Origin of the sequence: Chryseobacterium paridis (assembly GCF_016595215.1) — a bacterium.
Lineage (GTDB): Bacteria > Bacteroidota > Bacteroidia > Flavobacteriales > Weeksellaceae > Chryseobacterium > Chryseobacterium paridis.
In genome coordinates this window covers 920587-978257 of sequence record NZ_JAENHK010000001.1, presented here as the reverse complement: position 1 = coordinate 978257, position 57671 = coordinate 920587, and the positions used below count along the sequence as shown (strand labels likewise).

Annotated in this window: 55 protein-coding genes and 1 riboswitch (1 of these 56 running past the window's edge); of the genes, 23 read left to right on the top strand and 32 right to left on the bottom strand. The window is 35.1% G+C overall.

Annotation, left to right across the window (positions count from 1 at the left end):
* The 9 genes from JHL15_RS04540 to JHL15_RS04500 form a co-directional block, all read right to left on the bottom strand.
* Window positions 1-400, bottom strand: the 5' portion of a protein-coding gene (locus tag JHL15_RS04540) for a thiazole synthase (RefSeq protein ID WP_200243429.1). The gene continues 374 nt to the left of window position 1, outside the view; the window shows 400 of its 774 coding nt (coding positions 1-400); its start codon is at window positions 398-400; its stop codon lies beyond the left edge, outside the window.
* Window positions 397-1017 (bottom strand): thiamine phosphate synthase, encoded by a 621-nt coding sequence (gene thiE, locus JHL15_RS04535; protein ID WP_234047678.1) that lies wholly within the window; start codon window positions 1015-1017, stop codon window positions 397-399. Before thiE ends, JHL15_RS04540 begins: the two co-directional genes overlap by 4 nt.
* A 3-nt stretch (window positions 1018-1020) precedes the next feature.
* On the bottom strand, window positions 1021-1626 hold the full coding sequence (locus JHL15_RS04530; protein ID WP_200243428.1) for a thiamine phosphate synthase: 606 nt from the start codon (window positions 1624-1626) through the stop codon (window positions 1021-1023).
* Window positions 1623-3434, bottom strand: coding sequence for a phosphomethylpyrimidine synthase ThiC (gene thiC / locus JHL15_RS04525; RefSeq protein ID WP_200243426.1), 1812 nt, complete (start codon window positions 3432-3434; stop codon window positions 1623-1625). The genes JHL15_RS04530 and thiC overlap by 4 nt, the downstream gene beginning before the upstream one ends.
* 25 nt (window positions 3435-3459) lie before the next feature.
* The gene (gene thiS / locus JHL15_RS04520) at window positions 3460-3666 is read right to left on the bottom strand and encodes a sulfur carrier protein ThiS (RefSeq protein ID WP_200243420.1); all 207 of its coding nucleotides are present in this window, start codon (window positions 3664-3666) and stop codon (window positions 3460-3462) included.
* 65 nt (window positions 3667-3731) lie between these two features.
* Window positions 3732-3829, bottom strand: a riboswitch (TPP riboswitch).
* Between the two features lie 114 nt (window positions 3830-3943).
* Entirely contained in the window at window positions 3944-4624 is a 681-nt protein-coding gene (locus JHL15_RS04515) for an RluA family pseudouridine synthase (RefSeq protein ID WP_200243417.1), read from the bottom strand.
* A 5-nt stretch (window positions 4625-4629) separates the two neighbouring features.
* Entirely contained in the window at window positions 4630-4953 is a 324-nt protein-coding gene (locus JHL15_RS04510) for a hypothetical protein (RefSeq protein ID WP_200243416.1), read from the bottom strand.
* A 3-nt stretch (window positions 4954-4956) separates the two neighbouring features.
* Complete coding sequence (panB, locus tag JHL15_RS04505; RefSeq protein WP_200243415.1) at window positions 4957-5772, bottom strand: 3-methyl-2-oxobutanoate hydroxymethyltransferase; 816 nt, start codon at window positions 5770-5772, stop codon at window positions 4957-4959.
* A 60-nt stretch (window positions 5773-5832) separates the two neighbouring features.
* Window positions 5833-6546: a Crp/Fnr family transcriptional regulator gene (locus JHL15_RS04500; RefSeq protein WP_200243414.1), complete on the bottom strand. Its 714-nt coding sequence runs from the start codon at window positions 6544-6546 to the stop codon at window positions 5833-5835.
* Between the two features lie 90 nt (window positions 6547-6636).
* Between JHL15_RS04500 and JHL15_RS04495 the strand changes: the two genes are divergently transcribed.
* The 9 genes from JHL15_RS04495 to JHL15_RS04455 all read left to right on the top strand — a co-directional run bounded on the left by JHL15_RS04495 (window position 6637) and on the right by JHL15_RS04455 (window position 16306).
* Window positions 6637-9015: a heavy metal translocating P-type ATPase gene (locus JHL15_RS04495; protein WP_200243413.1), complete on the top strand. Its 2379-nt coding sequence runs from the start codon at window positions 6637-6639 to the stop codon at window positions 9013-9015.
* Between the two features lie 109 nt (window positions 9016-9124).
* Complete coding sequence (gene ccoS, locus JHL15_RS04490) at window positions 9125-9349, top strand: cbb3-type cytochrome oxidase assembly protein CcoS (protein WP_200243405.1); 225 nt, start codon at window positions 9125-9127, stop codon at window positions 9347-9349.
* A 5-nt stretch (window positions 9350-9354) separates the two neighbouring features.
* Window positions 9355-11616, top strand: coding sequence for a cytochrome-c oxidase, cbb3-type subunit I (ccoN, locus tag JHL15_RS04485; protein ID WP_200243402.1), 2262 nt, complete (start codon window positions 9355-9357; stop codon window positions 11614-11616).
* A 15-nt stretch (window positions 11617-11631) separates the two neighbouring features.
* Window positions 11632-11829 carry a cbb3-type cytochrome oxidase subunit 3 gene (locus tag JHL15_RS04480; RefSeq protein ID WP_089028120.1) on the top strand — a complete coding sequence of 66 codons (198 nt, stop codon included), beginning with the start codon at window positions 11632-11634 and terminating at the stop codon, window positions 11827-11829.
* 9 nt (window positions 11830-11838) lie between these two features.
* Entirely contained in the window at window positions 11839-12720 is an 882-nt protein-coding gene (locus tag JHL15_RS04475; protein ID WP_200243394.1) for a cbb3-type cytochrome c oxidase N-terminal domain-containing protein, read from the top strand.
* Between the two features lie 92 nt (window positions 12721-12812).
* Window positions 12813-14267 carry a cytochrome c oxidase accessory protein CcoG gene (ccoG, locus tag JHL15_RS04470; RefSeq protein ID WP_200243391.1) on the top strand — a complete coding sequence of 485 codons (1455 nt, stop codon included), beginning with the start codon at window positions 12813-12815 and terminating at the stop codon, window positions 14265-14267.
* 79 nt (window positions 14268-14346) lie between these two features.
* A complete protein-coding gene (locus tag JHL15_RS04465) occupies window positions 14347-14799 on the top strand; it encodes a FixH family protein (RefSeq protein ID WP_200243379.1) in 453 nt (150 codons plus the stop codon).
* Window positions 14790-15557 (top strand): sulfite exporter TauE/SafE family protein, encoded by a 768-nt coding sequence (locus JHL15_RS04460; RefSeq protein WP_200243377.1) that lies wholly within the window; start codon window positions 14790-14792, stop codon window positions 15555-15557. The genes JHL15_RS04465 and JHL15_RS04460 overlap by 10 nt, the downstream gene beginning before the upstream one ends.
* Window positions 15558-15568: 11 nt before the next feature.
* Entirely contained in the window at window positions 15569-16306 is a 738-nt protein-coding gene (locus JHL15_RS04455; RefSeq protein WP_200243375.1) for a hypothetical protein, read from the top strand.
* Window positions 16307-16354: 48 nt separating this feature from the next.
* Here the strand turns inward: JHL15_RS04455 and serS are convergent, their stop codons facing one another.
* The 9 genes from serS to JHL15_RS04410 all read right to left on the bottom strand — a co-directional run bounded on the left by serS (window position 16355) and on the right by JHL15_RS04410 (window position 26780).
* Window positions 16355-17623: a serine--tRNA ligase gene (gene serS, locus JHL15_RS04450; RefSeq protein WP_200243371.1), complete on the bottom strand. Its 1269-nt coding sequence runs from the start codon at window positions 17621-17623 to the stop codon at window positions 16355-16357.
* Between the two features lie 74 nt (window positions 17624-17697).
* The gene (locus JHL15_RS04445; protein WP_200243369.1) at window positions 17698-18189 is read right to left on the bottom strand and encodes a hypothetical protein; all 492 of its coding nucleotides are present in this window, start codon (window positions 18187-18189) and stop codon (window positions 17698-17700) included.
* Window positions 18190-18212: 23 nt separating this feature from the next.
* Entirely contained in the window at window positions 18213-19472 is a 1260-nt protein-coding gene (locus tag JHL15_RS04440) for an MATE family efflux transporter (protein ID WP_200243367.1), read from the bottom strand.
* Between the two features lies 1 nt (window position 19473).
* Window positions 19474-20607 carry a glycosyltransferase gene (locus JHL15_RS04435; RefSeq protein WP_200243364.1) on the bottom strand — a complete coding sequence of 378 codons (1134 nt, stop codon included), beginning with the start codon at window positions 20605-20607 and terminating at the stop codon, window positions 19474-19476.
* A 131-nt stretch (window positions 20608-20738) separates the two neighbouring features.
* Window positions 20739-21227, bottom strand: a complete 489-nt coding sequence (locus JHL15_RS04430; protein WP_200243360.1) for a hypothetical protein — start codon at window positions 21225-21227, stop codon at window positions 20739-20741.
* A 113-nt stretch (window positions 21228-21340) separates the two neighbouring features.
* The gene (locus JHL15_RS04425) at window positions 21341-22126 is read right to left on the bottom strand and encodes a (Fe-S)-binding protein (protein ID WP_200243358.1); all 786 of its coding nucleotides are present in this window, start codon (window positions 22124-22126) and stop codon (window positions 21341-21343) included.
* A 79-nt stretch (window positions 22127-22205) separates the two neighbouring features.
* Window positions 22206-23537 (bottom strand): (Fe-S)-binding protein, encoded by a 1332-nt coding sequence (locus tag JHL15_RS04420; protein ID WP_200243356.1) that lies wholly within the window; start codon window positions 23535-23537, stop codon window positions 22206-22208.
* 11 nt (window positions 23538-23548) lie between these two features.
* Window positions 23549-24499, bottom strand: coding sequence for an MlaD family protein (locus JHL15_RS04415; RefSeq protein ID WP_200243353.1), 951 nt, complete (start codon window positions 24497-24499; stop codon window positions 23549-23551).
* Between the two features lie 127 nt (window positions 24500-24626).
* Window positions 24627-26780: a SurA N-terminal domain-containing protein gene (locus tag JHL15_RS04410; RefSeq protein ID WP_200243342.1), complete on the bottom strand. Its 2154-nt coding sequence runs from the start codon at window positions 26778-26780 to the stop codon at window positions 24627-24629.
* Window positions 26781-27038: 258 nt separating this feature from the next.
* Between JHL15_RS04410 and lon the strand changes: the two genes are divergently transcribed.
* Together lon and JHL15_RS04400 are read left to right on the top strand one after the other, a co-directional pair.
* Window positions 27039-29444 (top strand): endopeptidase La, encoded by a 2406-nt coding sequence (gene lon / locus JHL15_RS04405; protein ID WP_200243340.1) that lies wholly within the window; start codon window positions 27039-27041, stop codon window positions 29442-29444.
* 258 nt (window positions 29445-29702) lie between these two features.
* Complete coding sequence (locus JHL15_RS04400; RefSeq protein WP_200243338.1) at window positions 29703-30815, top strand: AI-2E family transporter; 1113 nt, start codon at window positions 29703-29705, stop codon at window positions 30813-30815.
* 45 nt (window positions 30816-30860) lie between these two features.
* On the opposite strand, the gene JHL15_RS04395 is transcribed toward JHL15_RS04400, so the two are convergent.
* Window positions 30861-31118 carry a bacteriocin-like protein gene (locus tag JHL15_RS04395; RefSeq protein WP_200243336.1) on the bottom strand — a complete coding sequence of 86 codons (258 nt, stop codon included), beginning with the start codon at window positions 31116-31118 and terminating at the stop codon, window positions 30861-30863.
* Window positions 31119-31271: 153 nt separating this feature from the next.
* Between JHL15_RS04395 and JHL15_RS04390 the strand changes: the two genes are divergently transcribed.
* Entirely contained in the window at window positions 31272-31649 is a 378-nt protein-coding gene (locus JHL15_RS04390; protein ID WP_200243334.1) for a MauE/DoxX family redox-associated membrane protein, read from the top strand.
* Window positions 31650-31685: 36 nt separating this feature from the next.
* On the opposite strand, the gene JHL15_RS04385 is transcribed toward JHL15_RS04390, so the two are convergent.
* Window positions 31686-33044: an acyl-CoA dehydrogenase family protein gene (locus JHL15_RS04385; protein ID WP_200243330.1), complete on the bottom strand. Its 1359-nt coding sequence runs from the start codon at window positions 33042-33044 to the stop codon at window positions 31686-31688.
* A 206-nt stretch (window positions 33045-33250) separates the two neighbouring features.
* On the opposite strand from JHL15_RS04385, the gene JHL15_RS04380 reads away from it, so the two are divergent.
* Window positions 33251-34162, top strand: a complete 912-nt coding sequence (locus tag JHL15_RS04380) for a DUF4349 domain-containing protein (RefSeq protein WP_200243324.1) — start codon at window positions 33251-33253, stop codon at window positions 34160-34162.
* Between the two features lie 94 nt (window positions 34163-34256).
* Here the strand turns inward: JHL15_RS04380 and JHL15_RS04375 are convergent, their stop codons facing one another.
* Complete coding sequence (locus JHL15_RS04375; RefSeq protein ID WP_200243321.1) at window positions 34257-35993, bottom strand: T9SS type A sorting domain-containing protein; 1737 nt, start codon at window positions 35991-35993, stop codon at window positions 34257-34259.
* Between the two features lie 340 nt (window positions 35994-36333).
* Between JHL15_RS04375 and pgi the strand changes: the two genes are divergently transcribed.
* Genes pgi through JHL15_RS04340 form a run of 7 tightly spaced genes read left to right on the top strand, consistent with a single transcriptional unit; the run spans window position 36334 to window position 43143 of the window.
* Window positions 36334-37974, top strand: coding sequence for a glucose-6-phosphate isomerase (gene pgi, locus JHL15_RS04370; protein ID WP_200243314.1), 1641 nt, complete (start codon window positions 36334-36336; stop codon window positions 37972-37974).
* A 30-nt stretch (window positions 37975-38004) separates the two neighbouring features.
* On the top strand, window positions 38005-38889 hold the full coding sequence (locus JHL15_RS04365) for a bifunctional 5,10-methylenetetrahydrofolate dehydrogenase/5,10-methenyltetrahydrofolate cyclohydrolase (protein ID WP_200243312.1): 885 nt from the start codon (window positions 38005-38007) through the stop codon (window positions 38887-38889).
* A 6-nt stretch (window positions 38890-38895) separates the two neighbouring features.
* Complete coding sequence (locus tag JHL15_RS04360; RefSeq protein WP_200243311.1) at window positions 38896-39525, top strand: 7-carboxy-7-deazaguanine synthase QueE; 630 nt, start codon at window positions 38896-38898, stop codon at window positions 39523-39525.
* 43 nt (window positions 39526-39568) lie between these two features.
* A complete protein-coding gene (locus tag JHL15_RS04355; RefSeq protein WP_200243310.1) occupies window positions 39569-40939 on the top strand; it encodes an exopolysaccharide biosynthesis polyprenyl glycosylphosphotransferase in 1371 nt (456 codons plus the stop codon).
* A 35-nt stretch (window positions 40940-40974) separates the two neighbouring features.
* Entirely contained in the window at window positions 40975-41727 is a 753-nt protein-coding gene (locus JHL15_RS04350) for an MlaE family ABC transporter permease (RefSeq protein ID WP_200243298.1), read from the top strand.
* The gene (locus JHL15_RS04345) at window positions 41727-42542 is read left to right on the top strand and encodes an ABC transporter ATP-binding protein (protein WP_200243296.1); all 816 of its coding nucleotides are present in this window, start codon (window positions 41727-41729) and stop codon (window positions 42540-42542) included. The genes JHL15_RS04350 and JHL15_RS04345 overlap by 1 nt, the downstream gene beginning before the upstream one ends.
* Window positions 42526-43143, top strand: a complete 618-nt coding sequence (locus JHL15_RS04340; protein WP_200243286.1) for an outer membrane beta-barrel protein — start codon at window positions 42526-42528, stop codon at window positions 43141-43143. Before JHL15_RS04345 ends, JHL15_RS04340 begins: the two co-directional genes overlap by 17 nt.
* A 38-nt stretch (window positions 43144-43181) precedes the next feature.
* Here JHL15_RS04340 and JHL15_RS04335 read toward each other — a convergent pair whose 3' ends face one another.
* Window positions 43182-43493: a hypothetical protein gene (locus JHL15_RS04335; protein ID WP_200243284.1), complete on the bottom strand. Its 312-nt coding sequence runs from the start codon at window positions 43491-43493 to the stop codon at window positions 43182-43184.
* Between the two features lie 64 nt (window positions 43494-43557).
* Entirely contained in the window at window positions 43558-44364 is an 807-nt protein-coding gene (locus tag JHL15_RS04330) for a M48 family metallopeptidase (RefSeq protein ID WP_200243282.1), read from the bottom strand.
* A gap of 106 nt (window positions 44365-44470) precedes the next feature.
* Between JHL15_RS04330 and JHL15_RS04325 the strand changes: the two genes are divergently transcribed.
* Window positions 44471-45007, top strand: a complete 537-nt coding sequence (locus JHL15_RS04325; protein WP_200243280.1) for a DUF4251 domain-containing protein — start codon at window positions 44471-44473, stop codon at window positions 45005-45007.
* On the opposite strand, the gene meaB is transcribed toward JHL15_RS04325, so the two are convergent.
* Window positions 45004-45999, bottom strand: a complete 996-nt coding sequence (meaB, locus tag JHL15_RS04320; protein WP_200243276.1) for a methylmalonyl Co-A mutase-associated GTPase MeaB — start codon at window positions 45997-45999, stop codon at window positions 45004-45006. The genes JHL15_RS04325 and meaB overlap by 4 nt on opposite strands.
* A gap of 141 nt (window positions 46000-46140) precedes the next feature.
* Between meaB and JHL15_RS04315 the strand changes: the two genes are divergently transcribed.
* A complete protein-coding gene (locus tag JHL15_RS04315) occupies window positions 46141-46434 on the top strand; it encodes a c-type cytochrome (RefSeq protein ID WP_200243266.1) in 294 nt (97 codons plus the stop codon).
* A 21-nt stretch (window positions 46435-46455) separates the two neighbouring features.
* The gene (locus tag JHL15_RS04310) at window positions 46456-46743 is read left to right on the top strand and encodes a cytochrome C (RefSeq protein ID WP_200243264.1); all 288 of its coding nucleotides are present in this window, start codon (window positions 46456-46458) and stop codon (window positions 46741-46743) included.
* Between the two features lie 16 nt (window positions 46744-46759).
* On the opposite strand, the gene JHL15_RS04305 is transcribed toward JHL15_RS04310, so the two are convergent.
* The 8 genes from JHL15_RS04305 to JHL15_RS04270 form a co-directional block, all read right to left on the bottom strand.
* Window positions 46760-47755: an enolase C-terminal domain-like protein gene (locus tag JHL15_RS04305; RefSeq protein WP_200243262.1), complete on the bottom strand. Its 996-nt coding sequence runs from the start codon at window positions 47753-47755 to the stop codon at window positions 46760-46762.
* Between the two features lie 24 nt (window positions 47756-47779).
* Window positions 47780-48295: a tetratricopeptide repeat protein gene (locus JHL15_RS04300; protein ID WP_200243261.1), complete on the bottom strand. Its 516-nt coding sequence runs from the start codon at window positions 48293-48295 to the stop codon at window positions 47780-47782.
* A complete protein-coding gene (gene prfH / locus JHL15_RS04295; protein WP_200243260.1) occupies window positions 48282-48980 on the bottom strand; it encodes a peptide chain release factor H in 699 nt (232 codons plus the stop codon). Before prfH ends, JHL15_RS04300 begins: the two co-directional genes overlap by 14 nt.
* A gap of 1 nt (window position 48981) precedes the next feature.
* Complete coding sequence (locus tag JHL15_RS04290; RefSeq protein ID WP_200243259.1) at window positions 48982-49527, bottom strand: nucleotidyltransferase domain-containing protein; 546 nt, start codon at window positions 49525-49527, stop codon at window positions 48982-48984.
* Between the two features lie 235 nt (window positions 49528-49762).
* Entirely contained in the window at window positions 49763-51154 is a 1392-nt protein-coding gene (locus JHL15_RS04285; protein WP_200243258.1) for an RtcB family protein, read from the bottom strand.
* 10 nt (window positions 51155-51164) lie between these two features.
* Window positions 51165-51917, bottom strand: coding sequence for a hypothetical protein (locus tag JHL15_RS04280; protein WP_200243256.1), 753 nt, complete (start codon window positions 51915-51917; stop codon window positions 51165-51167).
* Window positions 51918-52352: 435 nt separating this feature from the next.
* Window positions 52353-54476, bottom strand: coding sequence for a methylmalonyl-CoA mutase (scpA, locus tag JHL15_RS04275; RefSeq protein WP_200243253.1), 2124 nt, complete (start codon window positions 54474-54476; stop codon window positions 52353-52355).
* Between the two features lie 136 nt (window positions 54477-54612).
* Entirely contained in the window at window positions 54613-57648 is a 3036-nt protein-coding gene (locus tag JHL15_RS04270) for a reprolysin-like metallopeptidase (RefSeq protein ID WP_200243239.1), read from the bottom strand.
* Window positions 57649-57671: the final 23 nt, after the last annotated feature.

Sequence of the window (57671 nt, the reverse complement as noted above, 5' to 3'; positions counted from 1 at the left end):
GAATGTAAGGCATTACGATAAAACCAAGTTTAGCAAGTTCTTCTGTTGCATATAATGTTTCAATAGGATCAGGAAGTAAATATTTGGGGTCGGGATGAATTTCCAATTTTACCCAGTTTGTTTCCAACGCTTCTCTCGCCAACTGTGCAGCTAAGACAGCTTCTTTAGCCGTACGGGCACCTGATGTATTGGGTAAGAGATGAGTATTCGTAGGTTTCAACGCATAAAGGAGGTCATCGTCTTGTGAATGGGTATCAATCCTTTTTAGTGCCATGGTCACCATATTACTTTCAGAGGCGATAATAGACTGGGTCATTTCTGCTAAATTCCCAAATTTACCTGTTCCCAGGAAAAGTCTCGATTCAAAAATTCTGTCTGCTATTATTAGTGTTTGATTCATTTGAATGATTTTATAAATTCATTTGCTATTGATGGTTGACTTGTTATCTGTCCTGAAACAGCCACTCCATAGATTCCTATCTGTTGTAATAATTCTATATCTTCAAGACGCACTCCTCCAATTGCATAAATCATAGGAATGTCAATTAATCTTGCTTTTAAATCCTCAATTAATTGCTGATATCCTTCAAAACCTAAAATCGGACTTAGTTTTTCTTTGGTTTCAGTGAATCTTAAAGGACCTAAACCTATGTAATCACAAGACTCTTGAACTCTTTGGAGAACATGTTCCAAAGTATTGGCTGTTCCACCAATGATTTTATTTGCTCCTAAAATTTGTCTTGCTTTAAGTATGGAGTCATCATTTAATCCCAAATGCACTCCATCAGCTTCAATCTCTTTTGCTATTTGTATATGGTCATTAATAATGCATATTGCCTGATACTCATTACACAGTATTCTGGCTTTTTCACATAATTCAACCAACTCACTTTCAGAGGCATTTTTCCATCGAACCTGTACCCATTTTACCCCAGCATCCAAAGCGTTGTAAATATTGAATTCCTGTTCTTCTTTTGTATTCCCCTGGGAGATATATTGTAATTTTTCTTTGATCAATTTCTATATTTTTTGATAATTATACTTCATCACACCCTCTCTGCACTTATGAAAAACACTCACAGGCTGCTCATTTTGCCAGATCGCTCCCAACAAAGCAACCCCTTCCGCTCCTGAATGAAGAGCCCGCTCTACGTTCTCTTCCTGGATTCCTCCTAAAGCAATCAGTTTTACATTCTGGTTATGTCTCATTCTTACTTCTTCCAAAATAGTGGATGCTTCTCCATATCCTTGTTTTGAAATGCTTGGAAAAAACGGGCTTAGAAAGGCATATTCCCAATCTTTCTCCAAGGCATTAAAGGCATTGATATTATGTACTGAAGTAGAGGTCAAATAATTTTCAGCATACATTGCGTGCAATCCATTAATACGATCATTTTCTCTAATATGTAACCGGGAAATACCATATTCACCAGCCAATTCAAAGTGACCATGCATAACTAATTGCGAATGGAATGATTCATTAATCTGATCTAAAAAAAGGATCATTTCCTGATCACTGATAAAAGGTTTCCGGATATGAAATAATTCCAATCCTTCCTGAAACATTTCATTAACAATATCAACTTCATTTGGAAGGATTTCTTCAGGGCTTATGACAATGATCATAAATAAATTTCCTTCCCATTTTCAATAAACTCCTGCGACTTTTCCAACATTCCCATTTCAGCTGATTCCCGTATTTCCTGTGTGATTTTCATCGAACAGAATTTAGGACCACACATCGAACAGAAATGAGCAATCTTCGCTCCCTCTGCTGGCAACGTTTCGTCGTGATAAGCTTTTGCGGTCTCCGGATCTAAAGAAAGATTGAACTGATCTTCCCACCTGAATTCAAATCTGGCTTTACTCAAAGCATTATCTCTGTATTGAGAGCCTGGATGTCCTTTTGCAAGATCTGCAGCGTGCGCTGCCAATTTGTAGGTGATCACACCATCTTTTACATCTTTTTTATTCGGAAGCCCTAAGTGCTCTTTAGGTGTAACATAGCAAAGCATAGCACAACCAAACCACCCGATCATTGCCGCTCCAATTCCAGAAGTAATGTGATCATAACCTGGAGCTATATCCGTTGTTAATGGACCCAACGTGTAGAAAGGTGCTTCATGGCATTCTTCCAATTGTTTATCCATATTCTCTTTGATCATATGCATCGGTACATGGCCAGGACCTTCAATCATTACCTGTACATTATGTTTCCATGCAATCTTGGTAAGTTCTCCCAGCGTTTCCAATTCTGCGAACTGTGCTGCATCATTAGCATCTGCAATGGAACCAGGGCGTAACCCATCACCAAGAGAGAAAGCCACGTCATACTTTTTCATGATTTCACAGATCTCTTCGAAATGAGTATATAAAAAGTTTTCTTTGTGATGATACAGACACCATTTAGCCATAATTGAACCGCCACGGGAAACAATTCCGGTTACTCTGTTAACCGTAAGATGAATATACCTAAGCAGTACTCCTGCGTGAATAGTAAAATAAGAAACTCCCTGCTCTGCCTGCTCTATCAAAGTATCTTTAAAAACTTCCCAGGTAAGATCCTCAGGAACTCCTTTTACTTTTTCGAGTGCCTGATAAATGGGAACTGTTCCAATAGGCACCGGACTGTTTCTGATAATCCACTCTCTGGTTTCATGGATGTTTTTACCTGTGGATAAGTCCATAATCGTATCTGCTCCCCATCTGCAAGCCCAAACTGCTTTTTCTACTTCTTCATCAATGCTGGAAGAAACTGCACTGTTTCCGATGTTGGCATTGATCTTCACCAAAAAGTTTCGCCCGATAATCATTGGCTCGCTTTCAGGATGGTTGATGTTATTAGGAATAATTGCTCTTCCGGCTGCTATTTCATCCCTCACAAACTCTGGGGTAATTTTATTTTTAGGAGTCCTGGCTCCAAAGCTATTTCCAGTATGTTGAGAAGCCATTTCTTTCGAAACGGAATCAAGCTGTTCTATCTTTTGATTTTCACGGATTGCTATATACTCCATTTCAGGAGTAATAATTCCCTGTTTGGCATAATATAACTGGGTAACTTCTTTTCCTTCCAGAGCTACTTTGGGTTTATGATTATAGGAAAAACGCAATTCATCGAGTTTCGGATCTGCCAAACGGGCTTTACCATATTCCGATGAAATCCCGTCTAATATTTCTACATCTTTTCTATCTAAAATCCATTGTTCCCTTATTCTAGGTAAACCTTTTAAAATATCAATCTCTGCATTTTCGTCGGTATATGGTCCCGAGGTATCATAAACAGTTACAGGTGGATTATGCTCAAAGCCACCTTTACTAAGCTTGGTGGGACTTAAATGAATTTCACGCATTGCTACATTAATAGGATGGATTTGTCCTTCCACATAAATTTTCTTAGAATTGGGAAATGGTGAACATGTAATAGAATGTGCCATAAAATTTGGGTATTGTTGTATAAGATTAACCGCCCTGTGTGGCGATAATAATTAATATTGAATCTTGATCCTGAAGTAAAGTATGCTGCCAGGAAGAAATAGGAATGATACTATTGTTTAAAGCAACAGCAATTCCTTTTTTCCGGCCAGGAGCTTCCAAAGCCATAAGTTCCTCCAGGTTCTCCGGGAGGATATCAAAAGTTTTTCGGGTGTGGTTGATTATAAGTTCCATTCCAAAGTTTTTGTTTAACAAATCACTTTAGGAATGGCTATAATTGTACAATAGAATGTACAACAAAAAGTCATTTCACTTTTCCCTACGCTGGTATGATCCAGATCAGGTTCAAAGGGTAAAGTCTCAGTCTGTTTGTGAACAGACACCCCTAAAGTATGGGACGAAGTTAGTTATTTTTTCAGAATGAGCAAAACTTCAAGTCCTTTATTGAAATAAAAAAGTCTGCTATCACCAGAATAACAGACTTTTTTATTTTTAAGAACAGCAATGTATATTACATCTCCTCACAAGCTCTCCAGATCGCATCATTCAGGGGAACAGGTGCTACAATCTCAATCTCTTCTTTAGTGACAGGATGAATAAATTTCAGCATTCTAGCATGAAGATTAATTCCTCCATCAGGATTAGACCTTGGAGCACCATACTTTAAATCTCCTTTGATAGGAACTCCAATTTTGGATAATTGTGCACGAATCTGGTGATGCCTTCCTGTTTCCAAATCAATTTGAAGCAACATATAATTATCAAGGGTTTTGATAACATTGTAAGTTAAGATTGCCTCCTTTGCCCCTTCGGTTGCTTTTGGAAAAACGATAGCTTTATTTGTCTTTTCGTTTTTCTTTAAATAATTAACAAGCCTTTGATTATGAGGAATCATTTCTTTAGGAACTACAGCCCAGTAAGTTTTTTCAACTTCTCTGTTCTTCACCATCTGAGTGAGGCGCGAAAGAGCTTTTGAAGTTTTGGCATAAATGACTAACCCTGAAGTAGGGCGGTCTATACGATGAACTAAACCGAGAAAAACATTTCCCGGTTTAGCGTCTCTTTTCTTTATAAAGTTCTTTATTGATTCTAATAACGATTCATCGCCAGTCTTGTCACCTTGTACAAGCTGTCCGACTTTTTTATTTACAACCAAGAGATGGTTATCTTCATAAGCAATCTGCTCCTCCATTGTATTTAGTTAACCTGTCTTCTATTCGATAAAGAAAGGATAATCCCTCCTAATAAACCAAGTGTTTTCATTCCAGCCAACCTGGACTCCAATGGTAAAAATGCTCCTACAATGCAAAGCCCTGCAGCAGCATACATCGGATATACAAAATTTCTATTGGAAAGAAATGGTGCCTGAATGGCAAAGCTGATTCCTATAATAATATAAAACACTCTTTTGGAAAGAAGATTATTTATTTCCGGTGAAAAGAAATTAAACCATCCTGTTGCCAGGCAAATTAGAGCGATAACGGAAATTACTCCCTGTATAGTTTGTTGATTTTCTCTCATTAATTAATAACTTTCTGTTTCATTTGGAAAACTCACATCTTTTACATCTTTTACATATTGAGCGACAGCTCCTGTAATTTCAGTATAAAGATCAAGATAACGTCTTAAGAATTTTGGGCTAAATCCCTGATTCATTCCTACCATATCATGATACACTAAAACCTGCCCATCACAATCAGCACCTGCCCCGATTCCGATTGTTGGAATAGAAATACTTTCTGATACTTTTTTAGCTAGCTCTGCCGGAATTTTTTCTAAAACAACAGAGAAGCAACCTAATTCTTCCAAAAGTTGTGCATCGCTAATCAATTTTTCCGCCTCTGCTTCATCTTTGGCTCTTACTTTATAAGTTCCGAATTTGTAAATAGACTGAGGAGTCAATCCCAAATGTCCCATTACAGGAATTCCTGCATTTACAATTTTCTTAATAGATTTTGCAATCTCCTTTCCCCCTTCAATTTTCACAGCATGAGCACCTCCTTCTTTCATCATTCTAACCGCAGACTCTAATGCTTTTTCAGGATTACTTTGGTAGGTGCCAAATGGCAAATCTGCAATTACTAAAGCTCTGTCTACCCCACGAACAACACTTTGAGCATGATAAATCATCTGATCTAAAGTGATCGGTAAAGTAGTTTCGAAACCTGCCATCACATTCGCAGCAGAATCTCCTATCAAAATAGCATCTACTCCTCCGGCATCTACCATCTTTGCAGTGGTAAAATCATATGCAGTAAGCATTGTTATCTTTTCCTTGTCAAATTTCATCTTACGCAAGGTTTCAGTCGTAACTTTTTTAATTTCAGAATGTACAGACATAATGTATCTATATTTTAAAAGTTAAAAAGTCGGCTTCCGCCGACTTAAATTTTGTATGATTTATAAAACTACGTGACCTAGTTTCATTAATTTGTCGTGATTGAGAATTTTAATATTTCTACCATCTACCTCTATGAGATCATCCTGTTTAAATTCAGAGATCAAACGAATGGCACTTTCAGTAGCGGTACCAATAATATTAGCAATTTCTTCTCTTGTCAAAGAAATTTTAATAAACCCTTCGGGATCTACTCCTAATTTCTGCTCCAAAAGCAAAAGGATTTCAGCTAATCTTTCTCTTACTGTTTTTTGAGCAAGGAATGTAATGGTATTTGAAGACTCCCCTAATTCATAAGCGATTTTCTGAAGCATTACGAAAGATAATTGAGAATCCACCTCTAAAAGATACATAAAAACATCTGCAGGTAGAAAAGTACATTCAATATCAGTCATTGCTTCAGCCTTAGCCTGAAAGTTTTCTCCACAAAGTAAAGATCGGTAACCAATGATATCGCCTTCTTTGATAAATCTTAAAATCTGATCTTTTCCGAAAGCTCCGGATTTAGAAAGTTTAGCAGCACCACTTTGTAAAAAGTAAACTCCTTTTGGAGTTTCTCCGTCCTCAAAAATAGTGTCGTGTTTTTGAAAATTTAATTTCTTTTTTGTGCTAATGTATTTTTCAAAATCTGCGCTTGAAAGTCTTTCTTTAAATGATTTATCATTAAAAACTCTGGCGAACCTCTCTTCAATTGCAATCTGTTGTTCCTGCGACATTTTAATATGACATTTATCACAAAAATAGAACATTTTAACTCGATAAACAAAAAAATTTGTTATAATTTTGTACCTCAATAATTTATGGAGGTGAGCGAGAACTGTTTTCATTGTGGTCAAGGCATAGAAAAAGAAAGAATTCTTTTTGACGAAAAAACTTTTTGTTGCAATGGTTGCAGATCCGTTTACGAAATTCTGAATACCAACAATCTAAGTAATTTTTACGAATTAAATAAAAGAGCAGGAATTCGTCCCAGTGATGAAAATTCTTCTCAATTCGATTATTTAGATACTCCAGAAATTTTTGAGAAAGTTACCGACTTTTCTGAAGGAAGCACAAGCTTAATAACCTTCAAGGTTCCAGTGATACATTGCTCTTCTTGTATCTGGCTTTTAGAAAGTCTCCATACATTAAATGAGGGTATCAAATATTCTCAGGTTAATTTTACAAGAAAGACCCTACAGGTCTCATTCAACCATAACGATTTAAAATTAAGCGAATTAGCTAAGTTTTTAACCAATCTTGGCTACAAGCCAGTTATCAGTCTGGAAACCGCGGAGAAAAACGTTGACCATCTTGACAAATCACTTTTGGTAAAGTTAGCGATTGCAGGTTTTGCTTTTGGTAACGGAATGTTCCTTGCCTTCCCCGAATACATTGGAGGAGAGGATTATTGGATGCAGCATTACAAAGGGCTTTTCAGAACCCTGATGTTTTTACTTGCCATTCCGGTAGTTTTCTATTCTGCCTCAGATTATTACAAATCTGCCTGGTATGGTTTAAAAAATAAAATTGTCAATATCGACGTTCCTATTGTATTAGGAATTTTTGTCCTTTTTGGAAGAAGTGCCTATGAAGTATTGACAAATTATGGACCTGGTTATTTCGATACGCTATGCGGACTATTATTCTTCATGCTTTTAGGAAAAACCTTCCAAAAAAGAACATACAGCGCCCTATCTTACGACCGTGATTATAAGTCATTTTATCCAATTGCTGTTACTAAAGTAGATTTTGATGGAAAGCAGGATAATATTTTACTTTCTGAGGTAAAAGTGGGAGACCGAATTCTTGTTAGAAATCAGGAAATAATACCGGTAGATGCTATTCTAATCAACGGAGAAGGAAACATTGATAATAGTTTCATTACGGGAGAAAGTGAAAGCATCAGCAAACAACCAGGGGATAAAATTTTTGCAGGCGGAAAACAAATTGGCTCCTCTCTTGAGCTTGAAGTCATAAAAAATGTTGACCAGAGTTATCTGACCCAACTCTGGAACAAAGAAGCATTCAAGAAGTATGAAACAGGACTGGATACACTTACTAATAATATAAGTAAATACTTCACATTCATTATTTTGGGGATTGCTTTAATCTCAGGAATTTACTGGTCGTTCGTGGATCTTGAAAAAATGTTTCAGGTAGTTTCAGCAATACTTATCATCGCTTGTCCTTGTGCACTGGCACTTTCTGCACCATTTACTTTTGGGCATATTATGAGAATTCTTGGTAGAAATAAATTCTACGTAAAGGATACTTTGACTATTGAAAAAATAGCAAAAGTTGACACACTGGTATTTGACAAAACGGGAACCATTACCCACAGAAAGAAGACCAATATTAAATATGACGGTTCTGAAATATCCGAGTTTGATTTACTGAATATTAAAACATTACTAAAAAACTCCAATCACCCTCTTTCAAAATCATTATACGAATTCATCGATGTAAATGATGATTACTTTCCTGTTGAGCAATTTTTAGAAATCTCAGGAAAAGGTTACGAAGCTAGTGTACGGGGAAACAGCTATAAAATAGGATCTGCCAGGTACAACAACCAGGAATCTAAAAACCTTGAAACAGCGGTCTATATAAGTAAGAACAATGAATTCCTGGGTAAATTCATCTTCAAAAATGAATACAGAGGTCATCTTAAGAATTTATTCAAAACCCTTACCAATTATAAAATCTTCATCTTAAGTGGAGATAATTCTTCTGAAGAAAGTCAGCTAAAGGACATCATTCCTAATTGTCAGGCTATGGCTTTTAATCAGAGCCCTGAAGACAAGCTTAATTACATCAAACAACTGCAGGATAAAAACTACAAAGTGGCGATGCTTGGAGATGGTTTAAATGACGCCGGTGCACTTAAGCAAAGTAATGTCGGAATAGCAATCGCGGATGATACAAATAGCTTTACTCCCTCTTCAGATGTTATCATGAATGGAGACAAAGTTGTTACCTTAGACAGATACCTGAACGTTTGTAAAGGCTCAATAACAATTGTGAAAATGACATTCATAATCAGCTTTCTGTACAATATAGTTGGTTTAAGTTACGCAGTTACAGGCCATATGCATCCGCTCTTCGCAGCGATAATCATGCCAATAAGTTCTATCACCGTAGTCGCATTCACTACAATTTCAACCTGGATCTTAGGTCGGAAATACTTTACCAAAGAGGCGTAGAAGCCCTTATTTAGACTGATTTTAAATTAGCAAGAATCGGTATTTCGTGATGAATGTCATTATTTTTCACTAAATTTGAACCCCGAAAATAGGTTAATTTTGTTGTCTGATGGATATTCTATATTTAATGATCCTATGCAGTGTTTCTTTGGCTGCAATTTTCTTGGTCGTTTTTATAGTCAACGCCCGAAAAGGACAGTTTGAAGATGATGAGTCTCCAGCTGTTAGAATTCTTTTTGATTCCGGTGAAATAAAGGAGAAAAAAGAAGATGACAACAAAACAGACGAGAAAGAAAAAGGAGAAAATAATAAAATTGAAGAAAAAAGTGAATAGTTGATATGGAGACACAAAAGTTTAGTTATGACAACAGTATTGTTCGGGCATTTCTTTATGCGACCATAGTTTTTGGGCTTATAGGGTTTACGTTCGGGCTTACCGCAGCCTTAATGCTTTTCTACCCTGAGCTTCCTGAATTTTTATTTGGTACAGATGATACTACCATTCAGAGTTTAAAGAGTGGTAATATTCAAGGGCTAATTAATACTCATGGTGCATTTGGTTTTGGTAGAATCAGAATGTTGCACACCAACACTGTAATCTGGGCGTTCGTATGTAATATCGTTTATACCGGTATTTATTACTCTCTACAGAGATTATTGAAAGCAAGAATGTACAGTGATACGTTATCTTGGATACATTTCTGGACTTGGCAATTTATGATTGTTGCTACGTTCATCACATTCTTTATGGGTATTAATACCTCAAAAGAATACGCTGAACATGAATGGCCAATCGATATTTTAATTGCTTTCTCGTGGATCATTTTCGGTGCCAACATGTTCTTAACTATTGCTAAGAGAAGGGTAAGACACCTTTATGTAGCTATCTGGTTCTATATTGGTACTTGGATCGCAGTAGCAATGCTTCACATTTTTAACAACTTAGAAGTTCCATTATCTTTCACAGGATGGAAATCATATTCAGCATATGCTGGGGTAAAAGATGCTATAGTACAATGGTGGTATGGTCACAATGCGGTTGCATTCGTATTGACAACTCCGGTTTTGGGTCTGATGTACTACTTCTTACCAAAAGCTGCTGACAGACCAGTTTTCTCATACAAACTGTCTATTATTCACTTCTGGTCATTAATTTTCGTATATATCTGGGCTGGTCCTCACCACCTTCAGTATACTGCTCTTCCAGCTTGGGCTCAGGCAGTAGGAACAGGTTTCTCAATCATGCTTATCGCACCATCTTGGGGGGGTATGCTCAATGGTCTTCTTACCTTAAGAGGAGCATGGGATAAAGTAAGAGAAAATCCTATTCTTAAATTCTTCGTAGTAGCTGTTACTTGTTATGGTATGGCAACTTTTGAAGGACCACTATTAGCAACAAAAAACATTAACAAAATTGGACACTTTACTGACTGGGTTATCGGTCACGTACATTTAGGTGCTCTTGGATGGAATGGTTTCATGGCATTTGGGGTAATCTATTATCTGGTACCAATCTTGTGGAGAACAAAAATATGGTCTGTAAAATTAGCTAACTGGCATTTCTGGTTAGGGACTTTAGGAATTATTTTCTATGCAGTACCAATGTATATTTCAGGATTTACTCAAGGATTGATGTGGAAACAATTCAACCCGGATGGAACACTATTGTGGAAAAACTGGCTGGATACTGTAACTGCTATTATTCCTTACTTTAAAATGAGATTCTTAGGAGGTTTCTTCTATATTTCAGGAGCAATCTTAATGATTGTAAACGTTGTTGCAACGGTAAGAAAAGGATCATTCCAAAAAGAAGTTCCGGCAGAAGCACCTGCTTTAGCTAATATCAGCAAAAACAGAAAAGAAGGAGAAGGAACTCACCTTTGGTTAGAGAGAACTCCAATACTATTAGGTATCTTATCTTTCTTAACAATTTCTATCGGTAGTTCAGTTGAAATTATTCCTACCCTATCTCTTAAGAAAAGTGTGCCTACCATTTCAGCAGTGAAACCTTATTCACCACTTGAATTAGAGGGTAGAGATATTTATATCCGTGAAGGTTGTAATGCTTGTCACTCTCAGATGGTAAGACCATTCAGAGATGAGATCGTAAGATTCAACGGTAAAAATGGACAGTATTCAAAAGCGGGAGAGTTCGTATATGACAGACCATTCTTATGGGGATCTAAGAGAACAGGACCGGATTTACATAGAGAAGGAGGTAAAAACCCAAGTTCTTGGCACTATAAGCATATGTATAACCCAAGATCAACTTCAGCAGGTTCTATCATGCCTCGTTACCCTTGGTTAATTGCTACGAATTTAGACAGATCAAAAATGGTTGATAAAATGTTACTGATGAAAAACACTTTCGATGTACCATATACAAAACCTCAGATAGACTCTGCTAACAAATGGGCAGACAATCAGGCAGCGAAAATTGTAAAAGATATCTTCTCTGAAGCAAATGACTTGAAAGTAGCTTATGCAAAGAAACCTAAAGGTGAATTAGAGAAAAAAGAAGTTGTAGCTCTTATCTCTTACTTACAAAGATTAGGTACTGATATTAAAACAACAGAAATAAAAACAGCAAGTAATAACTAAAAACATTAAGGCTCAATGATTCCTCAGAACTTTAAAGATATCTTATCCAATACAGAAAACGCTGGTTTTTACCAGACGCTGGCTCTGATTTTCTTTATGCTGTTCTTCGTTGCTTTGGTTATCTATGTTTTTAGCAGGCCTAAAAAATATTACAAAGAAGAAGAAGAGGCTCCTCTGCAGGATGATGAAGATGACTTTAATTTAAAAAATTAAAAATTTATTATGAAACAAAGAACACCGGTTGTTATAAACATTTTAATAATAATTGGACTTTTAATAGTTTTTTATTATTTATTTGTACAAAGCTACTCGTTTTTAGCTTCACCATACTTCTGGGGAACTGTTGTGATAAGTGCTATCTTAGCTTATATTCATAGCTCTATCGGAGATCTAATTGAGAATAATAAATTCAAAAAATTATCTCCAGAAGAAAAAGCAGCTTACTTGTCTGAGAAAAAGATTCCTTTCTTAAGAAGAATGTATGACAGTGCATTTAAAAAGCAATCTGTTACTGAAGAGAAAGACATCCTTATTGATCACGGTTTCGATGGTATTATGGAATTAGATAACCAGTTACCAAAATGGTGGGTAGGTTTATTCTATTTTGGGACTGCTTTTTGTATTGTATATATATGTGCATACTCTTTCACAGATTTCGCTCATCCATTAAGCGAATATGAAAAAGAGTATAAAGAGCAAATTGCAAGTATTGCAGAATATGAAAAATCTCAACCTCCTGTAACTATTGAAACAGCTAAATATTCAGCTGATAACATTGCAGATGGTAAAGAACTTTTCAAAACAAACTGTGCATCTTGCCACGGAGAAGACGGAAGAGGGGGAATTGGACCAAACTTAACGGATAACTATTGGATCAACCAGCCTGAGAAAACTTTATTTAAAAACGTTTTCCACATGGACTGGAATGGTTCTCCAACGAATCCTGCTATGAGACCATTTGGTAAAAATGGAGAGGTTTCAGGTGCCGAAATTGAGAAGATTGCAGCTTTTGTATATCACATCAATCAGGAACAACCTCCAATTACACCAGCTCAAGGTGGAGCAGCTCCTCAGGGAACAGAAGCTCATTGGGAAAAAGAATAATTTCAAAAAAATTAAAACATATGAAAAGCATAATTTGTTATTAAAAAAAGTAGTAACCAATTATGCTTTTCTTTTTTTAAACATATCATAAAATGTCAGACATAGAAGAAATAGAAGCACGCGGTGGACAGGGACAGGTTCTGGACCCTGAGACTTATAGAGATTCTATAGGGACAATGGAACAATCCGGAAAAAGGAAATGGGTGTTCCCAAGAAAACCTAAGGGAAGGTACACCAACTACAGGAACATTGTAAGCTATATTTTATTACTTATATATTTTGCAGTTCCATTTTTAAAAATTAATGGAAATCCTTTCTTGTTGTTTAATGTTATTGACAGGCAGTTTTTTATCTTTGGACAACCCTTCTATCCTCAGGACTTTTTTATCCTTACTTTAGGAGCTATAGCATCTTTAATATTCATTATCGTTTTTACGATTGCATTCGGAAGAATTTTCTGCGGGTGGATATGCCCTCAGACAATTTTTATGGAATCCATATTTCGTAAAATAGAATTTATTATCGAAGGTGACAGAAATAAGCAAATGAAGTTGGACCGTCAGCCCTGGAATAGTGAAAAGATCTGGAAAAGAAGCTTAAAGTGGTTTGTATACATTGTGATCTCACTGATCATTACCCACTTTATGTTCATGTATATTGTCGGATATCAAGAAGTTTTCAGAATTGTTTCCGAAGGGCCTTTTACCCATCCTACCAATTTCATCGTAATGATTCTTTTAACCGCTGCATTCTACTTTGTTTTTGCATGGTTCAGAGAACAGGTATGTACATTGGTTTGTCCATATGGAAGGTTGCAGGGAGTTTTAATCGATAAAGATACCATCAACGTTTTCTATGATTTCAAACGTGGTGAAAACCGTTCTAAATGGAGAAAAGGTGAAGACAGAAAAGCTGCAGGAAAAGGAGATTGTATAGACTGTCATCAGTGTGTTGTTGTTTGTCCTACAGGAATCGACATCAGAGACGGACAGCAACTAGAATGTGTGAACTGTACAGCATGTATCGACGCCTGTGATGAAGTTATGGAAAAAGTAGGACTTCCGAAAGGACTCGTCCGCTACGCTTCAGAAAATGAAATTGAGAACCAAACTGAGTTTAAGTTCACAGGAAGAATGAAAGGTTTTGCTGTAGTTCTTATATTTCTGGTTGGATTCCTGGGTTATCTTCTTTACAACCGTGGTGAAATGGAAGCTAAATTCATTAAACCTGCAGGAAGTACATTCTTTGTAAGAGATGGAAAGATCACCAATACTTATAACTATACCTTCTTAAATAAAACAAACGATAAAAAAATCGTAACTATTAAAATAATAGAACCGGCAAAAGGTGAAGTGATCTACAGTGCATCAAGCAAGATTACCGTAGAAAGAGACAAAATATCAAAAGGAACAATCAATATAAGCTTTCCTGAAGATGCCATGAAGCTATCCAAACAAAATATTACGATAGGAGTTTACGATATGAAAGGAAAACTGGTGGATTCTTATAAAACTTATTTTGAGGGACCATTTAAATTAGATTTTTAAATTTTAGAAACCTCTGTAATTTAAAAATCTAATCATAGAGGTTATTGACAACCATAAAAGACAAAAAAATCCGGAAGAAATGAAAAATTTTAGTTGGGGACACGGTGTTGTAATTGCATTAGCTGCATTTATCATATTTATTTTATCAATGTTATTTCTATTCCCTAATGGGCAGAAAAACTCTGAAATGGTAACCGATAATTATTATGAAGAGGAATTACAATACCAGGATGTAATAGACGCTAAGAAAAGAGCAGATGATCTACAGGAGAAGCCTACGTATAGTCAGGATACAAACGGAATAAAAATAGTATTCCCAAAAGATTATAACAATTCTAATACGACTGTAAAATTTGTTTTAAATAGAACTGATGATCAGAATTTAGACATTAAAAGATCTGAGCAGTTGGACGAAAATCAATCATTCATCGTTCCGGCCAAGGTATTGAAAACCGGAGGCTATACTTTAAGATTGATGTGGACTAAGGACAAAATCAACTACAGAATGGATTATGATGTGATATGGAAATAGCACTTATTTTATCGGCAATTGGTTTAGGCTTCGCTTCTGGTTTTCACTGTATCGGAATGTGTGGTCCTATAGCATTATCGATGGGATTAACGAAGAAACAAGCTACCAATTTCTACCTACAAAATCTGACCTATCAGTTCGGTAGAATATTTACCTATTCTCTTTTAGGGGGTATTTTAGGTATTATCGGGCAAGGCTTCGAAATGGCCGGATTTCAGCAATATTTAACAATTGCCGTTGGAGTTCTTCTGATTATTATGGCTGTTTTTTCTTTTGGTGGAAAAGATTTTGCTTCCAAAATCCCTTTTTTCTCAAAATTTCTTTTTTCAGTAAAATCAAATTTAGGAAGACTTCTTCAAAAGGCTGACTACCGTTCAAGGTTTACAACAGGTATTCTTAATGGCTTTTTACCATGCGGAATGGTTTATATGGCTCTTACAGCCAGTCTGGCAAGCGGAGGAATATGGCAGGGAGCTTTATATATGGCTTTATTTGGATTAGGGACACTTCCATTCATGTTTGCTGTAGTTCTTGTCGGAAACCTAATGAATCAGGCTTTCAGGGTAAAAGTACTAAAAGCTATTCCAGTTATCATGATTATTCTGGGAGGGTTATTCATTATAAGAGGCTTGGAATTGGGAATTCCTTATATCTCTCCGAGATCAGAGGCAATGACTATTTCTAAAGATAATCAGGGAGATTGCCATTTACCAGGAGATCACAGCACACACCAGCATAGCTCAACAAATTGCCACTAATAACTATATCTATGAAAAGAACATTACTTTTTTTCGTTATAAGTCTTATAACGCTTCATTCCTGTACCATCAATTCTGAAATAATATACCATAAAGATGCTGCTTCATCAACCATTATGGATATCGATGTAAAAGAATTTATGGCAGAGATGAAAGCAATGAGTCCAGATTCATTAAATAAAAAAGAATTTAGTGAAATGGATAAAATGCCAATTACCTGGACAAGTATGTATGACCTCGATAAGAAAGAAGGTACTTTAAAGGTCAAGGATCCGGATTCTATAAAGGTCATGAAGAAAATTTTCATGAAGTCTAATAAGGAAAATAATGAATATTCTGGATTTTCTTTAAAATTAGATCATTTTACAAAATCAGATCTTAATTCATTGGATGGCTTAACAAAAGGAGAAAAGCTTCCCATTGATCAAAATATTTACAATGACTGGGATGGTAAAACACTAACCATACATACTGAAAATTTCAATCTTAAAAATATCGAAGAAGCCCTACGGTCTAAAACCTCAAAGGAAGAAACTCTTTCAACAGACGGTATGGTTCCCATGCTTTTTAAACAAATTGGAACTACATTAAAATTTGAAAATAAAATAAAATCGATCACAGGAAAACATGATTGGCTCAAACAGATCGATGATCACACGGTACGATTAGAATATGATATTAAAGCGTTGTATGATAAGGAATCTACATTCAAACACGCTGATAAAAAGATCCTCATTATTACAGAATAGAATAAAATAAAAAACCACCGAACTTTCGGTGGTTTTATTTTTTATCATTTAGTTGATCAGCTCAAATTTAGCATACTCAGCTACTTTCTTAGGAAGCCTGATTCCCTCCTCTGTTTGATTGTTTTCAAGCAATGCAGCCATAATCCTTGGTAATGCCATTGCAGATCCATTCAATGTATGAACCAGCTGAGACTTACCATCTGTTTTATAACGGCATTTCAAACGATTAGCCTGGAATGTTTCAAAATTAGAAACAGAACTTACTTCTAACCATTTTTCCTGAGCTGCACTCCATACTTCAAAATCATAAGTCATCGCAGAAGCGAAACCTGTATCTCCCCCACAAAGTCTCAATACTCTGTACGGAAGCTCAAGATCTGTAAGGATCTCTTTAATATGCTCTACCATTTCTTCCAAAACAGCATAAGAGTTTTCTGGTTTTTCAATTCTTACAATTTCTACCTTTTCGAACTGGTGAAGACGGTTCAACCCTCGTACATGAGCACCATAGCTTCCCGCTTCCCTTCTGTAACATTGTGAAAAAGCAGTGTTCTTAATCGGAAGATCTTTTTCTTCCAATAAGACATCTCTGTATAAGTTTGTTACGGGAACCTCTGCTGTAGGGATTAAATACAAATCATCTGCACCAATATGATACATCTGTCCTTCTTTATCCGGCAGCTGACCAGTTCCATATCCTGAAGCTTCATTCACTACATGAGGCGGGTTCACTTCCATATATCCGGCATCTACATTCTTATCAAGGAAATACTGAACCAATGCTCTCTGCATTCTCGCTCCCTTTCCTAAGTATACAGGGAAACCTGCACCAGCAATTTTAACTCCTAGTTCAAAATCGATAAGATTATATTTTTTTGCAAGCTCCCAATGTGGAATTGCTCCTTCTCCAAGGCCTTCAACATCATGAGACTGATAAATGATTTCGTTATCATCTGCAGATACTCCACTCTTCACAAGCTCATTAGGGATATTTGGAAGCTGGTATAAAATATCCAACAACTTTTTCTCCTTTATCTCCAGTTGTGACTGTAATTCTTTACTCGACTCTTTAAATTGTGCTGTTTTAGATTTTGCGGATTCTGCTTCATCTTTTTTTCCTTCCTTCATTAAAAGTCCAATTTCTTTGGAGATTTTATTGATTTCGGAAAGTTGAGAATCTAATTCAAATTGGATTTTTTTTCTGTCATCATCAGTAGCAATAGCATCGTCTACCAACTCAAGATTTTTGAATTGTCTTTTTTTCAGACCTTCTAAAACGCGTTCTTTGTTTTCGCGTAAAAAATTGACTTGTAACATTTTATTTAGATGTTAGTTTATTAGAATGTTAGGCATTAGATCTTCTAGGCTAACAGTTTTGCAAATTTAAAAAATTATTTTACGATTCTGACAACATTGGGTTCACCAGGCTTCTTCGTAAACTCTAGTTTATCATTATAGAATACCTTTGATATCTCGAATACTGTTGGTGTCCAGTGATATTGTATTCTTAGCACATCATCAGTAACATCATTAGCAGATTTTGTAAGCCTTAATCTTATTCTGGACTCGTAAGTTCTATCTTGTGGACTAATAGAATCAAATCTTGGTCTTCTTGCTCCATCGATATATTCAATATAAAGAGTAGAATCTGCAGTCGCTTTTAACGCGAAACTTACTGGTGCAACATCACTAACTCCATTAAAGTCATTCATCGCAATCGAAGTATAAGATCCTGCTTTTTTAGGATTCAATAGATCCTGTCCGGCAGCATTTTTCATATAAAGATTAAAAATCTGATCGATTCGTTGAACATCATTATCATCACTTCTACAGCTTAGAAGCGCAAAAACAACAACCAGAATTCCAAATGCAATATTTCTCATTTCGAACAAAGATAAAACTTATTTTAATTATTCTTTCTTAATACCTTATTGAGTAACAAATTAATTTCAGATTTTGAAAGCACAAAATCACGGATGTGAAATTCTGTCAGCTCATAAAACTTCCAGAACAGTAATGCAGATGATATACAATAGGATCCGGATGTTACAATACATGCCCCCGTAATTCCCCAACGTGGAATAACTAAAAAGGATGAAATTAATGTAAAGACAAGGCCTATTACAGACTTGATATTGAGTATTCTTAGTTTATTGATTCCAGCAAAATAATAGCCGATAATATTACTTACTGCAATCGCTAAAATTCCGGGAGACAAAAATAATGTGATTCGCTTGGTTTCGTGAAAATCTTTACCAAAAATCATAACATAGAATTGTGCAGGTAAGAGTAAAATACCAATGATAAATAATAAAGTGATTAAAAAACTAATCTTTAAAGATATCTTGGTCTTTTCAATAGCATCATTATGATCATTGCTATTAACAACATCAGCATACAAAATAATAGAGAGACTTCTGCTTACGGTCCAAATAGCTTCAGAAAAAGCAATACCTATGGAGAATATACCCACACTCGTAATACCTTTAAAAAACTCTAAAAAGTAGAATGATAGTCTGTAATTTAAAAACTGAAGAAAGGAACTTACCTGTATCTTCCAGCCATAGTCGAATAATTTATTTCGAATCTGTTTAGAAAAAGAAATATTGACCAGTTTACAATGACGTAAGATCTGAAAACAGCTCATTATAAACAAAAGTACATAACAACTGATTTGCGCAATAAAATAGGCTCCTACAGAAGTTATTTTGATGCCATATACGATTATTACAATAAAGAAGATATGAATCACTTGTTGTAAGATGGTATACAGGTTAAACATCTTGATATTCTTTTGACCGACAAATAAATTAACATTTGCTGCCAGAAGAGAAGATAAAACCGATAAACCTATAAGATAATACGGATACTCGAGAGTATGGATGGTGCTAAAAATCAGGGGAACAGATATCCCAATAAGTATGGACCAAAGATAGGCATACAATAGAATTTGCTCAGTTTTATACTTTGATGCAAAATAAGTAACACTACTTCCAACAAAGATGTTGCAAAAAAATCCTATAATCGTTAAATCAGCTATAACAATTGAAATAACGCCCTTTCCCTGACTACCCCACATGTTTGTGGTATAAATCACAAGTCCGAAATTCAATATCAATATTAAAAAACGGGAAATAAAAGTTTTTATAATGGTATTCTGCTTCATCTTATTTACGTAATGACTGCTTGATGAAGTCAGTGAAAATATTTTTTATGCTGTTCCAGTTGTATTTTTGTTCATATTCTTTTCGGGCATTATATGCATGCTGATCATACAATTTCGGATGATCAACATAGTTTACGATTGCCTTTGCAATGGATTCAGCATCTTCAGGATTTACCAAAACTCCAAACTTAGATACATCAACATGCTGCCTCGTCGCCTTTAGATCGGTGTAAATCACTGGTTTACCGGAAGCTGCGTAATAGAATATTTTAATGGGTAAACAGTGATGATTCTCATAACTCATTTCTCTTAAATCAAAACAAATATCAGCATCAGAATAGGTTTCTGTAAAACTTTCAAAAGAAGATGGCTTTTCAATTTTGATATTTTCCCATCTATAGGCTGACAAAAGGCTTGAGAAATGCTTTTCATCTTTTTCTTTTCTTGAAGAGCCTACGATGAGAATTGAAATCTCCAAATTGGGTCTCATCTTCTTCAAAGCTTCAATAGCTTTAAAAAAATTTTCAATTCCTTTCTCTTTTGAAATCTGCCCGGTGTAGCACAGTGTTATTTTATTGGGTTCTAATTGTTTAATATTCTGATAAATATAAACATCACTTGGAAAATAGGGTAAAGTAATTTCCTTTTTGAATGGAAAAACATATACCAATGGAAACCTCTTCGTGTTTTCTCCAAAAATAAAATGGCTACTTATCCACCCTGCATACAATTGAATCATGAAGAATTTAATCGCATGAATCCCTTTTAAAAGAAATGAGAAATTCTCAACCATCCTTTTCGAAGGATACCATTCTGTAATGTCATAAATAACACTTAAATTTTTCTCTCTCTTGATTTTTTTTGAAGCAATAATGGCGAGCGGTTCCGAACAAATAATACAATCGGGCTGGAAAGTATCACAAATCTTTTCAAATACTTTTACTTTTTCGCTTGTACTTTTCTCTAAAATAGAATAAGATTCGATCTCAATCCCATCAATAATACCATGATACTCTGAACTTAAACTGCAAATTTTCACTGTATAACCAAGGCCATTAAGTTCTTTTGCCTGATGATAAAAGATCCTGTCGTCGTTGTACTTATGTGCAGTTGTTAGAAAAAGTATTTTAGGCATGGTTTTCTGAAATGGAATACAGGCAAAAATATAATTGATTAAATAATTATATGGTGCTGTACAAATATACTTTAAAAAGAAAAAAGCGGAAACAATCCACTTTTCTTTTTCTGTTTAGTTATCAAATAAGATTATTTTATAGACGCCGCCCAACTTTTCTCTAATGGTAAAAGAAAGTGACTTAAAAAATCGAGATACGTATTTTTTGAAAAATCAAATACCTGAATATCTTTAGATATTTCTCCACTTCTAAGCTTTGTTTTAAAATCGATTAGTTTTAAAGTTTTAACTTCTCCTTCTTCAACAAAACTGGCTTTCATTCTATCGAATAACCCCAGTTGATATTCTTCATCGATTTCTCTCATCATCTTTCCTAAAGCATCAATGCTGCATCCTGAAGCCATCTCCTTTTCCTCATCCACACATACCACAATAAATTGATTTTTTTCAATTTTAAAAGATGATGAAAGTGGCTTTCCATGTGCTGCCCAACCCGCTAAAAAATCATACAGCTTTTCTGTAACTACTTTAGCTTCTTTTGTTGTAAAAGGTCTCGAAGCCGGATATATGATAACTCTATAATCGTTTGTTTCTACTATATTGGATTCTTCAATCTTCATTGTTGTAAATTTAAAGTATAAAATTAAGAATTATAAATGACTTTATCTTTTTATATAAATAACAAAAACTCAAGAAGATTCCTGAGCTTTTATATAGAATTTAAATCGTTTCATTAAAGATCTTCCGCTTCCGCAAGAAGTTCTACAATATCTTTCACTGCTACTTCTTCGTTCTTATTGAAGTGTTTTACTCCATCCGTCATCATTGTATTACAGAAAGGGCAACCAGTAGCAATTACTTTAGGTTCAAAAGAAAGCGCTTCTTCGGTTCTTTCAATATTGATATCTTTATTTCCTTTTTCAGGCTCCTTAAACATTTGCGCCCCTCCGGCTCCACAACAAAGACCATTGGTTTTGCAACGCTTCATCTCAACAAGCTCAGCATCCAGCTTTTCCAAAAGCATTCTTGGTGCTTCATATTCGTTGTTAGCTCTTCCTAAATAACAAGGATCATGGAAAGTGATTTTTTTTCCTTTAAAAGCTCCTCCTTCAATTTTCAGTCTACCTTCCTCCATTAATTTTTTTAGGAATTGAGTATGGTGTACCACCTCAAAGTGCCCACCTAAACTCGGATATTCATTCTTAAGGGTATTGAAACAGTGAGGACAAGCAGTTACAATTTTCTTTACCTCATACGCGTTCAATACTTCAATATTGGTTAATGCCATCATCTGGAAAACAAATTCGTTCCCAGCACGTTTTGCAGGATCTCCGGTACAGCTTTCTTCCTGACCTAAGACTCCAAATTCAACCCCTATTTTATTTAATATTTTGCAAAATGCTTTCGTAATTTTTTTTGCACGGTCGTCAAAACTACCAGCGCAGCCCACCCAAAATAAAACTTCCGGCGCTTTTCCTTCGGCAGCATATTCTGCCATTGTTTTTATAGTGAAATCCATCTTTTTCAAATTTACCAATATTCCAATGTACCAGTTTACCAATGATTGCTACATTGTTACATTATTTTACATTGTTACATTAATTCTCGTTTGCCCAGTTCAAACGGTCTGCCTGGTTATACTGCCAAGGGGCAGCATTATTTTCTACATTGGTCATCATCAGATTCAATTCCTGTGGTGCAGCAGACTGCTCCATCACAAGGAATCTTCTCATTTCAAAAATAATAGAAAGTGGATCTAATAATATTGGACAAGCCTCAGTACAAGCATTACAAGTAGTACATGCCCAAAGCTCTTCTTTTGTTATGTAGTCGTTCAATAACTTTTTGCCATCATCTACAAACTTCCCATTTTTATCAATATTTTTTCCTACTTCCTCCAGACGGTCTCTGGTTTTCATAAGGATCAACCTTGGTGAAAGCTTCTTACCTGTAATATTTGCAGGACATACAGAAGTACATCTACCACACTCTGTACAAGAATAGGCATTAAGTAATTGAACCTGGTTTAAATCAAATATATCTTCAGCACCAAATTTAGAAGGAACATCTGTCTCAGCTCCTTCGGCAGGAGCAGCATATGGATCTGCATTAGGATCCATCATCAGCTTAATTTCTTTGGTAACAGATTCCAGATTGTTGAACTTTCCTTTTTTCTCTAAATTGGCATACCATGTACTTGGAAATGCAAGAATAATATGCAAATGCTTTGAGTAATAAAGATAGTTCATAAAGAACAGGATCCCTACAAAGTGGAACCACCAAGCAGCTTTTTCTGTGAAGAATAAGAAACCATCACTAAAGTTGCTGAATATTGGTCCTAATAACGTAGAGCTGATCGGAAAGCTTCCATGTTCCGGAAGTAATCCTCTTTGCTGTAAAACCCAATCTGCAGTATTCATTTTTAGAAAAGCCATCATTAAGGCAAATTCAATAATCAGAATCCAGTTCGCATCATGTTTTGGCCAGCCAAATAGCTCTTTCATTGTTAGCCTCTTCACTCCATAAAAATTTCTACGGATAAAGAAAACAACAACTCCAATAATCACCAATAACGCAAGTACTTCCAACGTCGCCGTGAAGAAACTATAGAAACTGTTTCCAAAAACTGAAGCAAGGAATCTATGAGTACCAAATATTCCATCAACAACGATTTCAACAAGCTCTATGTTAATGATAATAAAACCGACATAGACGAAAAGGTGTAAAATACCCGCTACAGGACGTTTCACCATTTTACTTTGTCCCATTGCAACACGTGCCATGGTTTCCCAACGTTCTGACTTATTATCACTTCGATTGATTTCTCTACCTAATTGAATATTTCTGTAAATCTTCAACAGGCTTTTAGTAAACAATCCAAACCCAGCAACTAATAAGATCAGAAAAATAACATTATCGATATACTGCATAAGGTGTAATATTAGTCTTTATTATTCTTACCGAAAACAGAGAAGTTGATGTATCTTTTAGGATTCGCCTTCATGTCTTCAATTAATGAATTAAGGTTCGTAGATGCGGAATTTAAGTTATTGTAAAGCTGCTCATCTTTCATCAGCTTACCTAAACTTCCTTGTCCGTTATCAATACCACCAATAACCTGATTAAGCTTTCCTACTGTAGCATCTAAATTAGCAATCGTAGCATTTAGCTTTTTGGTGTCAATACTTTCTGCTAAGTTTCCGTATTTATCTAAAGTAACTTTTCCACTTTGCATCGTAAGGCTAGCATCATCCAATACTTTTTGAAGTTTTGGATCGTTGTGCCCAACTAAATTGTTCACACTTCCTGCAGTCGTTTGTAGTGCACCAACGGTTTTATTAAGATTGGAAAGCAAAGCTTTAATTTCAGCTCTATTCTGCCCGTCAACAATTAGATTAGCATTAGCCATCAGGGAATCTACACGATGTAGAACAGACTGCAACTGATCTTTAACAGGTCCCACCTGAGAAGAAAGACTTCCCAATGTTCCCAGTTTAAAGGCACCCTGTAATGTATCGCCATCTTTGGCTGTGGCACCTCCATATTGAAGATTTACTCTCATTTCTTTACCAGACATTAATCCTGGTTCAAAAATTTCAAGAGTAGAGTTTTTTGAAAACTCAAACTTATTATCAACAGTAATTTTAACTACGAAATTGATCTTACCTTCTTTTGTTCTTTGTGGGATAATTTTGTCAACCTGTCCCACTTTTAAACCATTGATAGATACCGGTGAAGACTGAGACAGACCTTCAACATTATCATATTTTGCGTAAAATATATTATCGGTAGTAAAAAGACTTCTGCCTTTCATGAATTGAAATAATAACACAAAGCCTACAATAGCCAAAAGTGCAATTACACCAGCTTTTAATTCTTTACTGAACTTCACTTGCTAAATTTTTTCTAATGAGCAAATATAGCACATTTTAAATTAATGTTTCTGTTTATTGCTCTGCGTTAAATACAAAAAAAGCGGCATTTTTCATGCCGCTTTTTTTATCTATAAAATTCTTTTTTTATTGTTGCTGATTTCCTAGCTTATTCCAGATCTCAATTCTGTAATCATCGATCTCTGCATTATCCTGTAAGCTCTTTAACCAAGCCTGACCGAACATTCCAGCATTTCTCTGATTTACAGACTCTGTAAATTGTTTAAGGTCACCAGGTTGTTTATTTACTGTTTCATTCTTCTTGATTAAAACATAAACACCAGTTCCGCCTTCAACAGGATTTGAAAGTTTAGATTTCTTAACTCCAAAAGCAGCACCTGCAACTTTAGGTTCCATTGATCCAGCTACAGATGGATTCAATAAGTTTACCTGTGCAGATTGTTTTGTTGTTGCAAACAATTTAGCGATCTGATCTAAATTAGAAGCTTTAGCAGCTGTAATTTTATCCGCGATTTGTTTTGCAGCCAGTTTATTTTTAACAATAACCTCGATTTGATCTCTTACAGATTCCGGATCAGCAAGACCTTTTTCTTGTTTACCGTTTAGATATACAACAATCTTATCACCTGTTCCATCTACTGTAAAGAATTCAGTATCTCCTTTTGTTCTTTTCTTATCAAAAGCCCATGCAAGGATATCTCCATCTTTTTCAGTACCTAAACCTTGCAACTGACCATCAAATCTTTTTGCTGTTTTAGGATTCGAGAATTGATAATTTCCTTTTTTAGCAATGTTAACGAAATCATTAAATGATTTTCCTTGAACCTGCTGAATGAATTTTCTTGCTTTTTTATCAACATCTGCTTCTGTAGCATCAGAAGGTTTGATTGCTTTTACAACATTAGCAACTTTATATCCTAATGCTCCTGGTTTTTTATCTTCGATATTGATAATGTGGTATCCAAACTGAGTCTCTACAACACCTGTTGCTCCTTTAGGGTTATTCGCCAAATACGTTAAGAATTCAGGAACAAAAGGAGTCTCCGGAGTTGTCCATCCTAAACTTCCACCTTGAGCAGCAGAGTTAGGATCACTTGAAAGCTTAAGGAATTCTGTAAACTTAGCAGGGTTTGCTTTTACAATAGCTCCTACTGAATCAGCCAATTTCTTAGCTTGTTCTTTAGTTCTTGTAACACCTTCTCCTGCAGGACTTCCTTTAAATGCAATAAGTATATGTCTTGATAATGTAGAATCTGAAGTCTTTTTACCTAAAAGCTTAGAAACAACATAGAAGTTTTGTTCTTTATAAGGACCAAAAATCTGTCCAACCGCTGCAGTAGCAATTTGCGACTGAAGCGTTTGTGGCAATTGATTAGGTTTCAAATATTGATTATTGAAAGGCATATCAGAGTTTGCCATTACAAACATAGAGTCATTGGTTGTATTTTGGAAATTCTCTTTACCTCCACTAGCATCAGTCCCTCCTGAGAAAATTTTAGTAATTTCTTTTTGAGCTGCTGCATCATCTGCTGCACTTGGTTGAGAAGGGAAAAAGGCAATACCAATATTTCTGCTTGCTTCAGCTTTAAACATCACAGGGTGCTGCTTAATATAATTTGCTAAATCTTCAGTTTTAACTTTGATATTATTTTTTTGAAGATATGAAGTGTAGTCCACTTTCACAAAATCAATATCTGCCATCTGATCTCTTTGTTTCATCAACTCCTCTGCCTCTTTCTTACCTGTAGTAATACCTGTAGAAATATTAGCAAAGACCTGTCTTGCCATAATTCTGTACTCAACAGATTTTCTGGTTTTCAACCATTGGTTGTACCCTTCAGCACTTGTAGTTTTTAACTCCTCGATCTGTTTTTTAAGCTCCTGAGTTTTGAAATTTCCCTTTTCATCAAAGAACTGTTTGTTTTGAGCAAACATCTGATCATACTGAATCTGACTCCAGAAATAGTCATCTGTCATTTCAAAACCCATTTTATCAAACTGCTGCTTGATAAGCTTTGATTGAACCAACAACTGCCAAGCTTGTTCTTCAAGACCATTTTTTGGTTGACCTTGTTGTTCTGCCTGTTGTTGCAACACGAAAAGTTGATCATTAAACTCTTCACGGGTAATTTTTTCACCATTTACTTTTCCTAAAACATCAGGATTTTTTCCAAAAACCTTATCAATGCTATCAGGATTAACTAAAAACGCTAAAAGCGCCAGTGCAATTACTCCCATCAAAAGCCAAGGTCTATTCCTAATCTGTCCTAAAATTGCCATTTTATAAATTATAGTTTTTTATCAGGTTGCGAAAATACACATTTTTAAGAAATTACAGAAATCCAAGCGCTTTTTTTAATTTTTAAAATTTAAATTTTATAAAAAAGGAAATTTTGACCATATTTTTTAGCGAAAAACAAATGGCATAGGTATTGTGTATTTTACGTTAACATAATATTCTAAGTGTTTTCTAAGCATATTGTGCACAATCACTTTAACGATTTAAAACGAGAATGACAATTTGTCATTTGATATACTATGACAGAATTTGAAGATATTAGTTTGGAGGAAATGATTAGCGATGGATTTGATATTGTAGCAGAAGAGATTAATCTTTCCGACTTCTCGGAAACCGATAAAAATTCCGAACAAAAGATATTTCCTATTCTTCCGGTAAGAAACATGGTTATGTTTCCCAACGTGGTAATTCCGATTACTGCTGGAAGAAAGGCATCTATACAACTTCTGGAAGAAGCTCAGAAAAACGGAGACTTCATCGGAATTGTAAGCCAGAAAAACTCAGAACTTGAACAACCTACCGAAAAAGATCTATACCAGACAGGAACTTTAGCAAAGATCATCAAGATCATAAAACTTCCCGAAGGTAATATTACAGCTATTACAAAGGGGTTCCATAGGTTCAAGGTTAAAAAATTTATTGAAACTCAACCTTATTTTAAAGCTGAGATCTCTAAATTAAAAGATACAAAAGCCAAAAATGAAGACGAGTACGAGGCTTTACTGGATAATATTAAAGATTTAGCTTTAAAGATAATCGAGCTTGATCCGAATATTCCAAATGCAGCAAATTTCGCCATAAAGAACATCAATAATAATGATGATTTATTAAATTTCATTTGCACTAACGCTAATTTTCCTTCACTTGAAAAGCAAAAACTGCTTGAAGAAAAAAGCTTGATGGACAGAGCGAAGAATTGCTATGAAAAGATGCATGAAGATTATAGAAAACTGGAATTGAGAAATCAGATCCATCAGAAAACTTCAAAGGATCTTGACAAGCAACAAAGAGAATATTTCCTTAACCAACAGATCAGAACTATTCAAGAAGAACTTGGAGGAGGCTCTGAAGGTGATGTTGAGGATTTAATCAACAAAGCAAAAGCAAAAAAATGGAGCAGCGAGGTCGAAGAGCATTTCCAAAAGGAGATCAACAGGCTTCAAAGACAAAATCCAAATTCACCAGATTATAATGTTCAAAGAAATTATCTTGATTTCTTTACTGATCTGCCTTGGGAAACTTATACAAAAGATGTTTTCGATATTGTAAAAGCTGAAAAAGTACTTGAAAAAGCACATTTTGGCTTGGAGGATATTAAGAAAAGAATACTGGAACACATGGCTGTTTTGAAATTAAAAAACAACATGAAGTCACCGATTTTACTTTTAGTAGGTCCTCCGGGAGTTGGTAAAACCTCTCTGGGAAAATCTGTTGCTGATGCCTTAGGAAGAAAATACGTAAGACTTTCTTTAGGAGGATTGCATGATGAGAGCGAGATCAGAGGACACAGAAAGACCTATATTGGCGCAATGGCAGGAAGAATCCTTCAGTCCATTAAAAAATCGGGAACATCCAATCCTGTTATTGTTTTAGATGAGATCGATAAAGTAGGACAAGGCATACACGGGGATCCAAGTTCAGCACTGCTAGAAGTCCTTGACCCTGAACAAAATAATGCATTTTATGATAATTTCCTGGAAATGGGATATGATTTATCTAAAGTAATGTTCATCGCTACAGCAAATTCACTTTCAACCATTCAAACTCCACTTCTCGATAGAATGGAGATTATCCAGATCGCTGGTTATACCATGGAAGAAAAAACTGAGATTGCTAAAAGACACCTCATTAAAAAACAACAGGAAGAAAATGGTTTAACTGCTAAATCTTTCAAACTTGGAAATGCAGAACTTAAGCATATCATTGAAGCTCATACTTCAGAAAGCGGAGTAAGAACACTGGAAAAAAGAATTGCATCTATCGCAAGATGGGTTGCATTACAAACTGCTTTATTAAAAGAATACGACCCAAAAATATCTCTTGAAAAAGTAGATGAGATCCTTGGCGTTCCAAGGCCCAAAAGCTTATCTGAGATTACCGGTGTTCCTGGGGTTGTTACAGGTCTTGCCTGGACAAGTGTAGGAGGTGATATACTTTATATAGAGAGTATTTTAAGTAATGGAAAAGGAGCTCTTACGATGACCGGTAACTTAGGAACCGTAATGAAAGAGTCTGCAACAATTGCATTAGAATATATTAAGGCTAAGCACAAAGAATTAGGAATCGATCAGGAAGATATCGAAAAGAAAAATATCCACGTTCACGTTCCTGAAGGTGCCACACCTAAAGATGGACCATCCGCGGGTATAGCCATGATTACTTCAATGGTTTCTTCTTTTAAAAATAAAAAAGTGAAACCACATTTAGCCATGACAGGTGAAATAACTTTAAGAGGAAAAGTACTTCCAGTAGGAGGAATCAAAGAAAAACTTCTTGCAGCAACAAGAGCCGGAATTAAAGATGTCATTCTTTGTGAAGCAAACAGAAAAGACGTAGAAGAAATTAAAAAAGATTATTTAAAAGATCTCAATGTTCACTATGTAAATAAAATGGAAGATGTTATTGATATTGCTATTGAAAAATAACTTATCAACATTTACTAATAAAAAATGACACGCCTCAAATTTGAGGCGTGTTTTTTGTTACAATACTTTTGTCATTTTCTAACAGGTGCAATAAGTATAAATTACATGCTCTTGTGAGAAAAAAATAAATCATAAAAGTCAAATCTCTTTCCAATTGGAAACAGAATTGTAGACATTATGAAAAGAATTTAAGTTAATTAGATAAAAGACCCTTCAATTCAATGGGTTTTATTATTTTTATAATACAGATTATGAGTTATGAATTTTTTTAAGCTTCCCTTCCTTTTAAAGTTAACCCTTGTTATCATTTCCATTATAGGTCTTGGCTATCTTTTAGAGTTGGGACAAAGCATTTTAGCTCCTTTTTTCCTGGCATTTTTAATGGCCATGTTATTCTTACCTTTTTCTACATTTTTAGAAAGAAAACTAAGGTTCCCGCGCTCTGTTTCCACCATCATATCCGTGCTTTGCATGCTAATGATCATTGCAGGATTAATATTTTTCTTCGGGTCACAGCTTTCAAGCTTTACCAAAGATTTACCTCACCTAAGAATGCAGTTTGACACGGTTTTCAATGGTCTTCAAAATTGGGTATACCATACCTTTAACGTCAAAATCCATGAACAATTAGACTATATTGATCAGGCACTCAACAAACTTTTGTCGTCATCAGGTGTTATTCTTGGATTTACTTTTGGAATATTTTCCACAGGTTTAGGCTTTCTGATATTTTTTATCCTATTCTTTATTTTCATTTTAAATTATAGAAGGATCTTAAATAACTTCATCGTCAATGTTTTTAGCGAAAAACACAAAGCAAGTGTACAGGAAGTAGTATCTGAGGTTCGTGTAATGACTAAAAAATATATTATTGGTCTTTGCATTCAAATTATTATTGTATCAAGCCTGACTTCAATTATTCTCGCAATTTTGGGGGTTAAATATGCCATCCTACTAGGAGTCCTAACAGGTTTATTAAATGTTATCCCTTATTTAGGAATATGTATCTCACTTTTGATTTCATGTTTTATTGCTTTTGCAACCGCTACTCCGTCAACCTGTATTTATGTAATCATTGGTTATATAGGAGTACACGTAGTGGATGGAAATATTGTACTTCCATTTGTGGTGGGATCAAAAGTTAAGATCAATGCATTATTTTCCTTTATAGGAATTCTTGTGGGCGAACATCTTTGGGGAATTTCAGGGATGTTTCTCTGTATTCCGGCAATTGCTATCATTAAAATCATTTTTGAAAGAGTAGATGGACTGAAGCCTTGGGGTAAATTACTCGGGGAAGATGAGAAACCCCACAAAAAGAAAAAGAGCTATAAAATTTCGAAGAACATAACTTTAAAGGAAATGGATTAAAAGTTATCAAAAAACAAGCCCTCTGTGTTCAGAGGGCTTTTAATTTTATCCTATTGCACAAAGAGGGCTCATCCCATTAGGACAAGACTGGTTACAAGGAATATAAGTATGGCTATCCGGACAATATCCAATATCAGTTCCAGGGCCTGGATCACCAGGACCACCTCCTCCTCCAAGACATGGGTCACCAGGAGGGATTTTACATGGACAACCAATAGGACCAATATCACATGGACCAATACCTACTCCACCTATAATTTCTTTTAGATCATTACGATCCAGTTTCTGAAGATTTTTTAACATAAGATTATTTATTTAATTTGCTTAACAAATATATAAATTCAAATAACAACAAACGAATAGATTTAGCCAAAAACATATATAATATTCAATTTTGACATCAAATATATTTATTAATAATATTTTTGTTTTACATTTGATAAAAATCCATCAATCATGAAAATAATCAAATTCATTCTTTGTCTGCTTTTTGGACTTATGTTTCTGAATGCAGGACTTGACAAATTTCTTCACTACAATCCAGTACCTAAATTAACTGATACGCAAATGAAATTATATGCAGCTTTTGGTGAAATTGGCTGGCTATTTCCATTAGTGGGGACTGTAGAGATTATTGGAGGACTTCTTTTCATCTTTCCAAAAACGAGAGCATTAGGAGCTATTGTTATTTTACCTGTAATGGTAGGAATTGTATTGCATAACGCATACAGAGATCCTTCAACACAAGGAATTGCAATTTCATTAGTTCTTTTCCTGATCAATATTTGGATAATTATTGATAATAGTAAAAAATACAAAGCTTTAGTAAGCTAAAAAAGACTGCATTTTGCAGTCTTTTTTATTTTCTATTTATACAAATGCACTAAAGCCCGTTATAGACCTGCCCACAATTAAAGAATTAATTTCCTTCGTTCCTTCATAAGAATATATAGCTTCTGCATCGGCTACAAATCTTGCCACATCATATTCTAATAAAATTCCATTTCCACCCATAACTTCCCGTGCCCTTGATACAACATCTCTTGTTCTTAATGTACAGAAAACCTTAGCCAGTGACGCATGCTCATCTTTTAAAATTCCCTCATCCTGCATCTCAGATAATCTGAAAACCAATGTCTGCATCGCAGTAAGATTTGATAACATTTCTACCAAATGTCCCTGGATCATTTGAAATGAAGCAATAGGTTTTCCAAACTGCTCCCTTTTTCTCGTATAGTCCAGAGCGCTTTCGTATGCTCCCCTTGCACAACCTGTCGCCATCCATGCAACACCAGCTCTTGTCATTCTTAACACCTTAACTGTATCTTTAAAGGAGTTGGCATTTTGCAATCTATTTTCTTCTGTTACTAAACAATCTTTTAAGGTAATATGTCCATTTTGTACAATACGCAAAGCCATTTTCCCTTTAATTTTCTCAACCGAAAAACCTGGATTGTCTTTTTCTACTATAAATCCTTTCACCTCACTGCTGTCAATATCTCTTGCCCAAATAATAACCAGATCTGCAAATGTTGCATTCCCAATCCATTTTTTTTCTCCATTTAAGATCCAACCTTCGGGTGTTTTTTTGCATGTAGCCGTTAATCCTCCTGCTGCTCCTGATCCTACTTCTGGTTCTGTTAACCCAAAAGCTCCAATCTTTTCAAACTTTTGCATCTGCGGAAGCCACTTTTGTTTTTGCTCTTCAGAACCACAAATGTAAATAGATCCCATTGCCAGCCCTGATTGTACTCCAAAGAAAGTAGCGATTGAAGCATCAATCCTTGCCATTTCCATAGCAATGACACCTTCCATTAAAAATGGCATTCCGGGACAGCCATATCCTTCATAAGTCACCCCACAGATATCAAGTTTCTGAAATTTTGGAATGAGTTCGAAAGGAAATTCATCTCTTAACCAATAATGATTAACCAAAGGCTTTACTTCTTTTTCCATAAAAGCCCTTACTTTAAGCTGAACCTCTCGTTGCTCTGGAGTCAAAGTATGATAGATATCGTAGAAATCACCATCAATCGGAGGAAGCTCTTTTTTCTTTTTATCTGAATCAAGCATCTTCATAAGCCCTCCCAATTGCTTATCATCTAATTTAGAAAAATTCTGCATCAGCTTTGGAAGATCTACTTTTCGGGATATAGCACTTAATTGATCAAAATCTATTGATCTGAATAATTCTATTGCGTTTCTTATTTTGGAAAAAGTATTAGACATAATTATAGATATGGTTTTGATTTGTAAAAGACATACAAAAATCACTCCGAAATTTAATTCAATAATCCAATCACATTTTACAAATAATTGATTTACAATAGATTAATTTACATTTCTTGTTTACAAAATTTTTATCCGCGTTTTTCAAACATTACAAATAATTCAGACTGAACTTTGAATCAACAAAAACATTAAAAATCAACGTTATGAAAACTACTTACATTCAATTATCATTATCTGCAGTTCTCTTATTAAGTATATATTCATGTAAAAAGGGTGAAGCAACAGCAACACAATATGAAGCTTCAGCGACTGCAGATTCAGCTGCAGTTATGGTTTCTGATAGTGTTTCTTCCGCTGCAACCATGAGTGTGAAAGAGAAACAATTCATTAAAACAGCGGATGTAAATATGGAAGTGAAAGATGTTTATGAAACAACGATTTCGATTGAAAAATCCGTACAGGATCTCGGAGGATTTGTTACTCATAGTAATTTACACAGTAATGTAGTCTCAGAAGATACATACAATACATCCAGTGATGAGGCCATGCTGGTTAAAAAATATCAAACAGAGAACACCATGCAGGTTCGCGTTCCCACTGTAAGACTGGGTGAACTCTTAACACTAATCAACGACAAGAAGCTTTTCCTTAATTCCAGATCTATCAATGCAGAAGATGTTACTTCAAGTATAAAGTATGCTGAACTCGAAGGTAAAAGGATCAAGAAAACAGGTGAAAATATCTCTCAACTCAAAACGAATAAAGACAAAGTGAAAATGGGGAACGATAACATGTCAGAAGAAAACCTACAACAACTTGCCAACCTAAATGTTACCGACAATCTCAAATACAGCACTGTTGACATTTACATTAAAGAACCTAAAATCCGTATCGCTGAAATAGCAATTACCAATACAAAGAATATTGACAATAAATATAAATTCAATTTTATCTATGATGCTAAGAATGCCTTTGTAGAAGGGTTTTATCTGATTCAAAAAATAGCTGTAGGATTGATCACCATCTGGCCTGTTCTATTAATTATGGCAGTGATCATCTATTTTATCAGAAGACGAAAATCCATTCAAAAACCAAATCAATCCATTTCAGAATAACACAATGCTATCCTAACCTTTGGGTTATCATCATAGTTTTAGATTTTAAAAACCTCCGATTTTATTCGGAGGTTCTCTTTTATTTGCATTACTCTTATCTTTTTATAACAATCTTTTTGGAAGTCACTCCTTTCTTGTTTTGCATTTTAACAAAGTAAGTCCCTTCTGCAAGCCCTGATAAATCTATAGAAAATCGATTCGTTAAAAAATTATATTTTTTTAATTCCTGTCCACCTATATGATATACAGTTACAAAATATGGTTTTTGATCCGCATCTAATTCAAAATTAAAAATGCCACTTGATGGGTTAGGAAAAATCGTTCCAAAATTTAAATTTTCATTGGTTGTAGTACCTAATTTGGGACTATATTCACTTGCTCCTATATCGATTATTGTATTTGAAATTCTCCCTGCTCCATAAAAATCTAATTCCCCTGAAGCAATTGCTGTGGTTGGTTTTCCTTTATTTATACAAACACTTGCTGCATTTAAATGAACATCAGGTGCCGTACTTGAAGTCGACACTAAATTTGGATTAGCATAAAGAGAATTGGCATCCTGGCCAGTTGCTGATCTATATGCTGAAAAAGTATCATAGCTTGTACCTCTCCAATTGACTGTTATATCATTTTGATTATTGTTTGGAGTATACCAACAATTATAATTAAAATTATTATTCGATTGTGGGCTCATGTTATCTATAGACATTAACACATTTTCAGGACCAGTATAGAAAATATTGTTTTCAAAAACACAATTTGATGCCTTGGTCATAGATATTTCCCCGGTACCATCATTTAGGGTATTGTTTTGTAGAAACGTATTATTTCTGATAGTACTGTTAATTACCTGACCTGTAGTTGCATTATTATAACCTCCTATTGAAAGGCCAGCCTGTATATTTTTGTAGATCAAATTATTCTTAACCGTAATTAGCTTAACAACTCCATTAAGCTCAGCACCAACTTCAATTCCCCAACCATTTTGGTAGGTTTTATTTCTCTCTACTATAATATTACTAGCCCCATCAACATATATCCCGGCAGAAGTCGCATATTTTGAAACATTATTATAGCATTCGTTATTAATCACTACCCCATTTCTTGCCTCATCTAATGACGCATTTGATGCAGTACCTTCATGTCCTAATATATCAATCCCAATATTGGTATTATCATGCACCACACAGTTTTTTACTGTAAAGCCATCTACATTTCCATTTACGGCCAGAGCTTCACTATACCCCAAAATATTATTAAATACCTTACACCCATCTATCGTAAGATTTGTAATTCCTCCATTTCTTCCATATACAATCAGCCCCTGAGCATTATTATTGGAATTAACAGGTTTGTTTTTATCTGCATTCCAATTGATATTCTTTATCGTTATATTTTTGAAAGTGAGATCTGTAGATGAGTTTGCCCCTGTTGTCTGAACAAGGACCCCTTGTGCGTCGTTTACTGTTTTGTTCTGAATGGTTAAGTTTTCAAATTTTAGATAGCTTTTATTTGTAACAGTTAGTAGGGTCTTGCCTGAAGTACCTGTTCCATCAATAATAACATTATCATTTGAATAATTTTTAAAAGTGATATAGTTTCCACTAGTTCCACTGACGTTAATGACTACATTTTCGTTGTAGGTGCCTGCTTTAATATTGACAATACTGTTGGGCAAAGCTTTATCAGCTGCTTTTTGTATGGTTTTCCATGGTGCTGTAATGCCATTATTATTGTCATTTCCGGATGTTTTATCCACATAGTAATTAGTTTGACCAAAACCCATGTTGCACATAAGTAACAACACTGTGATCTGAATGATCTTTTTCATTGTTTAATTATATTTAAGTGATGATTGATTTCACAATTTTCAGCTTTGTTAACAGCTTAGTGATGAATGCGAGAAAAAGCATTTTATTGAATCGTAACGGTATGTAAATATACAAAGTTATCATAATATCAATGATGATATCCAAAAATAAATTAAAAAAAAGTCTCAATTCCTAGTAGAACAACAGTACAGCGATTATAACTTTAAGCTATCATCATAATTTTAAATTTTACAGGGATCAATTTTTCTCTTAGGTTTTATTTTTCCTTAAATTTGCATTTTAATTTCAAGATTCCATTAAATTTATTGATTTCCAACCTTGAATTTTAACTTTGAATATATGCTATCAAAAATAAATCCTATACAAACGAACAGCTGGAAAGCACTTGATGAACACTTTGCAGGAAATGATTTCGACTTAAGAACTCTTTTCAAGTATAATGAAAATCGTTTTGAAGAATTCTCATTAAAAAGGGATAATTTTATTTTTGATTATTCTAAGAACCTCATTGACTCAAGAACTAAAGAATTGTTACTAAACTTAGCTGAGGAATGTCAGTTAAAAGATGCAATTTTCAAAATGTTTACAGGAGATAAGATTAATGAGACAGAGGGAAGAGCGGTTCTTCATACTGCTTTAAGAGATTTTTCTGATAAAGCGATCATAGTAGATGGTGAAAATATAAAACCTCAAATCAAAAGAGTACTTGATCATATGAAATCTTTTTCTGAGAAAATTATTTCAGGTGAGCACAAAGGTTTTAGCGGAAAAGAAATAACAGATGTTGTAAACATCGGGATCGGAGGTTCTGATCTTGGCCCTGTAATGGTTTGTTCAGCTTTAAAGCATTTCAAAACACGATTAGATGTTCACTTTGTATCTAATGTGGATGGAAATCATATTGCAGAGGTTGTTAAAAATTTAAATCCAGAAACAACTTTATTTATTATTGCTTCCAAAACTTTTACAACTCAGGAAACAATGACCAATGCGAATTCAGCAAAGGATTGGTTTTTAAAAGTAGGAAAACAAGAAGATGTTGCAAAACATTTTGTAGCCTTATCTACTAATATTGAAGCAGTTAAAACATTCGGAATTGCTGAAGAGAACATCTTTGAATTCTGGGACTGGGTTGGTGGAAGATATTCCCTTTGGAGTGCTATTGGATTAAGCATCGTTTTGGCAGTTGGTTATGAAAATTTTGAAGAATTATTAAAAGGAGCTTTTGATACAGATCAACATTTTCAAAATACTGATTTCTCTGAAAACATTCCTGTTTTAATGGGACTTATAGGTATATGGTACCGTAATTTTTATGCTGCTACAACCTATGCTATTTTACCATACTCTCAATATCTTGATAGATTTGCTGCTTATTTACAGCAAGGCGACATGGAAAGTAATGGAAAGTGTGTTGACAGAAATGGAGAATTCGTTGAGTATGAAACAGGTCCAATTATCTGGGGTGAGCCTGGAACAAATGGGCAACACGCCTTTTATCAATTGATCCACCAGGGGACAGAATTAATTCCAGCAGATTTTATCGCTTATGCAAAAAGCAGCAATAAAGTTTCTGATCATCAGGATAAATTATTGGCTAACTTTTTCGCACAGACAGAAGCACTTGCATTTGGTAAAAATGAAGAAGAGGTAGAAGAAGAATTAAAAAACTCAGGAAAATCCGAAGAAGAAATTGAAGCATTATTAAACTTTAAAGTTTTCCACGGAAACACTCCAACTAATTCAATATTATTCAAGGAGTTAACTCCTTTTTCATTAGGACAACTAATTGCATTATATGAGCATAAAATTTTTGTTCAGGGCGTGATTTGGAATATTTTCAGTTTTGACCAATTTGGAGTGGAACTTGGAAAAGTTTTAGCAAACAAGATTTTACCTGAACTGGAAAGCAATGCACCTATACATTCTCATGATAGCTCAACAAATGGGTTGATCAATTATTATAAAGGAAATAAGTAAAAGAAAGTAAATATCTAATAAAAAAGTAAAATGGCAGAAATTCTTGACGGACTAAAAGTATCCAAAGAAATAAAAGCAGAAATCAAAGTTGAAGTTGAAAAGATCCTTGAAAGCAAGAAAAGAGCTCCACATTTGGTGGCTATTCTTGTAGGAAACAATGGAGCAAGTAAGGCTTATGTAAATGCTAAAGTGAAAGACTGTGAAGAAGTTGGATTTCAATCCAGCCTGATTAAATTTCCTAGCACAGTTTCTGAATCTGAATTATTGGAAAAAATAGATGAATTGAATAAATCTAAAGCAGTTGACGGATTTATTGTTCAGTTACCTTTGCCAGACCAGATCGATCAGGAGAAAATCATTAATGCTATTGATCCTAGAAAAGATGTAGATGGTTTCCATCCTGAAAACTTTGGAAAAATGGCATTGGAAATGGATACTTTCTTACCTGCTACTCCATTCGGAATTCTGACATTATTAGAAAGATATAATATTGAGACGAAAGGTAAAGATTGTGTAATTATCGGAAGAAGTAAAATCGTTGGAAGACCGATGAGTATTTTGATGGGAAGAAAAGATTTTCCTGGAAACTCTACCGTTACACTTACTCACTCTTATACTAAAGATATAGAAGAATACACTAAAAAAGCAGACATTGTGATTACAGCATTAGGAGATCCTCATTTCCTAAAAGGTGAAATGATCAAAGATGGTGCTGTAATCGTAGACGTAGGAATCACAAGAGTTGATAACGACTCTCCAAAAGGATATTACCTTGCAGGTGACGTAGATTTTGACAGCTGTGCTGCAAAAGCAAGCTGGATTACACCTGTTCCTGGAGGAGTTGGTCCGATGACACGAGCTATGTTGATGAAAAACACCATCATTGCTTATAAAACTTCAGTCTATAATGACTAATTTAAAATGAACAAAGAAGAAGATATTTTATTAAATGAAGGTAAAATGCTCCCTGTAATGGAGCATTTTTACACTTTACAGGGAGAGGGAGCACACACCGGAAAAGCAGCCTATTTTATAAGATTAGGAGGCTGTGATGTTGGGTGCCACTGGTGTGATGTAAAAGAAAGCTGGAATCCGGATTTACATCCACTCATGAATGCGGAAGAGATTGCAGAAACGGCAGCAAAACATTGTAAAACAGTAGTATTAACAGGAGGCGAGCCTTTGATGTGGAATTTAGATATTTTAACATCCAGATTAAAAGAGTTAGGATGTACGATTCATATTGAGACTTCAGGAGCATATCCTACAAGCGGTCAATTGGATTGGATCACGCTTTCTCCTAAAAAGACAGGACTTCCGAAGGAGGATGTGTATGCAAAAGCCAATGAATTGAAGGTTATTATTTTTAATAACCATGATTTCTCATTTGCAGAGGAGCAGGCTGCGAAAGTTTCAGAAAATTGTAAATTATATCTTCAGAGTGAGTGGAGTAAGCGTGACGAAATGTATCCTAAAATAACTGATTTTATTTTAGCCCATCCGGAGTGGCAGGCATCTGTTCAGACGCATAAATACCTTAATATCCCGTAAAATTTACGTACCTTAGCTCTTCATATCCCTTATATAGCGATAGATGCAGAGAATTCGATACTCTAGATATTTAAAATCGATTATCCTTTTGCTTGACCTTGTGGTTATTGCAACTGTTTTTATATTCTTTTTTTTAAGCAGAAATCGGGATCTTATACATGATAAAGAAATCTGGTATGAAAATTCTTTTCCTTTGCTTCTCCTTATATCCTTTTGGATTTTATTAAGTGGTAGAACCAAAATTTACAATATTCAGAGAAATATTACCTATACGGTTTTTATTGAACGTATTGTAACTCATTTTCTATTATTTGTAATTGGTTTGGTACTGATAAGAAAGGTAAGCAATAACAAATTTTTCAGTTCAGAATTATCGTGGCTTTCACTATATCTGTTTTCTTTTATACTTATTACCAAATCACTGATTTATTTTGGAATAAAATATTTAAGATCCTTAGGTATCAATAACAGGAATGTGATGTTTCTGGATGAGAACAGTTCTACCAATATTTTAAAGAATATTTTAAAAGAAAGGAAAGATTACGGTTATAGAATTTTCGAGTATAATACTGACAACATAAGTATAGACGAGCTTCAATCTTTTTGGAAAACGAATGGTATACATACATTATTTTTACCTCTGGAAAATACGTTAGATCTAAAGACAGAAGATGACGTCTTCAGATTAGCAGAAGCAAACAAGATACATATCTCCCTTATCCCCAACATATCACAATCTGATTTATTCTCTTACGATTTGGGATATGTGGAAACACAACCTGTTTTAAACCAGGCAAAATACCCTTTAGATTATTATACAAACTATAGTATAAAAAGATTATTTGATATTGTCTTTTCCCTTTTAGTGATTGTTTGTATTTGTTCCTGGTTATTTCCAATAGTTGCTATCCTGATCAAGCTATCATCAAAAGGACCTATTTTTTTCATCCAAAAAAGATATGGATTCCATGAAGAAGTGTTTAGCTGCTTAAAGTTCAGAACGATGGTGGTGAATGATGAATCAGCTACAAAGACAACATCAAATAACGATTCCAGGATAACAGGAATAGGTAAGTTTCTAAGAAAAACAAGTCTGGATGAAATGCCTCAATTCTTTAATGTCTTGAGAGGTGAAATGTCTATTGTTGGGCCACGTCCACATATGTTGGCTGTTGATAATTACTATAAACCAAAAATCGGAAGATACAGCCTCAGAAGTACAGTCAATCCCGGAATTACTGGTCTTGCACAAGTAAATGGATTGAGGGGAGATTCAGGGGATGTTGAAATTCAGATGAAGAAACGTGTTCTTGCAGATGCCTTCTATGTAAGAAATTGGAGCTTTGTATTAGATATGATCATCATTCTGAAAACGATTTTATTAGTTTTAGGTGGAGATAAAAACGCAAAATAGAGAATGCTTAATAAAAAAAAGTCTAATTTAGCAGAATGTTAAAAAAGTTTTTTACAGCCGTAGGAGAATACATGATTCTTCTTGGTAAATCCATGCAAAAACCTCAGAAAATGAGGGTTTTCTGGAAGCTGTTCATGAGAGAAATCAATGATTTAGGAGTCAACTCATTCGGGTTGGTTATCTTTACATCTATATTCGTAGGAGCTGTTGTTGCCATCCAAATGTTCAACAACTTTGACGCTTCATCGTTTCCTATTCCGACTTCCTTTGTAGGATATGCTACAAAAGCAGTATTAGTTTTAGAGTTTTCCCCCACTATCATCAGTTTAATCTTAGCAGGTAAAGTTGGCTCATATATTGCTTCGAGTATCGGAACAATGAGAGTATCGGAGCAAATTGATGCATTAGACATTATGGGTGTTAATTCTCCCAATTTCCTGATCCTTCCTAAAATAATTGCTTGTGTCATCTTTAATCCACTCCTTATAGCAATCAGTATTGTATTTGGTATCGGAGGAGGTTATATTGCAGGAATATTAACAGGAAACTGGACTGAGTCTGACTATGTTACAGGGATACAAATGTATATGCCTAATTTGTTTGTCTACTATGCATTTATAAAAACAATTGTTTTTGCATTTGTCATTGCAACGGTTCCTTCTTATTTCGGTTATAATGTAAAAGGAGGTTCTTTAGAAGTAGGTAGAGCAAGTACACAGGCTGTGGTTTGGACAATGGTGTTTATTATCATCTCCGAGTTAATATTAACCCAATTAATATTAAGCTAATGATTGAGGTAAAAAATCTTAAAAAAAGTTTTGATGATGTTGAAGTGCTTAAAGGAATTTCAACTTCATTTGATAAAGGAAAAGTAAATCTTATTATCGGACAGAGTGGATCGGGAAAAACAGTTTTTCTTAAGAGTTTGCTGAATGTTTATCAGCCTTCTTCAGGAGAAATTCTTTTCGATGGTAAGGATATTAACGTCATGACTCGGGAAGAAAAGCAGCATTTACGTTCGGAAATCGGAACTGTATTTCAAGGAAGTGCGTTGTTCGACTCTTTGACAGTAGAGGAAAACATCATGTTCCCTCTGGATATGTTTACTAATCTAACTTTCAGAGAAAAGAAAAAAAGAGTTTTTGAGGTTATTGGTAGGGTACATTTAGACAAAGCCAACAAAAAATACCCTTCTGAGATTTCTGGTGGTATGCAAAAGCGTGTAGCCATTGCGAGAGCGATTGTCAACTATCCAAAATATTTATTCTGTGATGAACCCAATTCAGGACTAGATCCTTATACATCTAATGTAATTGATGATCTACTGCTTGAAATCACAAAAGAATATAACACGACTACGATCATTAATACACATGATATGAACTCTGTAATGACGATAGGTGAAAAGATCGTCTATCTGAGATTAGGGATCAAGGAATGGGAAGGAAATAAAGACATTCTGATTACTGCGGGCAATAAAAATCTTATTGACTTCGTTTATTCTTCAGAACTGTTTAAGGAATTGAGAGTGTATTTACTAGAAAATAATAAAACGATTGATAATACAATCACAAAACTAGATGAAAATGAAACAGATATTTAGTGTAGCACTATTAGGTCTATCCATGTTTGCTTCGGCGCAGTTATCTCTTGCAGCTAAAGCAAATTTAATTTTTCCAACAGGTTCACCATCGTGGAAAAATATTTCTAATACAGCAAGTGCAGCAATAGACAACACAGGTAAGAATAATGTAGGGTTCAATGTGGGACTTTCTTTGAAAGCAAATCTTCCTATGGCTTTTTTCTTAATGCCGGAATTGTATTATACAACTTTCAGAAACGAATTTACAGATCCTGCATCCAATACCACTTTCAAGATTAAAAACAATCGTATTGATTTACCAGTTCTTGTGGGACATAAGGTATTAGGAGATATGCTGGGAGTATTTATTGGACCTGTTGCAAGTTATAATCTAAGCAAAGAAGATACTTTCAATGATTTTAAAGAAAATGCAAGAGACAACTTTACTGTTGGGTATCAATTCGGAGCACAGGTTGAAATAAAAAAATTACTGATCAATGCAAGATATGAAGGTGCATTCAGTAAAGATCAAAGAAATTTTATAAACAGAGTATCTGGTGAAGAGATCAGATATGACAACCGTCCTAATTTATTTATGGTAGGTTTAGGATATAAATTTTAATCGAAAGAAAATAACAACTATTAAAAAATCCTCAAGTATTATACTTGAGGATTTTTATTTTGATTTTCCAATTCAACCTGTCGTTTTGCAATTTCAGCAGCTTGTTTTTCAAGCTCTTCTTTATCTTTTTGCAACTGCTTGAATTCTTTTCTTTTTTGTTCTTCTTTAATAGCACTTCCCTTACTAAGATATCCTACCATTCCTCCGATAATGAGACCAATCCCAATTCCACCCATAATTCCCATAATATGAGAGAGCTTGATCTGTTCTACAGCAAAGTCTGTAGTTAAGTAAAAGAGTAATGCCGATACTGCTAAAAGTATAAGCCCAGTAATTGATATACTTTTCATAACGTTGTGTTTTGGTGATTAAAGCTTTACCAATTTACAAAATTTTAAATAAAGCTATTTCCGACTATATTTTCCCTCCAGCACTCTTATAATATTCCAGAGCTTTTGGTAAGTTTTTCTGAATATCTGAAATTCTTGTTTCCGGATTTGGGTGAGTAGATAAGAACTCCGGCTGTCTGTTTCCTGAAGATGCAGCCTCCATTCTGTTCCAGAAAGGAATAGCTTCTCTAGGATCATATCCCGCCATTGACATTAATAATAATCCCATCTGATCAGCTTCCGACTCCTGATTTCTTCCATATTTCAACAAGGCTACCTGAGAACCGATTGGATATACTTTCTGGAAAATACTTGCCCATTGTGAATTAGAGATTGTACCTCCTAAAATACTCCCGCCATATTGAGCAACCATTGCCTGAGAAATCCTTTCATTTCCGTGACCTGCCAAAGCGTGAGAAACTTCATGTCCCAAAACAACCGCAAGGCCATTATCATTTTTAGTTACAGGTAATATCCCTGTATATACGGCTACTTTTCCGCCTGGCATACACCATGCATTCAACTCATTACTCTGGAGAAGATTGAACTCCCAGCTATAATTAGCAAGATCCGCTGATCGGCCTATACTTTGATAGTATCTTTCAGCTGCGCCTTTTATTCTGCTTCCAACGCTTACTACTCGTTTTGCATCTGCAGTACCAGAAATAATTTTAGATTTAGCCAATGTTGTTTTATACTCCTGAGAGGACATTGTTAATATTTCGGAATTATTCGCTATCTGCAAAGAAGATCTACCCGTAATAGGGTTTGTGGTACAAGCTACAAGTGATAAAGCAATTGCTCCTACTCCTAATAGATAAGTTATTTTCATATTTTAAGTGTTAATAATTCAACTTTAACAATTATTATTCCAAAAAGTTTTACAACCTCTATATTTGCATACATTTTGCTATTTAAATTTAATAATATTTAAGGTTATGAAAAAATATATTTCACTTATATTCATTTTAGGACTTGTGTTCTTTTTCCAAAGCTGCTCTTCTCAAAATACCGGAGATCCTAAAATGGTAGATGCCTTGGTAAATTCGAAGGAATTTACATTTCATGCGGAAAGAGCAAACCCTACCAACTATGATGTTATCAACATCATGAACTCTATGCCAAATTCAACCTCTACGAGAATTCTTCAGCTTAATGGCAATTATACTGTTGAAATCAGAAAAAATAATTTAGAAGTTACCTTACCTTACTTTGGCAGATTATTTAATCCAACATATGGAAATACAAGCAATAACAGTTACCGATTTACTTCAAAGGATTTTACATTAACTCAATCACAAAATAAAAAAGGAAACTGGATCGTAAGGATCAAACCTAATGATGTAAATAATGTGGATGAAATTAATATTGAGGTGTATAAAAATGGAAAAGCTTTTACTTCTGTACGAAGTAATGACAGACAGCCAATAACGTACGATGGATTCATATCTAAAAACGAGCCGACTACTCCTTAACCTTTATCATTTTCATTAGATAAAAATCGCTCTACAAATAATTTTGCTTCGGTACTTGGATTAGAAACCATTGCCGAAGCATTTTTTTTGTGTTGAAGATAGGCTTCCTCCACAGTGTCACTTTTCTTCATCATTGCTAAGATATATTCCTGAACCCAGTATTCAAATCTTTTTTCCGCCTGCTGAATTCTGACATTCTCAAAACTTCCTATATTTTTTTTCAAATCAATAAATTCATCAATGGTATCATAAATACCTTCCAGTCCTTTGTTATGAAGGGCAGATCCTAATAGAATAGGAACTTTCCATCCTTTTTCTTTCGGAGGAATAAAGTCAAGAGCTCTTTTGAGTTCAAGTTTTGTATTTTTAGCTTTCTGCAAATTACTTTCCTCAACTTTGTTGATGAAAATAATATCAACCATTTCCATTATCCCTCTTTTGATCCCCTGCAGCTCATCTCCACCACCAATAATCTTAAGAAACAAAAAAACATCAGTAATATCGGCGACCAAAACTTCGGACTGCCCCACTCCTACTGTTTCAATAAGAATATAATCATACCCTGCTGCTTCACAGATCATCATGGTTTCAAATGTAGTATTGGCAACTCCTCCTAAAAAGCCAGAGCTGGGAGAAGGTCTTATAAATGCATTTTCTTCTTTTGCTAATTCTTCCATCCGGGTCTTATCCCCTAAAATACTTCCTTTATTGATTGCAGAGCTTGGATCAATAGCAAGAACAGCTACTTTTTTGTTATGAGTAATGGCTAATCTCCCAAAGTTTTCGATAAAAGTTGATTTTCCCGCTCCCGGAACTCCTGTTATCCCAATTCTAATGGACTTCCCAGTAAATGGCATTATCATTTTAAGCAATTCTTCAGCCTGTAAACGATGTTCAGCTTTTTTGCTTTCAACTAAAGTAATAGCTTTTCCAATCAGGCGCTTGTTTCCTGATCGTATCCCATCTATTAAGTCTTTGGTAGAAAATTTCATTGATTCAAAAATATAAAAATATGTTCCAAAACACCTCACAAATACCCTTTAATTTTATTTCTTCTAAATTAAAACTACGGTTGATTTTATCAATGATATAAGGAATTTATTACATTTGTTATCAATCAAATAAAAGAAACAATGAAAAAAATAATCGCTATAGCATCTTTTGCTGCTGTTTTGTTAGCTTCATGTACTTCAAAATCATCAACAGCAACTTCAGCTATAGGGCCTGCAGTTTCTACTGCCGAGCAAATTGCTCAGGGTAAAACCATTTTTGAAAGCTCTTGTACAAGATGTCATAAGTTACCAGATCCTACATCTCACAATTCAGTTCAGTGGGTAGGAATTATGAATTCGATGGCTCCAAAAGCAAAATTGACGGATGAGCAGCACCAATGGGTTTACGATTATATCGTTTCTGTGAAAAAATAAATCACATCTAAAAATATTACAATGAAAAAGTTAGTTTTAAGTATTATTCTGGGTTCAGTCTTCATGGTTTCCTGTGGTCCCAAAAGTGTAGCCGTAACAGGGCCAAAGTATACTGCATCTGAACAGCTAGCTCAAGGTAAAACCATTTTTGAAAACTCATGCAACAAATGCCATAAATTACCGGATCCGGCAAAACATGATGATCAAGGATGGATAAAAACTTTAAGTAGAATGGCTCCAAAAGCTAAACTGACTGATGATCAGCACCAAATGGTTTTTGACTATCTGATTTCCGTAAATAAAAAATAAGCTTTCAATTGAAAGCTTATTTTTTTAATTCTATTCCTAATCCGGGTTTTTCAGACAGTTGTATTTTCCCGTTTTCTACAAAACTACCCATTGCATAATCATTGGAAATCAGATTGGCACCATCCAGATCTGTATAATCAACAAGTCCCGTTAATACACAGCCAGCAGAAATTCCTACTGTAGATTCTGTCATACAGCCTATCATGATCTTATAATTCAGCTCCCGTGCTTTTTTTATCATTTTCAGTGCGGGTGTTAGCCCTCCACATTTCATTAACTTGATATTTACACTTTTATAATAAGGTCTTAATTCATCTAAAGAATCTAAATCCTGACAATCTTCATCAGCCATCCAATTGGCAAAGCCTTCTTTTTTCAAAATTTGATAATGATCGATTGGCCTTGGCTGTTCCAGATATGAAAATTTGTCTACTCCCTGCTCTTCCTGAAGCCAGACACAATCTTCGTTATTAAAACTGGCATTGGAATCTAAAGCAATATGACTGTTTAACGCTAATAGCTTTTTGATATCATTTTTATTCAAACCCTTACATTTTACTTTAAACCTATTCCATTTGCTTGTTTCAATTTCCTCAATCTGTTTGTAGATATCTCTTATAGAAATTGTAATGGAGCTTTCTACTAATCCGGCTGATGGAAGATTATTAAGTTCTATAAAACTCTTCCTTTCAAGCTTTCCAAAAATATCCCAGTAGGCACAATCCAAAGCTGAAAGTAAAAAAGGATGCAGATCCAAAAGAACCAAAAATCTATAAAACTCTTCAGGATGCTCTATCTTTCTGGCTTCAATTTCTTCCTGAAATCTTTTTAACTTAAAAACGAAACTTCCGAGATCTATCTTGTAATAATCTATTGCAACGCATTCTCCATATCCATGACAATTCTGATAAGACAGTTCTATAAGTAGGCTATCTCTCATATCATAATTACCATAGGCAATGGAAAATGTTTCTTTTAAATAAAGTTTTTTAAGTTCAAAGCGAAGTTTCATACATAAATTTACAAAAAAGGAGACTTATTCCGCCTCCTTCTTCTTTTTAGGTTGTTTTTTCTTCGGCATTTTAGATTTCACAAATCTCTCACGTTCTTTTATTAATTCAAAACTGCCATAAGTAAAACAATACTTTCTGGCTTCCTTTAAAAATTTCAATGCGTTTATTAAACTTCCTCTTTTCTCAGAAAGCAAGGATCTATAAAGCCATATAGTTGATTTATCAATCCCTTTAATTTTCAATGAAAATCTAATGAGCTTTTCAGCTTCATAGAAATCTTCATTATCTAAAAGACATTTAATATAATACTGTGGAACATTTAAGTTCGTCACATCGCAAAGCATGGCTTCTTCAAAATAGAGCTTTGCTTTTTCATAATCTGTCAACATTTCGCTGTAAATACGTCCCATTAAACAAAGACTGTCTGCATCTTCCGGGTCGTAGGACAACGCATAGTTCAGAGCTTCCAAACAATCTGGAAGACTGTAAGGATAATTATCTAAGGCCTCAAAGTAATATTTATTTTTAGTTAAGGTCATTTTTTAAGTTTTTAAGTTCGTTTTTAAGGGTATTTCTTGTTTTCTTGAAAGATTTATCCTTATAATTATTTTTAAAATCAGTTCCGGAAAAAGTACGAATCGGATTTCCTCTTTGCACCTGCAAATGGTTGTTCCAGGTTTCCTGCATTCTTTTTTCTAATTGTTGAATATGTAGCTCCATTACCTTTTCTTTTAAGCGGATGATTGAAAGCTTTTTATTTTCCAACTGAGAGCGGGAGTTCTGCGCAAAAACACTTTGTCCGGTTGGCAAATAAGTCGCCCGAACAGCAGTATTTACCTTGTTTACATTTTGTCCGCCACTTCCCTGGCTTCTCGCTGTCTGAAACTGGATATCTTTTTCATTAAAATCAATCTTTGTAATATCCTCAATTTCAAAAATACCAATGAACCAATTGCTTCTTTTATGTAGTTTTCTGAAAGTACTTTTCCCTGTCCAGCAAATGCTTCCTAGCCAGCTTTTCAAAAATTCAGAAGTCTGTTTCCCTTTTAAAATTAAAGTAACTGATTTCAATGTGAGGTTTTCATCCCCATTTTCTCTGTGGATGATTTCGTATTCTATTTTTTCCTGTTTTATTTCTTCAAGAAAAACCTTCAGAACTTTTGCGACTACCCATTGGCATTCTAAAGGTCCTCTTCCTGAAGTAATCTGTATGATTTTGTCCATTTTATTTAGGTATTTCACTCAACCTGGGGTGACCAACCGGATTAATTCCTTTTTCCAGTAATTCTTTTGCGGCCATAACTGCCCAACATTTATCACTGGAATGAATGTTTCTGTAAAAAGTGAGTAACAATTCTGGTTTAACGACTGTAAAGCCATTAGCTTCAATCGTTTCCAGATCATCTCTCTCAAAAAAATCGATGGTAATTCTATGGAATTTATTGTTTTCCATTTCGATTGTTTTCTCATACCTTCTGAAGTTTTCTTCACTTGGTAGATGGTCATAACGAGTCCAAACCTTTTGAAAGCCTTCTTCTTGTAAGATCATAACAACCTCAGCAACATTTTCTTTTTTTACAAAAACATCAATATCCTTATGATCATGTGCATGTTTGTATTCCGTATGTCCTATTTCTGACATATAATGCCATGCCCAACCTCCAGATAGAATGATTTTATTTTTTAATTTTTCTAAAATTGCAAGTCCGTATTGAATTCTGAATTCCGGCCAGACCTCACCGTATCTTTTTATATTATGTGGTGCTCCCATTTCTTTATTTTTTAGTTTTTTTAATTTGTCATTTCGAATACAGGATGAAATCCTGCGAACATAGTTCAGAAGTGCAACGAGAAATCTTTATTATTGAGATTCTTCATTTCGCTCCGCTCCATTCTGAATGACAGCCTACTTTCCTAGCCCTGATTGCAATGAAAATCCTTTTGCTTTTCTTTGACGTAAGGAAAAGCAAAAGATTGTAATGGAAAGCAGGATTAAGCTTCTGATTTTATTTATCCATTCTCACAATTCGTGGTTGAAAAGTTCCGAGGATATCGACAAGCTCGCTTTGTGCATTCATCACTTCATTGATATCCTTGTAAGCCATTGGTGCCTCTTCTGTATTTCCACCCATCAAAACTACATTCTTGAGTTTTAACTCCTTTTTAATGTCATTTTGCGTGAACAGATTTCTACATTCTCCTCTCGAATGTGCTCTTCCGGCACCATGTGAAGCAGAATTCAGGGATTCAGGATTTCCTTTTCCCCGGACAATGAATCCTTTCGCCGTCATGGAACCTGGAATCATACCCAATTCATTTTCATTAGCTGGTGTAGCTCCTTTCCTGTGAACAATCACTTCTTTTCCATTATGGATCTCTTTCCATGCAAAATTGTGATGGTTTTCGATCCTTGCCTTTACTCTTCCACCAACTGCTTTTACCAATCTTCTATGGATGTCATCATGACAAGCGGAAGCATAGTCTCCTGCAAGATTCATCGCTGTCCAATATTCCAATCCAAGGTGCGTGCTGAGATCCAGCCATGCAAAGTTCTGTGCTTCTTTAGGTAATGGACATTGCTCTGTTGCCACTCTGGAGTAATATTGAGCTATTTCAGCTCCTAATCCACGTGAACCGCTATGCGATAGGATTCCAAGGTATTTTCCTTTTGGAAGTCCTATCTGCACATCTTCTTCGGTAATTTCTACCTCCCCAAATTCTACAAAGTGATTTCCTCCACCTGAAGATCCCATTTGTTTGATTGCTTTCCCCTTTAATCTTCTTAAGATGGGTATCATATCAAATGTATCTCTATCGAAAATCTCATGTTCTACTTGAGATTTATGGGTTTCATACATCCCGAATTTGGTATGTTCTGCGAGTGCTTTTTCATATTTATCTTTAGCACCATCCAGATATGAAATTGGTGTATCCAAAATACTAAGGCTCATTCTACAACCGATATCCATTCCTACTCCATAAGGAATCACGGCATTTTCAACAGCCAGAACTCCTCCAATCGGGAGCCCATATCCACTGTGAGCATCAGGCATTAAAGCACCCTGAACGGACACCGGTAATTTTAAAGCAGTGTATAATTGATTCATTGCTTCTTCTGAAATATTATCCCCAAAGATTTGAAATGAAGCACGTTGTGTATTCAACATCCGTTTTTCGGTTTTCTTTGACGAAAGCAATTCTTCAGCAATTTGCCCAAATGTTAAATCCTTTTCGAAATTCTCAGGATTGAGCATGATTTCTTTTAAAAGAGATTTTACATAATGAATATTTTTGGTTGCGAAGTTTCTCTTCATAACTTCCAAAGCGATATTAACACTCTGATTGTTTGGATAACCAATTTTTAATATATCTTTTCCTTTTAGTTTTAAATTTCCCATTGTTTTTGTTTTAAACATTGTTGGACTCTCGGTCCTCTAAATAGTCTGCAAATTCTGTTGCAGACATTGTGTAGTGGAAGTATTTTATACTTTCGATAAGATTAATTTTTTCATCGTCATATCTCCATTTACGCGATTTCCCATATATTTTTTTACAAATAATACCCCTGACCTTATATTGATCCAGATAGGATTCCAGTGCATCATATTCTTTTTCTAATTCCAGGTCTAAAGGCTTATAATGGGTAATCATATAAGGCCTTACTCTTAAAATAAATCGCCAGGATTCGATGAATTCGTAGTAGATTTCATATGATTTTCGGATGGGACAATAGCTTTCTCTTTTCAGGAAATATTGTTTCTCCCTGACGGTCAATCCCAGCTTTGGATCATTCCACTGATAGAGTGAAAGCCGAGCCAGTTTTTGCTCTCTTGGCACATATATTCTTCTACCAAATTTTCTTTTCTTTTTTAAAAATTTTCGGTTTTCAGAGTAGGTATGTGTGTTGATTTTATTGAGAATGCCATCAAAGAAGTCTCCATCTTTAGATCTCTTCACATCGTCCCTTACAATAAAGGATCTTACAAATCCCTTCTGATAAGGTTTTTCCAAAGGAATCAAAGGAATTTCTCTTCTTATCTTACTGAGCTCCTTACTACGTTTATATTTTTTTCTTATCTGCTTTTCTACATCTTTTTTAATTATTCTTTTTCTACTTCTAACAGTTCTTAGCCGGTAAAAGAGAAGGTGATCATTTTCCAATACTGTTTCGATATTAGATGCAAGCTTTTGAATACCTCACATCAAATTCTATCCAACTAGTATTTTAGTTGAACCGGTTTATAATGATGAACGTTTTGTGAATTCAATCAATCGAGATTTTTTCACATCGTTCGGAATAACACTAAAAAAGATTTCGGGGAAACTGGAAGTTTGAAATATTGCGCAATAAAAAACCCGAAATCTCTACGACTTCGGGTTTTGATATTTCAATATACTATTGTTCTATGAGTGTACCAAACCACGAAGCCTTACCACCATAAGGGGTAATCCAACTGTAGAATTCTTTTGAAATTTGAACATTGCTTCGTTGTTTTTAATTGGTTAAACTTTATTTTCAGCTGCAAATATATACATTTTTCTGAAACTGAATTATTTTTTTAATAAATTCTCAAAATATTAAGGAAACTTATTGTATTACTTTTTATGTAAAAACATATCCAGGATCTCTACAGCACACTTTGGAAGATTGGTTCCCGGGCCGAAAATAAAATCGGCTCCGTTAGCATATAGAAATTCGTAATCCTGTTGTGGAATTACACCACCTACTACAATGGTAACATCATCTGCTCCTAGTTTTTTTAATTCTTCTACAACTTGTGGAACTAAAGTTTTATGACCTGCTGCCAGTGAAGAAACACCTAAAATATGAATATCATTTTCAACAGCTTGTTTTGCTACCTCTTCAGGAGTTTGGAATAAAGGAGCAACATCCACATCAAATCCCATATCCGCAAATGCTGTGGCTACTACTTTCGCTCCTCTGTCATGACCATCCTGTCCCATTTTGGCAACCATTAATCTCGGACGTCTTCCTTCTTCTTCTTCAAATTTTTGAGTCAGATGAAGGGCTTTTTCAAAATATTCATTCTTGCTGGCGTTCATAGCATATACTCCTGAAATTGTTCTAATATTTGCTTTATATCTACCAAAGCTTTCTTCCATCGCATCACTCATTTCTCCAAGTGTTACCCTTCTCCTCGCAGCTTCAATACATAATGCTAAAAGGTTTCCTTTTCCTGTTTTTGCACTTTCTCTGATTTCGTTTAGGATCTGATCAACAGCTTCAGTATTTCTTGTTTCTTTTATAGAATCTAATCTTTCGATCTGCTTTCTTCTAACCTCCGTATTATCAATATCCAGGATCTCTATAGGCTGCTGTTTCAAAGAGGATTTAAAAGAATTAACACCTATAATAAATTCTTCGCTGCTATCAATTTTAGCCTGCTTTTTAGCTGCCGCTTCTTCAATTCTCATTTTAGGAATTCCGGCTTCAATAGCTTTTGTCATTCCTCCTTCCTGCTCTACCTCATCGATGTATCTCATCGCCTCTTCAATCATCTGCTGTGTAAGGCTTTCCACCAGATTGCTTCCTCCCATCGGGTCTACAACATCACAAATCCCGCTTTCCTGCTGTAAAATGATCTGTGTATTTCTGGCAATTTTCGCAGAATAATCTGTCGGGAGAGCAATGGCTTCATCCAATGCATTCGTATGTAGAGACTGTGTTCCGCCCAATGCTGAGGATAAAGCTTCAATAGCTGTTCTGGTAATATTATTAAAAGGTTCTTGCTCTGTCAGAGACCAACCGGATGTTTGAGAATGGGTTCTTAAGGCTAACGATTTCGGATTTTGAGGATCAAATTGTTTTAAAAGATTAGCCCAGATATATCTCGCTGCACGCATTTTGGCAATTTCCATAAAATGGTTCATCCCGATTGCCCAGAAAAAAGAAAGTCTTGGAGCAAAATCATCCACATTCATACCTGCCTTAATTCCTGTTCTCACATACTCCAAGCCATCAGCTAATGTATAAGCCATTTCTAAAACCGGAGTTGCTCCGGCTTCCTGCATATGATATCCTGAGATAGAAATCGAGTTGAATTTTGGAATATTTTTAGAAGTATATTCAAAGATATCCGCAATGATCTTCATAGAAGGTGCTGGCGGATAAATATAGGTATTTCTTACCATGAACTCTTTCAAAATATCATTCTGAATAGTTCCTGAAAGCTGGTCTTGTTGTACTCCCTGCTCTTCAGCAGCAACAATATAAAATGATAAAATGGGAAGAACAGCACCATTCATTGTCATGGAAACTGAGATTTGATCTAAAGGTATTTCATTGAATAAGATCTTCATATCCTCCACAGAATCAATAGCAACTCCAGCTTTCCCAACATCACCAACTACTCTTGCATGATTGGAATCATATCCTCTATGGGTTGCGAGATCAAATGCCACAGAAAGTCCTTTCTGTCCTGCTGCTAAGTTTCGTCTATAAAATGCATTGGACTCTTCTGCTGTAGAAAAACCTGCATACTGACGTACAGTCCAGGGTTTTTGAACATACATCGTGGAATATGGTCCTCTCAAATAGGGTGAGATTCCCGGAGATGTTTCTGTGAGCGCTTTATTTTTAACATCTTCATGGGTGTAAGATGATTTGAGCTCTAATCCATCTTTTTCGAAATTATAAATTTCGCCCTCTTTAGGTAGTATATGTAGATCCAGTTTTCTTACAGAAATTGTCTTTCGCATTTCAATAATTTTATCCCCGTAAAGTTAATTTTTTTGAATGAAACATGAAACTACAGTTAATCACCTCATATTAAACTCACTAACAAAATAAAAAGCCGGACAAATGCCCGGCTTACTCTAATTTTATAGACTCTTATTATTTCTTAATAAGCTTAGTGTTATATGTTTTATTTTCACCTGTTATAGTAATGACATACATTCCTTTTATAAGTGAAGCAACATTAATTCTCTGACCATCCAATTTACCACTTTGTACTAATCGTCCTTCAGCACTGTAAATTTTGTAATCTGCTTTTCCTTTTAAGTTTTTAACTTCAACAAAAGTGTCTGCAGGATTTGGATAAATCTCTATTTCAGATTTCGTTCCTTTTACTTCATCCACGGCAAGTGCTCCTGTAATTTTTACAGGGAAATCTCTGAAAGATCCTGCTGAAACAAATTGGCCTCCTCCTGCCGAAACAGATGGGCTTCCACATGGATCACTCACTGCATTAAAGAAAGTACTTGCTACTCTCATTCTTAGAGTTTTATCCCCTGAATATGCAGTTGCTGGTACTGTAAATACTACTGTTCCTGTGTGTCTTGCATTAGCATTAGGAATAGCACTCTTAGCAGCAATCAATTCTGAAGCTTCAAAAACTCCATTTCTATTGTAATCAATCCAAACCTGGAACCAGTCATTATATTGACCACCTGCTCTGTTAGCATAATCAGTGTACGATAAAGTATATTGAGTTCCTTTTGTTAAATTAATTAATTTAGTAGGATCTTCACTATAATCTTTATATGTTTTAGATATTGCAGGAAGGGTTGTTCCTTCAGAATGATTAAGGTTGGATAAGGACATAGTTAACAATGTACTATAAAAAGTGCTAAGCATATCATTTCCACCTGTAGTCATTAAGCAATAATCTACTCCTGTTTTTAACCCTTTAGTTTTGAAACTATAATTATTAGAGAATGTTCCAGGAACGTTATTTACTACTGCAGCAATCTGTACTTCATAATTTGTTTCATCTTCAAGGTTATTTAATACAACAGAATTTACAGGACTTGTTGCGTTCGACCAGTTTGTTGTCCCTGTTTTTCTATAGTTGATTGAATAATTAGCACCTGGCACACTGTTCCAATCCACTCTTGCAGTCGTTTTGAAAACCTCTGTATCAATAGTTGCTACTCCTGTTGGAGCATTAGTCGTTGAAGTTGGTGCTGTTCCAATAGTAACCTGAGGAGACACAGCATAAAATATATTTCCAATTGCTGATATTCTAAACTTAACAGTACCAGTTAAACCACTTGGCATTTGTGCAGAATAGCTACCTGTATTAGGAGCAGAAGCTACCAGATCCGTCCATGTAGTTCCATTATTGGCTGTATAATCTATTTTTACATTGGTAACATTATAAGGAGCCGCATTGGTATTAGCTACCTCCCATTGGATTGTATTTGAAGCATTATTGTATAATACTGAAGAAGCAGTTAATCCATTAAATTTAAATGGTCCGTCATTACCAACTGTTACAGTGGTTTCTGATGAAGACAACATTGGTCTTACTGCATTTTCATCCCTTACAGTTACTGCGTAGTGCAATGTTCTAGGTACATAAGGAACCGTTTCCCACGTCGCTTTGTTGGTAAGAGTTCCATTCATCACTAAAGGCATACTTGGAAAATATCTTCTTCCGCTTGCTGTTCCAAAGAATGATCTGGCCAGAGATCCTTTAGTATTATATCCCCATCCACTGTCCCCAGAAATTGAAGTAAAACTATCTACACTGTCGTATTGCTCCCATGTATATTTTAATGGATCATTCTGAGCGTCTGTAGCAGTCGCATCCAGATAATAAGCTGTTCCTTTTGGAATGCTGTAAGCGGTAAGCGGAGCAATTACCGGAGGAGTATTCGTTGTAATATTCTGAGACACACCACAAGAAGCTGGTTTACCTTCAAGATTTGTCAAGATCTGATCAATTGAAACATAATGGAAATAGGCATCAGAATTCATCTGAACATTGTCCTGTGTGATTCCGGCATATCCCATAATCGTAGTACCTCCTCCAGGTTCTACATTCACCCCTGACCTTTCAGTGCTTTTTGAGAAAGTATGGTTTGCACCTAATTGGTGTCCCATTTCGTGAGCTACATAGTCAATATCAAAAGTATCACCATTTGGATTTCCATCTGAAGGAGAAGTAAATCCGGAACCTTTACCTTCTGGCTCTGCAGTCGTAGGATCTACACAAATACATCCTATACATCCTGCATTTCCACCACCTCCCGAAGCACCAAATAAATGCCCAATATCATAATTAGCATTTCCTACATTGGCTGTCAAAGTGTTTTGTAATTCCAGGTTCCAGGCACCTCCTGATCCTGCATCAGCATCAGAATAAGGATCTGTGGCAGCATCAGTGTAAATAATTCCTGGTAAATCCTGAACAGTTAAATGAATTCCAAAATCTTTTTCGAATACTCCATTTACACGGGTCATGGTTGTATTAATCTGTGCCACTGCCCCAGGAACTCCTCCAAAATGCTGAGTGTACTCTCCAGTAACAGATACCGCCAATTTATATGTTCTATATTTTGTACTGGAAGGTCTGCTTGTAATTCCTACATTAGAAAGGCTTTTTTTCCCGTTTTCTAATAAAGATTTTATATCCTTAATATCTTTTTCTTGCGTAGAGCAATCAAAGCCATGTCCAGAACTTGTTCTGTTGCTTTTATAGAAAACACCATAGGTCTGCTTATCAGCACTGACAGGCTCAATAAACTGATACTGACCATCTTTAACAATCATGGCTTGCATATCAGTTGGAGAAGTACTGAATCTAAGGTATTTCGATGGATCATCAATTCCTACTCCTACATAAGAGCCCAATTGATATCTTTCGGCCATAGATTTTGCCATAACAGGATTGTCATAGACTGCAAATCTTTCAATTTTACCATCCACAGTAGGTAAAGAGATAGTAACAGCTTTTGCTCCGTTTCCGGTTTCAACAGCGTCTTTTAAAAGACTTCTCAGTGACGCTAAATCTACTCTGTAAGCATATTTAACATCAACTTCTTTTCTTGTTGGAGTCACTTTAGAAGCGGACTCCCATCTTTGTGCATACGTGCTGGTAAACCCAGCCGCCAGTACACAAGCGAATAGAATTCTCTTTTTCATAAATTCATTGAATGAAATTAAAT

Bases quoted from the DNA above. Each gene is read 5' to 3' on its own strand.
- pgi (WP_200243314.1), top strand. From the start codon at position 36,334: ATGCTATCAAAAATAAATCCTATACAAACGAACAGCTGGAAAGCACTT.
- JHL15_RS04325 (WP_200243280.1), top strand. From the start codon at position 44,471: ATGAAAAAATATATTTCACTTATATTCATTTTAGGACTTGTGTTCTTT.
- JHL15_RS04435 (WP_200243364.1), bottom strand. From the start codon at position 20,607: ATGCCTAAAATACTTTTTCTAACAACTGCACATAAGTACAACGACGAC.
- JHL15_RS04460 (WP_200243377.1), top strand. From the start codon at position 14,790: ATGGAAATAGCACTTATTTTATCGGCAATTGGTTTAGGCTTCGCTTCT.
- ccoN (WP_200243402.1), top strand. From the start codon at position 9,355: ATGGAGACACAAAAGTTTAGTTATGACAACAGTATTGTTCGGGCATTT.
- JHL15_RS04330 (WP_200243282.1), bottom strand. From the start codon at position 44,364: ATGAAAATAACTTATCTATTAGGAGTAGGAGCAATTGCTTTATCACTT.
- JHL15_RS04465 (WP_200243379.1), top strand. From the start codon at position 14,347: ATGAAAAATTTTAGTTGGGGACACGGTGTTGTAATTGCATTAGCTGCA.
- ccoS (WP_200243405.1), top strand. From the start codon at position 9,125: ATGGATATTCTATATTTAATGATCCTATGCAGTGTTTCTTTGGCTGCA.
- JHL15_RS04420 (WP_200243356.1), bottom strand. From the start codon at position 23,537: ATGCAGTATATCGATAATGTTATTTTTCTGATCTTATTAGTTGCTGGG.
- JHL15_RS04355 (WP_200243310.1), top strand. From the start codon at position 39,569: ATGCAGAGAATTCGATACTCTAGATATTTAAAATCGATTATCCTTTTG.
- panB (WP_200243415.1), bottom strand. From the start codon at position 5,772: ATGTCTGTACATTCTGAAATTAAAAAAGTTACGACTGAAACCTTGCGT.
- JHL15_RS04455 (WP_200243375.1), top strand. From the start codon at position 15,569: ATGAAAAGAACATTACTTTTTTTCGTTATAAGTCTTATAACGCTTCAT.
- JHL15_RS04345 (WP_200243296.1), top strand. From the start codon at position 41,727: ATGATTGAGGTAAAAAATCTTAAAAAAAGTTTTGATGATGTTGAAGTG.
- JHL15_RS04530 (WP_200243428.1), bottom strand. From the start codon at position 1,626: ATGATCATTGTCATAAGCCCTGAAGAAATCCTTCCAAATGAAGTTGAT.
- JHL15_RS04510 (WP_200243416.1), bottom strand. From the start codon at position 4,953: ATGAGAGAAAATCAACAAACTATACAGGGAGTAATTTCCGTTATCGCT.
- JHL15_RS04425 (WP_200243358.1), bottom strand. From the start codon at position 22,126: ATGGATTTCACTATAAAAACAATGGCAGAATATGCTGCCGAAGGAAAA.
- prfH (WP_200243260.1), bottom strand. From the start codon at position 48,980: ATGGACAAAATCATACAGATTACTTCAGGAAGAGGACCTTTAGAATGC.
- lon (WP_200243340.1), top strand. From the start codon at position 27,039: ATGACAGAATTTGAAGATATTAGTTTGGAGGAAATGATTAGCGATGGA.
- JHL15_RS04515 (WP_200243417.1), bottom strand. From the start codon at position 4,624: ATGGAGGAGCAGATTGCTTATGAAGATAACCATCTCTTGGTTGTAAAT.
- meaB (WP_200243276.1), bottom strand. From the start codon at position 45,999: ATGAAATTTTCTACCAAAGACTTAATAGATGGGATACGATCAGGAAAC.
- JHL15_RS04300 (WP_200243261.1), bottom strand. From the start codon at position 48,295: ATGACCTTAACTAAAAATAAATATTACTTTGAGGCCTTAGATAATTAT.
- scpA (WP_200243253.1), bottom strand. From the start codon at position 54,476: ATGCGAAAGACAATTTCTGTAAGAAAACTGGATCTACATATACTACCT.
- JHL15_RS04500 (WP_200243414.1), bottom strand. From the start codon at position 6,546: ATGTCGCAGGAACAACAGATTGCAATTGAAGAGAGGTTCGCCAGAGTT.
- JHL15_RS04440 (WP_200243367.1), bottom strand. From the start codon at position 19,472: ATGAAGCAGAATACCATTATAAAAACTTTTATTTCCCGTTTTTTAATA.
- JHL15_RS04310 (WP_200243264.1), top strand. From the start codon at position 46,456: ATGAAAAAGTTAGTTTTAAGTATTATTCTGGGTTCAGTCTTCATGGTT.
- thiS (WP_200243420.1), bottom strand. From the start codon at position 3,666: ATGGAACTTATAATCAACCACACCCGAAAAACTTTTGATATCCTCCCG.
- JHL15_RS04365 (WP_200243312.1), top strand. From the start codon at position 38,005: ATGGCAGAAATTCTTGACGGACTAAAAGTATCCAAAGAAATAAAAGCA.
- JHL15_RS04290 (WP_200243259.1), bottom strand. From the start codon at position 49,527: ATGGGAGCACCACATAATATAAAAAGATACGGTGAGGTCTGGCCGGAA.
- JHL15_RS04400 (WP_200243338.1), top strand. From the start codon at position 29,703: ATGAATTTTTTTAAGCTTCCCTTCCTTTTAAAGTTAACCCTTGTTATC.
- JHL15_RS04390 (WP_200243334.1), top strand. From the start codon at position 31,272: ATGAAAATAATCAAATTCATTCTTTGTCTGCTTTTTGGACTTATGTTT.
- JHL15_RS04335 (WP_200243284.1), bottom strand. From the start codon at position 43,493: ATGAAAAGTATATCAATTACTGGGCTTATACTTTTAGCAGTATCGGCA.
- thiC (WP_200243426.1), bottom strand. From the start codon at position 3,434: ATGGCACATTCTATTACATGTTCACCATTTCCCAATTCTAAGAAAATT.
- JHL15_RS04315 (WP_200243266.1), top strand. From the start codon at position 46,141: ATGAAAAAAATAATCGCTATAGCATCTTTTGCTGCTGTTTTGTTAGCT.
- JHL15_RS04410 (WP_200243342.1), bottom strand. From the start codon at position 26,780: ATGGCAATTTTAGGACAGATTAGGAATAGACCTTGGCTTTTGATGGGA.
- JHL15_RS04360 (WP_200243311.1), top strand. From the start codon at position 38,896: ATGAACAAAGAAGAAGATATTTTATTAAATGAAGGTAAAATGCTCCCT.
- JHL15_RS04445 (WP_200243369.1), bottom strand. From the start codon at position 18,189: ATGAGAAATATTGCATTTGGAATTCTGGTTGTTGTTTTTGCGCTTCTA.
- JHL15_RS04350 (WP_200243298.1), top strand. From the start codon at position 40,975: ATGTTAAAAAAGTTTTTTACAGCCGTAGGAGAATACATGATTCTTCTT.
- JHL15_RS04430 (WP_200243360.1), bottom strand. From the start codon at position 21,227: ATGAAGATTGAAGAATCCAATATAGTAGAAACAAACGATTATAGAGTT.
- JHL15_RS04385 (WP_200243330.1), bottom strand. From the start codon at position 33,044: ATGTCTAATACTTTTTCCAAAATAAGAAACGCAATAGAATTATTCAGA.
- JHL15_RS04305 (WP_200243262.1), bottom strand. From the start codon at position 47,755: ATGAAACTTCGCTTTGAACTTAAAAAACTTTATTTAAAAGAAACATTT.
- JHL15_RS04380 (WP_200243324.1), top strand. From the start codon at position 33,251: ATGAAAACTACTTACATTCAATTATCATTATCTGCAGTTCTCTTATTA.
- JHL15_RS04285 (WP_200243258.1), bottom strand. From the start codon at position 51,154: ATGGGAAATTTAAAACTAAAAGGAAAAGATATATTAAAAATTGGTTAT.
- JHL15_RS04480 (WP_089028120.1), top strand. From the start codon at position 11,632: ATGATTCCTCAGAACTTTAAAGATATCTTATCCAATACAGAAAACGCT.
- JHL15_RS04270 (WP_200243239.1), bottom strand. From the start codon at position 57,648: ATGAAAAAGAGAATTCTATTCGCTTGTGTACTGGCGGCTGGGTTTACC.
- JHL15_RS04475 (WP_200243394.1), top strand. From the start codon at position 11,839: ATGAAACAAAGAACACCGGTTGTTATAAACATTTTAATAATAATTGGA.
- JHL15_RS04340 (WP_200243286.1), top strand. From the start codon at position 42,526: ATGAAACAGATATTTAGTGTAGCACTATTAGGTCTATCCATGTTTGCT.
- JHL15_RS04395 (WP_200243336.1), bottom strand. From the start codon at position 31,118: ATGTTAAAAAATCTTCAGAAACTGGATCGTAATGATCTAAAAGAAATT.
- JHL15_RS04375 (WP_200243321.1), bottom strand. From the start codon at position 35,993: ATGAAAAAGATCATTCAGATCACAGTGTTGTTACTTATGTGCAACATG.
- serS (WP_200243371.1), bottom strand. From the start codon at position 17,623: ATGTTACAAGTCAATTTTTTACGCGAAAACAAAGAACGCGTTTTAGAA.
- ccoG (WP_200243391.1), top strand. From the start codon at position 12,813: ATGTCAGACATAGAAGAAATAGAAGCACGCGGTGGACAGGGACAGGTT.